Source organism: Marinigracilibium pacificum (assembly GCF_012926615.1).
Lineage (GTDB): Bacteria > Bacteroidota > Bacteroidia > Cytophagales > Cyclobacteriaceae > Mangrovivirga > Mangrovivirga pacifica.
On sequence record NZ_JABBNU010000008.1, the window covers coordinates 228,160 to 285,830 of the forward strand.

Annotated in this window: 42 protein-coding genes and 1 other RNA gene (2 of these 43 only partly in view); 24 read left to right on the forward strand and 19 right to left on the reverse strand. The window is 35.7% G+C overall.

What is annotated here, in order from left to right; translation table 11 throughout:
• Nucleotides 1-64, reverse strand: partial view of a dodecin family protein gene (locus tag HH304_RS14045; protein WP_169682716.1) — the beginning only. 137 nt of this gene lie to the left of the window's left edge; the window shows 64 of its 201 coding nt (coding positions 1-64); the start codon lies at nt 62-64; the stop codon falls past the left edge of the window.
• A gap of 269 nt (nt 65-333) precedes the next feature.
• Here HH304_RS14045 and HH304_RS14050 point away from each other — a divergent pair, with 269 nt between their 5' ends.
• Nucleotides 334-1,209: a CHAD domain-containing protein gene (locus HH304_RS14050; protein WP_169682718.1), complete on the forward strand. Its 876-nt coding sequence runs from the start codon at nt 334-336 to the stop codon at nt 1,207-1,209.
• A gap of 26 nt (nt 1,210-1,235) precedes the next feature.
• On the opposite strand, the gene HH304_RS14055 is transcribed toward HH304_RS14050, so the two are convergent.
• The 3 genes from HH304_RS14055 to HH304_RS14065 are packed head-to-tail and all read right to left on the reverse strand — an operon-like array spanning nt 1,236 to nt 5,002.
• Nucleotides 1,236-2,771 (reverse strand): glycoside hydrolase family 32 protein, encoded by a 1,536-nt coding sequence (locus HH304_RS14055; protein WP_271711624.1) that lies wholly within the window; start codon nt 2,769-2,771, stop codon nt 1,236-1,238.
• Complete coding sequence (locus HH304_RS14060) at nt 2,768-3,655, reverse strand: carbohydrate kinase family protein (protein ID WP_169682720.1); 888 nt, start codon at nt 3,653-3,655, stop codon at nt 2,768-2,770. Before HH304_RS14060 ends, HH304_RS14055 begins: the two co-directional genes overlap by 4 nt.
• A gap of 3 nt (nt 3,656-3,658) precedes the next feature.
• Entirely contained in the window at nt 3,659-5,002 is a 1,344-nt protein-coding gene (locus HH304_RS14065; protein WP_169682722.1) for a sugar porter family MFS transporter, read from the reverse strand.
• Nucleotides 5,003-5,216: 214 nt separating this feature from the next.
• Here HH304_RS14065 and HH304_RS14070 point away from each other — a divergent pair, with 214 nt between their 5' ends.
• The 8 genes from HH304_RS14070 to HH304_RS14105 all read left to right on the forward strand — a co-directional run bounded on the left by HH304_RS14070 (nt 5,217) and on the right by HH304_RS14105 (nt 20,107).
• Complete coding sequence (locus tag HH304_RS14070; RefSeq protein ID WP_169682724.1) at nt 5,217-6,824, forward strand: DUF6377 domain-containing protein; 1,608 nt, start codon at nt 5,217-5,219, stop codon at nt 6,822-6,824.
• A 283-nt stretch (nt 6,825-7,107) separates the two neighbouring features.
• Nucleotides 7,108-9,078: a glycoside hydrolase family 97 protein gene (locus HH304_RS14075; RefSeq protein ID WP_169682726.1), complete on the forward strand. Its 1,971-nt coding sequence runs from the start codon at nt 7,108-7,110 to the stop codon at nt 9,076-9,078.
• Nucleotides 9,079-9,111: 33 nt separating this feature from the next.
• Nucleotides 9,112-12,072, forward strand: coding sequence for a SusC/RagA family TonB-linked outer membrane protein (locus HH304_RS14080; RefSeq protein ID WP_169682728.1), 2,961 nt, complete (start codon nt 9,112-9,114; stop codon nt 12,070-12,072).
• Nucleotides 12,073-12,090: 18 nt separating this feature from the next.
• A complete protein-coding gene (locus HH304_RS14085) occupies nt 12,091-13,596 on the forward strand; it encodes a RagB/SusD family nutrient uptake outer membrane protein (RefSeq protein ID WP_169682730.1) in 1,506 nt (501 codons plus the stop codon).
• 11 nt (nt 13,597-13,607) lie between these two features.
• Entirely contained in the window at nt 13,608-14,684 is a 1,077-nt protein-coding gene (locus tag HH304_RS14090; protein ID WP_169682732.1) for a SusE domain-containing protein, read from the forward strand.
• Nucleotides 14,685-14,758: 74 nt separating this feature from the next.
• Nucleotides 14,759-16,168: an alpha-amylase family glycosyl hydrolase gene (locus tag HH304_RS14095; RefSeq protein ID WP_169682734.1), complete on the forward strand. Its 1,410-nt coding sequence runs from the start codon at nt 14,759-14,761 to the stop codon at nt 16,166-16,168.
• A gap of 22 nt (nt 16,169-16,190) precedes the next feature.
• Nucleotides 16,191-17,558, forward strand: coding sequence for an alpha-amylase family glycosyl hydrolase (locus tag HH304_RS14100; protein ID WP_169682735.1), 1,368 nt, complete (start codon nt 16,191-16,193; stop codon nt 17,556-17,558).
• 335 nt (nt 17,559-17,893) lie between these two features.
• Nucleotides 17,894-20,107 carry a tetratricopeptide repeat-containing sensor histidine kinase gene (locus HH304_RS14105; RefSeq protein ID WP_169682737.1) on the forward strand — a complete coding sequence of 738 codons (2,214 nt, stop codon included), beginning with the start codon at nt 17,894-17,896 and terminating at the stop codon, nt 20,105-20,107.
• A 7-nt stretch (nt 20,108-20,114) separates the two neighbouring features.
• Here HH304_RS14105 and HH304_RS14110 read toward each other — a convergent pair whose 3' ends face one another.
• Nucleotides 20,115-20,981, reverse strand: a complete 867-nt coding sequence (locus tag HH304_RS14110) for a response regulator (RefSeq protein ID WP_169682739.1) — start codon at nt 20,979-20,981, stop codon at nt 20,115-20,117.
• 471 nt (nt 20,982-21,452) lie between these two features.
• Here HH304_RS14110 and HH304_RS14115 point away from each other — a divergent pair, with 471 nt between their 5' ends.
• Nucleotides 21,453-31,439, forward strand: coding sequence for a LamG-like jellyroll fold domain-containing protein (locus tag HH304_RS14115; protein ID WP_169682742.1), 9,987 nt, complete (start codon nt 21,453-21,455; stop codon nt 31,437-31,439).
• A gap of 65 nt (nt 31,440-31,504) precedes the next feature.
• On the forward strand, nt 31,505-32,428 hold the full coding sequence (locus HH304_RS14120; RefSeq protein ID WP_169682744.1) for a T9SS type A sorting domain-containing protein: 924 nt from the start codon (nt 31,505-31,507) through the stop codon (nt 32,426-32,428).
• Nucleotides 32,429-32,523: 95 nt separating this feature from the next.
• Here HH304_RS14120 and HH304_RS14125 read toward each other — a convergent pair whose 3' ends face one another.
• The 3 genes from HH304_RS14125 to HH304_RS14135 all read right to left on the reverse strand — a co-directional run bounded on the left by HH304_RS14125 (nt 32,524) and on the right by HH304_RS14135 (nt 34,725).
• Nucleotides 32,524-33,072 (reverse strand): outer membrane beta-barrel protein, encoded by a 549-nt coding sequence (locus HH304_RS14125; RefSeq protein WP_169682746.1) that lies wholly within the window; start codon nt 33,070-33,072, stop codon nt 32,524-32,526.
• 583 nt (nt 33,073-33,655) lie between these two features.
• Nucleotides 33,656-34,067, reverse strand: a transfer-messenger RNA (tmRNA) gene (gene ssrA, locus HH304_RS14130).
• Nucleotides 34,068-34,173: 106 nt separating this feature from the next.
• Nucleotides 34,174-34,725: a porin family protein gene (locus HH304_RS14135; protein WP_169682748.1), complete on the reverse strand. Its 552-nt coding sequence runs from the start codon at nt 34,723-34,725 to the stop codon at nt 34,174-34,176.
• Between the two features lie 340 nt (nt 34,726-35,065).
• Here HH304_RS14135 and dnaX point away from each other — a divergent pair, with 340 nt between their 5' ends.
• Both dnaX and HH304_RS14145 read left to right on the forward strand, forming a co-directional pair.
• Entirely contained in the window at nt 35,066-36,160 is a 1,095-nt protein-coding gene (gene dnaX, locus HH304_RS14140; RefSeq protein WP_169682749.1) for a DNA polymerase III subunit gamma/tau, read from the forward strand.
• Nucleotides 36,161-36,255: 95 nt separating this feature from the next.
• A complete protein-coding gene (locus HH304_RS14145) occupies nt 36,256-36,834 on the forward strand; it encodes a hypothetical protein (RefSeq protein ID WP_169682752.1) in 579 nt (192 codons plus the stop codon).
• A 25-nt stretch (nt 36,835-36,859) separates the two neighbouring features.
• Here HH304_RS14145 and HH304_RS14150 read toward each other — a convergent pair whose 3' ends face one another.
• The 6 genes from HH304_RS14150 to ettA all read right to left on the reverse strand — a co-directional run bounded on the left by HH304_RS14150 (nt 36,860) and on the right by ettA (nt 44,156).
• Nucleotides 36,860-37,276: a response regulator gene (locus tag HH304_RS14150; protein ID WP_271711625.1), complete on the reverse strand. Its 417-nt coding sequence runs from the start codon at nt 37,274-37,276 to the stop codon at nt 36,860-36,862.
• Between the two features lie 167 nt (nt 37,277-37,443).
• Nucleotides 37,444-39,819 (reverse strand): LysM peptidoglycan-binding domain-containing protein, encoded by a 2,376-nt coding sequence (locus HH304_RS14155; protein ID WP_169682753.1) that lies wholly within the window; start codon nt 39,817-39,819, stop codon nt 37,444-37,446.
• 22 nt (nt 39,820-39,841) lie between these two features.
• Nucleotides 39,842-40,486: an O-methyltransferase gene (locus tag HH304_RS14160; protein ID WP_169682755.1), complete on the reverse strand. Its 645-nt coding sequence runs from the start codon at nt 40,484-40,486 to the stop codon at nt 39,842-39,844.
• A 2-nt stretch (nt 40,487-40,488) separates the two neighbouring features.
• On the reverse strand, nt 40,489-41,727 hold the full coding sequence (locus tag HH304_RS14165) for a M16 family metallopeptidase (RefSeq protein ID WP_169682757.1): 1,239 nt from the start codon (nt 41,725-41,727) through the stop codon (nt 40,489-40,491).
• 31 nt (nt 41,728-41,758) lie between these two features.
• A complete protein-coding gene (locus HH304_RS14170) occupies nt 41,759-42,466 on the reverse strand; it encodes a hypothetical protein (RefSeq protein WP_169682759.1) in 708 nt (235 codons plus the stop codon).
• 7 nt (nt 42,467-42,473) lie between these two features.
• Complete coding sequence (gene ettA, locus HH304_RS14175) at nt 42,474-44,156, reverse strand: energy-dependent translational throttle protein EttA (RefSeq protein ID WP_169682761.1); 1,683 nt, start codon at nt 44,154-44,156, stop codon at nt 42,474-42,476.
• A gap of 223 nt (nt 44,157-44,379) precedes the next feature.
• Between ettA and HH304_RS14180 the strand changes: the two genes are divergently transcribed.
• Nucleotides 44,380-44,601 (forward strand): DUF2795 domain-containing protein, encoded by a 222-nt coding sequence (locus HH304_RS14180; RefSeq protein WP_009196519.1) that lies wholly within the window; start codon nt 44,380-44,382, stop codon nt 44,599-44,601.
• A gap of 38 nt (nt 44,602-44,639) precedes the next feature.
• Here the strand turns inward: HH304_RS14180 and HH304_RS14185 are convergent, their stop codons facing one another.
• Entirely contained in the window at nt 44,640-45,317 is a 678-nt protein-coding gene (locus HH304_RS14185) for a 2-C-methyl-D-erythritol 4-phosphate cytidylyltransferase (protein ID WP_169682763.1), read from the reverse strand.
• A gap of 57 nt (nt 45,318-45,374) precedes the next feature.
• Nucleotides 45,375-46,427 carry a tRNA preQ1(34) S-adenosylmethionine ribosyltransferase-isomerase QueA gene (queA, locus tag HH304_RS14190; protein WP_169682765.1) on the reverse strand — a complete coding sequence of 351 codons (1,053 nt, stop codon included), beginning with the start codon at nt 46,425-46,427 and terminating at the stop codon, nt 45,375-45,377.
• Between the two features lie 128 nt (nt 46,428-46,555).
• Here queA and HH304_RS14195 point away from each other — a divergent pair, with 128 nt between their 5' ends.
• Complete coding sequence (locus HH304_RS14195; RefSeq protein ID WP_169682767.1) at nt 46,556-47,800, forward strand: ABC transporter permease; 1,245 nt, start codon at nt 46,556-46,558, stop codon at nt 47,798-47,800.
• Between the two features lie 74 nt (nt 47,801-47,874).
• Here the strand turns inward: HH304_RS14195 and HH304_RS14200 are convergent, their stop codons facing one another.
• Nucleotides 47,875-48,399: a YfiR family protein gene (locus HH304_RS14200; RefSeq protein WP_169682769.1), complete on the reverse strand. Its 525-nt coding sequence runs from the start codon at nt 48,397-48,399 to the stop codon at nt 47,875-47,877.
• Nucleotides 48,400-48,589: 190 nt separating this feature from the next.
• A complete protein-coding gene (gene recA, locus HH304_RS14205; protein ID WP_169682771.1) occupies nt 48,590-49,630 on the reverse strand; it encodes a recombinase RecA in 1,041 nt (346 codons plus the stop codon).
• A 130-nt stretch (nt 49,631-49,760) separates the two neighbouring features.
• Here recA and HH304_RS14210 point away from each other — a divergent pair, with 130 nt between their 5' ends.
• The 9 genes from HH304_RS14210 to tsf all read left to right on the forward strand — a co-directional run bounded on the left by HH304_RS14210 (nt 49,761) and on the right by tsf (nt 56,873).
• A complete protein-coding gene (locus HH304_RS14210) occupies nt 49,761-50,789 on the forward strand; it encodes an aminopeptidase (RefSeq protein WP_169682773.1) in 1,029 nt (342 codons plus the stop codon).
• A gap of 3 nt (nt 50,790-50,792) precedes the next feature.
• The gene (locus HH304_RS14215) at nt 50,793-51,611 is read left to right on the forward strand and encodes a DUF3108 domain-containing protein (protein ID WP_271711626.1); all 819 of its coding nucleotides are present in this window, start codon (nt 50,793-50,795) and stop codon (nt 51,609-51,611) included.
• Nucleotides 51,612-51,657: 46 nt separating this feature from the next.
• Nucleotides 51,658-52,353: a response regulator gene (locus HH304_RS14220; protein ID WP_169682775.1), complete on the forward strand. Its 696-nt coding sequence runs from the start codon at nt 51,658-51,660 to the stop codon at nt 52,351-52,353.
• Nucleotides 52,354-52,366: 13 nt separating this feature from the next.
• Nucleotides 52,367-53,449, forward strand: a complete 1,083-nt coding sequence (locus tag HH304_RS14225; RefSeq protein ID WP_333908758.1) for a sensor histidine kinase — start codon at nt 52,367-52,369, stop codon at nt 53,447-53,449.
• Nucleotides 53,436-54,149, forward strand: a complete 714-nt coding sequence (locus HH304_RS14230) for an RluA family pseudouridine synthase (protein ID WP_169682779.1) — start codon at nt 53,436-53,438, stop codon at nt 54,147-54,149. Before HH304_RS14225 ends, HH304_RS14230 begins: the two co-directional genes overlap by 14 nt.
• A 122-nt stretch (nt 54,150-54,271) precedes the next feature.
• Nucleotides 54,272-54,715, forward strand: a complete 444-nt coding sequence (gene rplM / locus HH304_RS14235; protein ID WP_169682780.1) for a 50S ribosomal protein L13 — start codon at nt 54,272-54,274, stop codon at nt 54,713-54,715.
• Nucleotides 54,716-54,721: 6 nt separating this feature from the next.
• Nucleotides 54,722-55,108 (forward strand): 30S ribosomal protein S9, encoded by a 387-nt coding sequence (gene rpsI, locus HH304_RS14240; protein ID WP_169682782.1) that lies wholly within the window; start codon nt 54,722-54,724, stop codon nt 55,106-55,108.
• A gap of 50 nt (nt 55,109-55,158) precedes the next feature.
• Nucleotides 55,159-55,941, forward strand: a complete 783-nt coding sequence (gene rpsB / locus HH304_RS14245) for a 30S ribosomal protein S2 (RefSeq protein ID WP_169682784.1) — start codon at nt 55,159-55,161, stop codon at nt 55,939-55,941.
• Nucleotides 55,942-56,042: 101 nt separating this feature from the next.
• A complete protein-coding gene (gene tsf, locus HH304_RS14250; RefSeq protein WP_169682786.1) occupies nt 56,043-56,873 on the forward strand; it encodes a translation elongation factor Ts in 831 nt (276 codons plus the stop codon).
• A gap of 54 nt (nt 56,874-56,927) precedes the next feature.
• Here the strand turns inward: tsf and HH304_RS14255 are convergent, their stop codons facing one another.
• A protein-coding gene (locus HH304_RS14255) for a hypothetical protein (RefSeq protein WP_169682788.1) crosses the window boundary here: on the reverse strand, nt 56,928-57,671 show its 3' portion. Its footprint extends 36 nt past the window's final position; 744 of the gene's 780 nt are visible here — the last part of the coding sequence; its start codon lies off the right edge, out of view — the gene reads right to left on this strand; its stop codon occupies nt 56,928-56,930.

Below are 57,671 nucleotides of genomic sequence, written 5' to 3' on the forward strand. Positions count from 1 at the left end.
CTGCCGCATCATCAAAACTTTTATCGGATGAAGCTATAACTTCAATAACTTTAACAATACCCATTGGATCTACTAATTTAAGTTAAACATGTTTTTGTTTTGGCAACACAAGTAAGATTGGTAATTAATGTGCTGTTTATAAGTTAACCCAAATATTTTTAAAACAGGAATTATAAAACATATATTCGAATCCGTTAATAAAATAATGCTATTTGATAACGATCATCACCAAAAAAATGTAATTATAACTTTAAATTTACCACCCCTATATCAAATTATAATTCGTAACTTAAGATATACAATCTCAACACCTTATAGCTAAATACATATATCATGGAAATTGATTTTGACCTGAGTGTTGCAATAAAAAAATACTTGGTATCAAATATCAGTTTGTCAATAGATTTAATTGATGATGACAAAGTTGATTTAGAAATCAAAGTCCATAAAATCAGAACTAATATCAAAAAAATCAGAGGATCGCTAAGACTCATTCGTGAATATTTACCTGAATACAAAAAGTTAAATATAGAATTTCGGGATATGGCCAGAAGACTTGCTGATTATAGAGATGCTACCTCTGCAATCGAGGCTCTGGACAGGTTAACAGAGTACCATTCAAGTCAATTATACAAAACCACTTTTAAAAAAATAAAAGCCTCCCTGATTAAACATCAGGAAACTCTTCAGTATAGAAATAACATCAATTTAATTTTAACTGAAATAAAAGACCAGCTGATTAAATCTTTGGAGAAAGCTAAGGATTTTGATTTCCAAAAGTCATTTAAATCCATTAAAAAGGGACTATCAAAGGTTTATGAAAAAGGACAAAAAATTGAAAAACAAATAAACATTGAACCTTCACCTTCTTTACTACATGAATGGAGAAAGCAAGTAAAATATCATGCTGGTCACTTACAAATTATTTTTCCTTTGTGGCCAGAATTATTCTCAGCTTTTATAAATGAATATTATAGATTATCTAATTATTTGGGGGAAGACAGGGATTTATATTTACTTAAAAAATCAATCGAAAATAATCCCGATAGCATTTCATCTGAATCAGAATCAGAATTAATAAATGCATTAATAGATTTTAATAATTCGAAACTTCAAAGCTCAGCATTAACACTTGGCCGGAAGCTATATTCTATTAGTACAAATGAATACATTAAATTTCTCGGGTCAGGATTCAAACAGACCTTATAAATCAAATTCTCAAAATCATTTACATTTTACCAGATACTCTTAAGTTCATATAGAGTTAGATTCTTAATTACATTTTCCTTTGAAATAACTCCAAATCTGTTCAATTCATTTTTAGAATAGAATAGTTCGGTAAAAGTAAACTCTCCATCATTAATAAATAATTCAATAGAGGACCTATCCTTGAATATCCTTATTGATTTGATTTTTACCGAATCAATTTCTGTATTTTGAATCCGGTTAAAATCTTTATTGAAATAATCAGCTTTTAAATTACTTCTATCAAGTCTAATAAAATTATCATCTATGGAAATTGAAAATACCTCACCATCATCATTATAAAACTTTATAGAAAATTGACTATTTAAACTATCCAGCAGCTCTATATTAATTTCACTTTCTGCAACCTTTAGTAAGTCAATTTCAGCAATGGAATCAATATTTATTTCCATTGTATTTACTCGCAGTTTTTGCAATTCCTTCACCGGAATATTTTTAACTCTTGCATTACCATTTTGATCTTCAAATAACTCTAAAGATCTTGGAATAGTCATAGCACTTCTCCATGGGTGCGTTGGCACTTCTTGTCCATATAACCAATTACTCATCCACCCTATAAATAAGGTTCGATCATCCGGATTATTAGACCAGGTTACTCCTGCATAATTATCTCTACCGTAATCGAGCCAAAGTGTATCCGTTTGATCACTTGTAAATGCTTTGCCATCAAACTCACCTACGAAATATTGTGTACCTGACCCACCCCAAGGCGCACCTGGATTAATACTTACAAAAAGTACCCATTTAGTTTCTCCATTAATCTCAAGAGGAATCAAATCAGGGCATTCCCAAACTCCTTCATGGGATCCTGATTCATTTCCAAACTCACCTTCCAAAGACCAGTCAATAAGGTTTTTGGAGGAGTAAAATCGAATATGATCTTTTACAGCAAGACTCATTACCCACTTCTTGCCAGGTTCATACCACATTACTTTTGGATCTCGAAAATCGATTATGCCAGGATTATTAAGTACTGGATTTTCATTATACTTTGTCCAACTTCTCCCTTTATTAAGACTAAATGCTATTCCCTGGGTCTGATAAGTTATACTACCGGTATCTGCTGCCTTCGCATCATGATAGGTATAAATAGCCACAAGAGGTGGATTATCCATAGTTCCTAACCCTGAAGAATTATTCTTGTCAAATACAGCGCTTCCCGAAAAAATATAACCCAAATCGTCCGGGTACAAAGCAATAGGCAAGTTTTCCCAATGTACCAGATCTCTGCTTACTGCATGCCCCCAATGCATGGGTCCCCAAACGGTACTGTCTGGATAATATTGATAAAATAAATGATACTCTCCATTGAGATAAACCATACCATTGGGATCGTTCATCCAGTTAGCAGGCGGAGAAAAATGAAACTGCGGTCTGTATTGCTCGGAATAAAGTATTATTGTGTCTTCAATTAAACCAAGAGTGTCAGCCTGTTCATCAGTTTTCTGTGGATTACAACCTACTAACACTATCAAAACTGTGGCAAAAATCAAATGTTTCATCATGGCTTTTCCGAGATTAATTGTTCTATTTCTGCCTGAGATATTTTTGGAGTGGCCCCTTCTTTCGAAGCAACAATAGCCCCGACTGCGCATGCATATTTTAGTTTTTCCATAGGTGATTTACCTTCAATTGTCTTAGCTAAATAGGTGGCTAAAAATGAATCCCCACTTCCTATGGTATCAGCAACAATGACTTTAAATCCTGAATGCTCATAAATCTGTCCCTCTTCATATAAAATAGCACCTCTTGCACCCCGGGTTACTACCATTGTTTTAAAGTTGAATTTTTTTATAAACTTTCGAATCAAATCTCTTTTAGTAGTAATATCAAAAAACCAACTTCCAATCTCTATCAATTCTTCATCATTCATCTTTACCATATCAGCCTGATTTAGTAATGTTTCAATGGTATCACAGAAAAAATAAGGACTTCGTAGGTTAACATCAAATATTTTATACGCCTGTGAATCCAGCAACCGGGTAAGAGTAACATAAGAAACAGGATTTCTCGATGCCAGACTTCCGAATACGAAATATTTTGACAAAAATACTTCTTGTGCAAACTCATCATAATATTCAATAAAATCCCAGGCTACAGGCTCATTTATTAAATATTTTACATTTTCAGGATTGGATATATCTGCTTTGACAGTTCCAGTTGGATACTTTCTATCATATTGAATAAATTCAATTAAAACACCCGTGTCTTTAATGTAGTCTACAATGTTTCTACCTAATTTGTCATCTCCTACCTTACTGATTATTGCAGAACTTACACCTTGTTGCCTTAAATGTATTGCCACATTCATCGGAGCACCACCAGGATTAGTACCTGTTGGCAACATATCCCAAAGAACTTCACCAAAACAAACCACTAATTCAGTCATGTCCTAAGTTATTTTAACAGTACTATTTTCTTCAGCAAACTCTGCAGAAATCTCTTCCAAAGACCTCCCTTTTGTTTCTGGCATCATTTTCCACACATATAATAATTGTAGAACCATCATGAAAGCAAAAAACAGAAATATAGACGATGCTTCAAATACACTAACAAAATATGGAAATGTATTTGCTATTATTGCAGCCAGGATCCAATGAATAAAACTTCCGAACGATTGCCCAACGGCACGAATATCATTAGGGAATATTTCTGAAATAAAAACCCAGATAACAGCTCCCTGAGACATTGCAAAAAACGATATATAGGCAAATAAATATACTGGTAATAAACTAAACTTTTCTATATAGAAGGAATAGGCAACCAGCGATAATGACACTATCAATCCAAACGAACCTATATACATTAATTTCTTTCTACCTACCCTGTCAATAAAATACATTCCAAGCAGAGTAAAAATGAGATTCATAAATCCAATTCCGGCAGTTGACAACAATGCGGAACTACCACTGGCACCTGTCAAATTAAATATTCGTGGTGCATAATATATAATCGCATTTATTCCTGAGAATTGATTAAAGAAGGCAAATAGAAATACCAACATGAACTGAAAATTATATTGGCCATCAAACGCCTTTCTGATGCCTGAGGCATTTTCAGATCCAGCTGATTGTCTTATCGACATTATAGCTTGATCAACACTTTCAGGAGCTATTATTTCAAGGACTTTTCGTGCCTCCTCTTCGTTGTGTTTTTTAATTATTAGCCACCTGGGACTCCTGGGAACCCGTATTACCATAGTAAGAAAAAAAAGTGCCGGAACTGCCTCCACTCCTAACATCCATCTCCATGAATTTACACTTACACCATCTAAAAAATAATTAGATACATAGGCAATTAAAATCCCCAGTACTACATTAAACTGAAATAACGCTACTAACTGGCCTCTTTTATTCGCTGGTGAGATTTCAGATATATACATTGGGGCAACTACTGAAGATGTTCCAACGCCGATTCCACCAATAAACCTGAAAAACATAAATAAATACTGATCAGTTGCCAATGCAGAACCAAGGGCTGAAATCAAATACAGGGCAGCTACCCAGATTAATGTCCTTTTTCGTCCTAGTTTATCTGAAGGAATACCTCCAAACAACGCACCTATGACAGTACCGTAAAGAGCAATTGCAATGGCTAATCCATGATTGAAATCATCCAGATTCCACACATTTTGTATGGCTTGTTCTGCACCAGATATAACTGCTGTGTCAAACCCAAAAAGGAAACCTCCAAGTGCGACGGTAATCGACCAAAGTAAAATTTTATGGCTGCTCATATATCAGAACTATCTGATTTATATACATATTAACTTATTAATTGATAAATAAAAAGGGTAATGGGTCATATATAAATTGGGCAATTCTAATCGAGCTTAATAGGCTTTTCTATTTTAAGACCAAAAGAATTTACAAATTGACTATTTGGAATGCTGGTTGAATTAAAATAGCTTTAGTTTTACAATTATTTTTTAATAGAAGTACTTGATATAAATGAAAAATATCTGTTTGATAGCAATTTTCTTTTTAATAGGCACAATACCAGCATTTGCTTACGAACAGGATAGTACCCTAATAAAGCTTGACTCTGTTCTTAAACACAAGGAGGTCTTTGAAAATGAAAGGCTTGAAACAATAAAAAGTCTTAAGCAGCGGTTAAATGCAAGCCCCGGAACAAGCAATGAAATAAAGTTTGGACTCTACAATCAACTATATAAAAACTATAGGAGTTTTATTTATGATTCAGCTTTCATTTATGCTCAAAAAATGATTGATCTGGGATATGAGATGAATGATTCATCAAAAATAGGGCATGCAAAAAATCAACTAGGCTTTATTTTGTTGTCTTCAGGAATGTTTAAAGAAACTTTTGATACCCTAAAAACTGTTAGTGTTTCTCATTTAAACGATTCAAGTAAAATAGAATATTACGCACTAATGGCCAGAGCGCTATATGATCTTTGTGACTATAACCATGATCAATTTTATTGTGACTTTTATACTGAAGATGCTAACAAATATATTGACTTCGCTGCAAACCTGGCAAAACCAGACTCATATCAATATTTGTATTTAAATGGGCTTAAATCATTAAGATCACAAGACCTTGAAACTTCCATTAATTATTTGAATAAACTTTTTGAAGGAACTGTCACACTAACTGATCATCAGTCTGCCATATCTTTTTCTACTCTCGGTTATGAATATCTTATTTTAGGCGATTCTGCAAAAGCAATCACCCTATTGGCAAAAGCCAGTATTGCCGACGTGAGTTCGGCTGTCAAGGAAACTTCTGCTTTAACAACTCTTGCAAGACTTTTATATGCCAGAGGAGATATTGAAAAAGCTTATAACTATATTAATCATTCAATGGATGATGCTACTTTTTATGGTGCCAGACAACGAATAAATGAAGTAGGAAATGTTCTTCCAATTATTGCTTCAGCCAGACTTAATACGGTTGAAGGCGAAAAGAAATCTTTACTTAATTATTCTATTGGTTTAACAATTCTATCTATCCTCACAATTGTGTTTGCAATATTAACTTTTGTTCAAGCCAAAAGAATTAAGAATAAGGATCAGGTAATTCAGGCTAACCTTAATGAATTAAAAGATAAAAATGAAGAACTCATTGAGGCAAATAAAATTAAAGATGAATATCTAGGCTACTATTTTAGTATTAATTCAGAATACATTGCCAAACTTGAAAAACTTAAAGATTCTATTGGTAGAAAGCTTAGCACAAACAAAACCGGAGACATTCAATACATTGTAAATAGAATCGATTTAAAAAAAGAACGGGAAGAACTTTATGTAAGTTTTGATAAAGTGTTCTTAAAGCTTTTTCCGGAATTCATAAACGAGTTCAATGCACTCTTTGAACCAAAAGATCAAACCAAAGTTGAAGACGATCAATTATTGAATACTGAATTAAGAATTTTTGCCTTAATAAGAATGGGGATAACAGACAGTGACAAACTTGCCAATATCCTTGGGTATTCTGTTAACACCATTTATGCTTATAAAAACAGAATCAAGAATAAATCAATAGTTCCAAATGAAGAGTTTGAGAAAAGAATCATGGCTATCAAATCTTCATAAATAATGTTACACGGTTAAATAATTCATTCCCTACCCCATCTAAAACAGGGCAAAACTCATAATAATCGTCAATATAATTTCTATATTTTCAATTCTATTAAATCCAAATAACTAGCTGTCTTACAGGTTTTTACAAAATATTACAGCCTGATATTTTCTATATTTAAGATATACTTTTTCATTTTCAATAGTTGTTAAAGCTCCTTTGTATAGTGTGATCGGATAAATGTTTACCCAATCGTTTAGCTGATCAATACCCAATAAACTTTAACGAAAAACTGTTGTGAAAATACTTTTTAAGATCTTGCTTTTAGGAGCATTATTATGGTCGTGCTCTACGCCCGAATCAGTTAATTCTCCAGACGGAAAAATTCAAGTCCTATTCAATATCAATGATGGTATACCGTATTATAGTGTTAAAAGAAATGATGAGCTCTTAATTGACAATTCAAAGCTTGGATTTAAACTTAAGAATGCAAATGACCTGTCTAATAATTTTGAAATTTCAAAAATAGAAAGGGATTGTGTTAACGAAACCTGGACTCAACCTTGGGGAGAAGTTAAAAACATCAGTAATCATTATAATTCCCTTGTAATTACTCTTCGTGAAAAATCTGATGATCAACGCATAATCAAACTAAATTTTAGAGCTTATAACGATGGAGTAGGTTTCAGATATGAAATTCCTGAACAGCCAAACCTTGATTCCATTATAATAGATGATGAGTTAACAGAGTTTAACTTTATAAAAAACTTTAAATCCTGGTGGATCCCTGCTTATGGAGATGACGTTGATTCTGAACACCTTTTCAAATCTAATTCTCTAAACGATCTAAAAGAAACTGTCCATACTCCACTAACAATGGAATATGGTGATGACCTGTTTCTAAGTATTCATGAAGCAGCTTTGGTCAACTATTCAGCAATGACCCTCACATCACAGGGTACAAAACTTAAATGCGAATTAGTACCATGGTCTACAGGCGAAAAAGTAAGAACATCTGCTCCTATGGTCACTCCATGGAGAACCATTCAAATAGCAGAAAGTGCAGGAGATTTAATTACTTCCTACCTTATTTTAAACCTCAACGAACCAAGTAAAATCGAAAACCTTTCATGGGTTAACCCAGGTAAATACAATGGAATCTGGTGGGGCATGCATTTAGGTCATCAAACATGGAACTTAGGCCCGAATCATGGAGCTACAACTGAAAATGTAAAAGAGCTAATCGATTTTGCTGCTGAAAACAACATGAAGGGAGTACTAGTTGAAGGCTGGAATCAGGGCTGGGAAGACTGGAACTTTAATTTCACTACACCATATGAGGACTTCGATATTAAATGGCTAACAGAATATGCCCGTTCAAAAGGTGTTTCAATTATCGGACACCATGAAACAGGTGGAAATATTGACAACTACGAAGCACAATTAACGGATGCTTTTGAATACTACCACAACCTGGGTATCCATGCTGTAAAAACAGGTTATGTTACAAAAAAACCTAATGGAAAGGAATGGCATCAAGGACAATACATGGTTAATCACCAAAACAAAGTATTGGAACTGGCGGCAAAATATCAAATCATGCTCGATGTTCACGAACCGGTGAAAGGAACAGGGCTAAGAAGAACCTATCCAAATATGATGACTCAGGAAGGCGCCAGAGGTACTGAGTATGATGCCTGGAGTGAAGGAAACCCTCCTGAACACACTGTAATATTACCATTTACAAGATGTCTTGCAGGACCAATGGATTATACACCTGGTATTTTTGATATCCTGATCGAGGAAAAGCCAGAAAATCGTGTGCACTCAACACTAGCAAAACAACTTTCTTTATATGTAACCATCTACAGTCCATTGCAAATGGTAACTGACCTGCCGGAAAATTATAAAAATCATCCAGCCTTCCAGTTTATCCGTGACGTTCCGACCGATTGGGAAAAATCAATTGTCTTGAATGGACAGATAGGAGACTATGTAACAATTGTAAGAAAAGATAGAAACAGCGATGACTGGTACTTAGGAAGCTCAACAGATGAAAATTCACGATCATTTGATGTTGATCTTAACTTTTTACTTCCAGACAAAAAATATCTGGCTCAGATTTATGCTGATGCAGAAGATACTAATCTGGAAACAAACCCAACATCCTACATTATAAAACAAGACACAGTTACATCTAATAATTCATTACCTATCCGATTAGCTGGTGGCGGCGGTCAGGCAATTCGTTTTCATTTGCTTGATTAAGAAATTCATGAAATACCCAAAACTTAAATAAATATGATTAAACACCTAAATCACAAACTATGGTATCTTTTGCTGGTCTGGCTTTGTACCACGCTGACTTCTGCAAATGTATACGCACAAACTGTTTCCGGAACAGTAACTGATTCTGAAACAGGAGAAACTCTTCCCGGAGCAACCATACTTGTTCAGGGAACTGACAAAGGAACTGTTACCGACGCAAACGGTAAATATTCGCTACCCTTACCTGATGGTCAGCATACATTGCATATATCATTTGTAGGATATATCTCACAGCAAATCCAGATTCAGGGAAGAAGCAAAATTGACGTTTCTCTTCAACTAGATATCTCTTCATTAAGTGAAGTGGTCGTAGTTGGTTATGGTACTCAAAAGAAAAAAGATGTTACTGGTGCTGTTTCAAGCATCGATAGTAAAGATCTTAACCAGGGAGCAATAACAAACCCTCTACAGCAAATTTCGGGTAAAGCTGCCGGTGTTAATATAAATCAGATAGGCAGCGAACCAGGATCTTCACCAAATGTCAGAATCAGGGGTATAACCTCGTTAATCGGAGGAAATGACCCACTAGTTGTTGTTGATGGTATCCAGGGAAACATGGATCTGTTAAATCAGGTTCCACCTTCAGAAATTGAATCCATTGACATCCTTAAAGATGCATCAGCCACAGCAATTTATGGTTCAAGAGGTGCTCCAGGTGTTATTATAATTACAACAAAATCATCGAAAGAAGGAAAAACAAGTGTAGAATACAGCGCAACGGCTTCTATGGACTTCCTTGCTAATAAACTTGACATATTTTCTGCTGATCAGTGGAGAGAACAAGCTGACCTTTGGGGTGTTCCCGTATCTGCTGACCATGGTTCTGATACAGACTGGTATGACCTGTTAACTCAAACCGGAAACACTCAAAATCATACTATTTCTTTTGGAGGAGGTTCTTCAAACTTTAATTATAGAGCCTCGGTATCTGCAATTTTACAGGATGGTGTAGTAATAAATAGTAGTAATGATAACTATATCGCAAGAATTCAAGCTACCCAAAGAGCATTAGACGATAAACTTACTTTGACTATCAATCTAAACAATAGTATTAGAAAAAATATTGGTAGCCCTGGTTCTGTCGGAAGAGCTTCATTCACTTCAAACCTGATCACTAATACATATGTATCAAAGCCTACTGATCCGGTTTTATTCTCTGACGGAAGCTATTATTTTGATGAAAATGTGTTCCAATACATCAATCCATATGCTGTTGCGGAAACTATCGTAAACGAAAGCGAAACACACACTCAATTTGGTAGTCTTAAGGCTGATCTTGAACTGATCGAAGGACTAACCCTTGGGTGGTTTGGTAGCTGGAGAAAGGTTGATAACAACTCAGGATATTTTGCTCCTTCAAGTTCAACAATTCCTTTTGCAGTAGACAATGATGGTGTGGCTAATGTAAACACCAATTTGACTGATGAAAAATTGATGGACATCAGTATCAATTATAAAAAGTCTATTGATGATCATTCATTCAACATTCTTGGTGTATATGAGTGGCAAGGACAAGTATATCAAGGTCACTTTGCTCAGGCTAAAGGATTTATAAACGATATTACTACATATAATGCCCTTCAATTAGGATCAATTGACAAAGTTTTACCTGGAGATATTTCTTCATATAAGAATGACAGAAAGTTGGTTTCATTCCTTGGAAGATTGAACTACACCTATGCTGATAAATACATATTCACTGCCAGTGTTCGTAGAGATGGTTCGTCTGTTTTTGGTGCAGACCACAAATGGGGAACCTTTCCATCAGCATCTTTGGCATGGATCCTTAGCAATGAAAATTTCATTGGTGACAAGGCTTTAATTTCAAACTTAAAATTGCGTGTCGGTTACGGTGTTACCGGTAACCAGCAAGGACTTTACCCTCAACAATCTCTACAGTTAGTAGGCTACGGAGGCACAACATATTTTGGTGGTGAGTTGATCAACAACTATGTAGTAACTCAAAATGCGAATAGCAACTTGAGATGGGAAACAAGATACCAAACCAACGTAGGTATTGATTTCGGGTTCTTTGACGACAAGCTGACCGGTACTATCGATGCTTATTCAGCAGTAACTAAAAACTTACTCTTTAATTATACAGTTCCACAACCACCTTATCCTTATGATCAGATTACGGCAAATGTTGGTAGTCTAAAAAATGAAGGGATTGAATTCTCTCTTTTCTACAACATGAAACCAAGCAGTGATCTGTCTATAACTCTTGGTGGAAACTTCACCTTAATGAGAAATGAAGTATTGGAGCTAGGTGGAAATATCAACGGTATAAATGTTGAAACTGACTATGTAAGCTGGGGATACAACTCATTCCTTGTGGAAGGTCAACCTATCGGCTCTTATTACATCTTACAAAATGATGGTAAGGATGCTGATACTAATGAAGAACTTGTTGCCGACTTGAATGGAGATGGAATTATTGATCAAAGCAGCCGAAGCGAAGATCGCTATTATGCAGGAAACGCACTTCCTACATACACATTCGCCTTTACTCCATCATTAAAATATAAAAACTTTGATCTTTCCATGGTTTGGAGAGGTTCGGGAGGAAATAAAATCTACAACAAAATTAATAAGGATTTCAGCTTATTTGAAAACCTTGGGAAATCAAATATGCTTTCAAGCTCAACTGATCTGGGTTTATATACCACAAAATATGAATCAGATCTGTGGTTAGAAGATGGGAGCTTTGTACGATTTGAAAACCTGACTGTCGGATACACTTTCGATACACAGAATATCAAATATGTCAATTCACTTAGACTTTCACTAACTGGAAACAACCTGTTGCTTTTCACAAAATATACTGGTCTTGATCCTGAATTGAATCTTTCAGGAGGTAACGGCTCAGGTTATGATGCCGGAATGTACCCAAGAACAAGAAGTGTAGCATTGGGATTAAATGTTTCCTTTTAATCAAAACTGAATAGACAAATGAAAAAATTATATATAACATCCATATTAGCTTCAATTCTGGTATTTAGCTGTACTGATATTGAAGAAAATGTATACGATAAATACTCTGCAAATGACTTCTATGGTTCCGAAGAAGGTTCTAATGCTGCATTAGCGAGTGTATATGCTCAATTGCCTGGAAACTGGAACGGTGTAGGATATGCCGGTGCTGACAGAGGCTGGTATGACCTAAATAGTATGTCGAGCGATGAACAGGTTATCCCCCATCGAAATACTGGTGATTGGGAACTTGATTTCGCCCGTCTGTATAAACGAGAGTGGTTACCTAGTGATGGGTTTATTTCAAATACCTGGAATTGGTTATACCGTTCGATATTCCTGGCTAACCTGGCTATCGAACAATTGGAGGGAGCTAACGCTGAAGCATCTAAAATCGCTGAAGCTCATGTATTAAGAGCATTTTACTATTATTTGTTGATTGATGATTTTGGTGATGTTCCATTTTACACTGAAAATAACCTCGCTGTAGATCAAATTCCTCAGGAAAGCAGGGAATATATATTTAATTTTCTGGTAGAAGAACTAAACAATTATGTTGAAGATCTGAGCCCTTCAAAAGGTGGTGATTACTATGGCAGGTTTAATAAATGGGCAGGATATGCATTACTTGCCAAACTTTATCTGAACGCTGAAGTATATACCGGCACACCAATGTATACCGAATGTCTTGAAGTTTGTAATAAAATTGATGAAGGTGGATTTTCATTACACTCAAGCGCAGAGGACAGTAATTTACCTTTAGGATCAAAATACTACGAACTATTTGGAGATATAGCACCTGATGATGAAACCATACTTGCAATTTATACAACTGTTGATGTCGTTGGAAGAAATATATTCTCAATCAGAAGCCTTGGAGGTACTGATGGCACCCTTTTAGTTGGATATGGAGCATGGAATGGTTCAGTTGTTCCTAAAGATTTCGTTGAAAAATTCGATGACAATGACATCAGAAAAAGGCAATTCCGATATGGTGCTGATCCTTACGGTCCAAAGCCTGCAGGATTTATTAATTACTCTTTAGATATAGACAACCTTGATAACCCGGGTGCAGATCGAAATGCAGGTGCAAGGAACCTGAAGTTCTGGCCGGTAGAACCAATGAATAGTGGTGGAGCATCAAACGATTTCCCAATTTATCGCTACGCAGATATCTTATTAATGAAAGCTGAGTGTCTGGTTAGAACAAATAATGCCAGTGCCGCTAAGCCTTTCATTGATCAGGTTAGAGAACGTGCAGGACTTAATGCTTTGGCGTCAGAACCTACACTTGAAGACATCTATAATGAAAGAGGTTTTGAATTGGCATGGGAAGGACACCGTCGTCAGGATATGATCAGGTTTGGAACATTTACAGAAACCCATGGTCTAGCTCCTGCTGTTGACGATCATTTCTTGCTTTTCCCAATTCCAACTTCGGCTTTGAATGCCAATTCCAATTTAGTTCAAAACCCAGGTTATTAAACTGACTTAACATGAAAAAACTATTAAAATATATACCCGTACTAATCATTTCCATTGTGTTCAGTGGCTGTAATGATGATCCGGAATTAACAGTACTTCAACCGGTGTCTTTTTCATCTGAAATTACGGCAACACCAAACAGTATTCTAATCTCCGAGCCTGATACTAGTAACATTTTACTTACTGTAGATTGGCCAGCTGTAGACTACCACAGAGATGTACCTGTAACTTATTCTATTCAGATAACAACTCCTGGAGATACCGCTTTATGGAATAATGCATGGGAAAAAATAGTAGGTGATGACATCCTGACGGCCGGATTGACAGGAAAAGAACTAAATACAATTGCTATAGAAAAATTTGGTATCGCTCCGGAAGAATCTGGCATTCTTGCTATTAGAGTAAAATCTTATGTTGATAGAGCTGCATTTTCTCAGCCTGTTACTTTTGAAGTAACTCCGTATGAGGTGATTACCAGCTATCCAAGCTTATACATTGCAGGTGATTTTCAAGGTTGGAATATCTCTAATGCTGCAACTATTGTATCAGTTGAAGATAACGGAATCTATGAGGGATATTTATACCTGCCTGAAGGTGGTACTAATGAATTTAAAGTCTATGCTCAACCAGACTGGGCACCTGTTTCTTATGGTGATGGCGGTAATGGAACTGTGATAGAAGCAAATTATGCCGGAGGAAACTTCATAGCTCCTTCTTCAGGTTACTATTTATTTTCTGTTGACCTCAACACAATGACCTACCTGTTAATTAAAACAGAATGGGGAATCATTGGTGCTGCAACTCCATCTGGTTGGGATGCTGATACCGATCTTACTTACGATGAAAACTCTCAGTCATGGAAGGTAACAGCTGATATGATTGCTAATGGATCATTCAAATTCAGAGCTAATGATGGGTGGCAGATAGATTTTGGTATTGACGAGGAAGGTAATTTAGCTTATGCTAATCACCCATGGTTAGATTATGTGGAACAACCTCACCTGACTGTCCCTGAAGATGGAAACTATACAATTACCCTGGACCTCCATATTCCAGGAAAATATACATACAGTATAGTAAAGAATTAAAATATAAAGCTAGCTGCAATAGGTTTTTGGTTTTTGCAGCTAGCTAAATTTTCGTGCAGATTGAACAAAATTATATGATACGAATATCTCAAAATATCAAGGCTGTTTTGGCTGGTCAGACTATCAAATTTCTCCTTATTTCAATAGTGATATTAGGTTCATGTAAAGAGGAAAGAGTAAAATTTGATACTAAACATCCTATTACTGATGATGAGCCTGAGCAGTATGGCATTCCTTTTGGCAATGTTCCCGAGACCTCAGACATATTAATGTATGAGATTAATCTTCAGGCATTTAGTGCTGAAGGAAATATTGTGGGTGCTCAAAAGAGACTTGATTCATTGAAAAACCTTGGGGTAAATGTGATCTGGCTAATGCCGATTTACCCAATCGGAGAAGAAAAAGGTGTAGGTTCTCCGTATGCTGTAAAAGATTATAAATCTGTAAATGCCAGATTTGGAGATTTGGATATCCTGAGAGAATTCGTAACTGAAGCTCATAACCGGGATATGGCTGTGATTTTAGATTGGGTAGCCAATCATACTTCCTGGGATAATGACTGGATTCAAACCAGATCATGGTATACTCAAGATGCGTCAGGAAATATTCTAACTCCAAATGAATCATGGACTGATGTTGCTGACTTGAATTTTAACAATGAAGCGATGAGAAAAGAAATGATCAAAGCCATGAAATATTGGGTGCTAGAGGCAAATATTGACGGTTATAGGTGTGATTATGCCGATGGCGTGCCACTGGATTTCTGGAAACAGGCAATTGATACACTAAGAAATATTCCTGAAAGAGACATAATCATGTTTGCTGAAGGAAGTGACAAAAACCTTTTAAATAGTGGTTTTGATATGATTTTCGGTTGGAATTTCTATTTCAACCTACTAGAATCATTTGAAGTAAGCTTAGACATAAATAGTATCATATCTACAAATTCATCAGACTACCAGGGTATTCCTCAAGGAGATCATATTGTCAGATGGATTACCAATCATGACCAAAATGCATGGGAAACTACTCCAGAAGCTGCATTTAATGGACAGGAAGGTGCGTTAGCTGCTTATGTAGTTACTTCTTATATGGGCGGAGTTCCATTAATGTATAATGGTCAGGAAGTAGGTTGCCCGATTCAACTTGGTTTTTTCAGTTCAAGTACTGAAAAAATAAACTGGAATATTAATCCGGGTATTTTATCTCAGTATAAGAAAATAAACAACTTCAGGAATAATAGTGAAGCTGTAAAAACAGGTTCACTTCAGTCATTTAACTTAAATGATAAAGCTCTCGGAATGCTGAAAACTAAAAATGGTGACGAAGTTGCAGTGTTGGTAAACCTCAGTAGTGAACAATTCACGGCTAGTCTTCCGGTTGAAATTTCAAATAAAACATGGACAAACATTATTAGCTTAGAGCAAATTGAAACTACTGAAACTATCAAACTTGCTCCATATGAATACATGATATTGGATTAATCTCACTTAATATTTTAGGAATATGAAACTTAAACTTTATACTCTGGCATTACTTCTAAGTACACTGTTAGTTCAATCTTGCAATACTACCAAAAGTGAGGTTAAAGACACCAATATTGAAAATCAGCCATTTGAAAATATTCCATCTCCTGAAGATGTTGTTCTATACCAGGTGAACATCAGAACATTCAGTGAATCGGGTGATTTTAAGGGGGTAATCGCTCGGTTAGATTCTATCAAATCGATCGGTGCAAATGTTATTTACTTAATGCCAATATACCCGATAGGTAAAGAAAAGTCTGTCAATTCTCCTTATTGCATTCAAGATTATCTGTCTGTGAATCCCGAGTTTGGATCGCTGAAAGACCTACAGAGACTAGTTCAAAAAGCACATAATCTTGATATGGCTGTAATCCTGGATTGGGTTGCCAATCATACGGCATATGATCATGTCTGGATAAAAAACAAGGACTGGTATCAGCAAGATTCTACAGGATCAATAATTAGCCCTCCCGGTACTGGATGGAATGATGTAGCTCAGCTAAATTTCGACAATGAGGATATGACCAATGAGATGGTTAAATCAATGAAATATTGGGTAAAAACTGCCAACATTGACGGTTTCAGATGTGACTATTCTGATGGACCTCCATATAAATTCTGGAGTCGAGCAATTGATTCATTGAGAAATACTACCGGACATGAGTTGATTATGCTTTCAGAAGGAAGAAGAAACAATCATTTTACCGCAGGGTTTGATTACAATTTCGGGTTTGACTTTTTCGAAAATCTAAGAAAAATATTCAATGAAGAACGGTCTGCAGTTAGCATTGATAGCTTCAATATTGCAAACTACAATGGTGCCAATGAACATCAACGAATGGTAAGATATACCAGTAATCACGATATCAACGGTTCTGAAGGAACTCCATTGGAATTATTTGGAGGCGTAGAAGGCTCGTTATCAGCATTTATCATTACTACCTATATGAAAAGTGTCCCGATGATTTATAGTGGACAGGAAGTTGGTACACCTTACCGATTGACCTTTCCTTTTACAGAGAAGGATATCGACTGGTCGATTAACAAAGATATTACAGAAAAATATAAGCAGATCATATCAGTTTATAATCAAGAAAACTCAATTAGAAGAGGGAAATTAACCCCTTTTAGTAATGATGAGGTGGTTGCTTTTTCAAAAGAATTTGAGAATGAACAAGTAATAGTATTTTGTAATGTCAGGAGCGAAAACGTCAAAATTGAAATTCCGGAAACCCTCAATAGTTCAGACTTCAAAAATGTTTTTACAAATAAACCCTTTATCCTTAATAATACATTAGAACTAGGCCCATACGAATACCTGGTGATCAAAGAAATAAAAAGTATCTGATCGTTTATTTAGGTTATCAGTCTACATATGATCAGTCAATTGGCCCTTCGGGGCTTTTTTTTAAATGAAAGTTAACAATTGATGAGATTATTTATTGTAAATCATACCTAATTGTATAAATCTTATCACTTTTTAAGTTTTGCTTCTGATTTAATTATAAAAATAATTACTTTTGATTTTGCTTGAAGTTAACTTTTTATCAAGCCTTACAATTACTCTTGTATTTTCATTTATTGCTTAAGTATTTGTAGGTTATTTTTTGTGATTCTGGTATCCCAGTCCAGTATTATCAGGTTGAAGTTGACAAACAGATGGTTTTAAGATTTTTTTATTTCATGTGTAGATTAAATACCTGTTTCAACACCATAACATTTTTACTGGTATTACTTCTATTTTTTAGTGGAAGATTGTCAGCACAGGAAAAATCTAAACTTCCAGATATTGAAGAAGTAAAATTGATTGGAGTTGATCGCCCCGATACTTCCGGACTTCATCATGTCGTAAGAAACCTGGAAGATAATTTGGATCACTTCCCGGTAAAATCAGCAGCCTTTTATTATCATCAATTAGGTAAGTATTATTCGCTGCAAAGCCCAAATTATAGAAAGGCAGCAAATTATTTTAATCGTTCACATGAATTGGTTTCAGATCTACCTGATAGCTTGAAAAACATTGAATATTCAACACTGGAAAATCTGGGTCTGGTATATACAAAGCTTTCAAAATTTGATTCATCAGTTTGGGCATATGAGCTAGCATTAAAATTTATCGAACAAATAAATAATGAGACATATAATTCCAAGCAAGCCTTACTTTATATCCATTTAACTGAGCTTGCTTTAAATGGTTTTAATAACCTTAAACTGAGTAAAGAATACCTAGATAAAGCAAAAAAATACCGGAATTTTGCATTGGACACCACTGAAATAGACTGCCAATTAGCAACAAGCTATGGACGGTATTTTTTTAACGAAGGGAACTATGACTTAGCAAAGGAATACTTCCAGAAAAGTTTAAAATTAGCAGAACTTCGGAATCCAAGGGAAAGAAGAAATTTACAAAACATATCCTACTCATATCTAGCAAATATTAATTTTGATATTGGAAATTATAAAGAAGCCCTGAAATATGACCTTTTATCTCTTGAACTTGAAAAAGGAGAAAATAACCCTGCAAATTTGATTGCCTCTTATAACAATCTGGGAGAAGACTACTTATTAGTTGGCAAACCTGATTCTGCTTTTTATTATTATTCTCAAGGCCTTCAGTTAGCTGAAAATTTGGGATCTGCGGAGCGAAAAATCGAAGTACTAGGGAATTTACATGAGTTTTATGCTGGCCAAAATGATATGTCAAGTGCCTATAATACTTTAAAAGAACGTAGTTTCTTAATTGATACTTTAACTGCCCATAAAACTAAAATCAGGTATAATGAACTCCTTAGAAAATATGAGGCCGAAAAGCAGGAAAAGGAAATAAAGGAACAGCAAGATCAAATTGATTTATTAAAAGCCCAGGAAGAATCGGCCCGGTTAAGGTTAATTCTGATTATTTCTGTAATTGTGATTGGTCTGGTAATCGCCTTTTTCATTATCAGAAACAATATAAAAACCAGGGAAATGAAGGCAAGGCAAATTCAGGAGATGAGTCAGTTTAAAGATTCAGTTACCGGGATGCTTGCCCATGACCTAAAAAACCCGTTATCGGTCATACTTAAAAAACATGATAACAATGAGACTGTTAATTATATGGCCGGGAAAATGCTGACTCTGGTTCAAAACATGCTAGATGTTAGAAAACTTGAGCAAGCTAAGTTAGTCCTGCAAAAAGAACCATATTCTCTGGAGACAATAATTGATGATGCATCAAATCAGGTCAAACCTCTATTGGATGAAAAAAACATTCATATTAATACCGATCTCGATTCTAGCTGGGTTAATGTTGATAAAGAACTAATTCAAAGAGTGTTTATAAATCTATTTACTAATGCAATAAAATATTCACCTCTCAACAGTAGTATATTGGTTAAGTCTGAATCGACAGGAAACAAAGTAGCTATTAGTATTACAGACTCTGGCAATGGTATTTCAGAGGAAGATATTAATGTAATATTCGAACCTTACAGACAGGTTTCGCCCCTTTCTTCAGGTAATGTCGCATCGACAGGGCTGGGTCTTACTTTCTGTAAGCTGGCTATGGAAGCCCACCATTCGAATATTGATGTAGACTCTAATCCGGGAAATGGCACAACCTTTACATTTGAATTGGAAAAATCCAGTGTTCAAACACAAGCGGCCACAAAAGTTGAGGTTGAAAACAACAACCAATTGACCTCTAGTGAGAGGTCATATGCTTCCGAAGTTCTTCCAAAACTTCAGACACTGAAATTCCATAACGCATTATTTCTTGATGATGTAATGGATGAAGTAGATACTAAAGACTTAAAAAACCTCAAACCAATAATAAAAGCCTTGAGCAATGCTGCTTTCTCTGACAACAGAGCTCATTATGACAAGTTAATTGAAGAAATGAAGCAAATGACGGTTTAATTTGTCACTAAATAGCTGCAATAATATCTCTCAGGTTATCCTCTTCGCTAATATTTAGTTTCTTTTTTAATCTGGAAAGAGTTACCCGGGCACTTGAAGCTGTAATATTAAGCAAGTTGGCAATTTCCTTGTTATCCATACCTAACTTCAAGTAGGCACAAAGCTTTAAATCTTTATGGGAGATATCACTACCCTGTTGTTGAATAGTATCAAAAAATTTGGGATGTACCTCTTCAAAATGAAACTTAAAAGTATCCCAGCTTTTGTCCACATCGAAATAATTCTGAATACGCCTTTTAAGATCTTTTATCTCGGGGGTAAGCTTATTACAAACAGTATAGGCCTTTCTCTCAATCGCATCCAGCTCATCAAAAAAACTACTTAGAAGATTATTTTGCTCAACAATAAGCATTGATGTGGTTGTGAGCTTTCTACTTTTAAGCTCGATTTCACTCTTTAATAATTGTTGAATGGCCAGATTTTGCTCCTTTATTCTCAAAGCTGTATTTATACGTGCAATTAACTCAATAAACTCAATTGGTTTACGAACAAAATCAACTGCTCCAGCTTCCAAAGCTATTCTCAAATCTTCAGACTGGGTCATCCGCCCTGTAGCTATTATAACAGGGATATTTTGAGTCCTTTCAGATTTCCGGATCGCTCTAGTGGCCTCAATTCCATCCATCTCAGGCATTTCCCAATCCATAATAATGATATCAGGAAGTTCCTCCTCAGCCACCCTTAGAGCCATTTTACCATTCCCGGCATTTAAAATTTGAATGTCATCATAATAATCTTTTAATTCAGCATTAATTATCCTGATTATTTCCCTTTCATCATCAGCTATTAGTATTGTTTTCTTCCTAAGGCTCATTATTATTAAAAAATTGTATGACCAATTGAAATTTGCATGATATAACACCATGAATCGTCCGAAGATAATTATTTATCGGTCTAATATCAATTACCAATTCATTAATCCATGACAATCAACTTATTGATTATTGAAACTATATCATAAATACATATTAGAGTTTCATGACAATCATAATAGTAATTTTTTATCCCGTACAATTGCCTGAAAATGCTAATGATTCATTTTTAAACACATGAATATCTGATTTTCAATCTATTTATTCCTTCTTGTAACGCTTTGTTAACGCTCCAAAATAGGACTTGAAAAAAAAGCTCCCCACATTTGCGACATACCTTTTAAGTGAAATTAAATATTAAATACTTTCAACTTAAATTTTTTAAACATTGCCATATCATTCAAGACAATTTCCAGAAAAAGGTTAAAACAGAAATAAACTTTTGGTCTAATACTCACACCATGTTAACAAAAATGAAAATTCTTTCATCAATTAATTCAAAAGCCCTTTTGCTTCTGTCAGCAGGTTTTCTTTTGAGCTTTTTGGGTGTAGCACAACCCAGTCGTTCAGGCTCTATCGATCTTACCGGCGGTGGAGAAGAAGGTAGATACATTCTAATGAACCACCAGGGCAGTGGTCAGCAAATGGGTATCGAAGGTGGTTCATTTACCATTGAAGCCTGGATCTACATGACTCAAAACTACGCTGAAGACTTTAACTTTTTTCGTCTCATTAGTGGAGATAAAGTCCTGACCGTGTCATACAAAGGTGATGGGGAAAGAAATTCAAACAGTGCATGGTCATTTGAAACCAGAGGATTACCTGAAAAAAATGGTGGTGGCTGGTACTTCACCAGAGGGTATAAAAGTGGCTACACAGCCCCAACCTTTTTAAATCAATGGCACCATGTGGCATTCTCTGTTGATGAAGGTAGCACCATTAAGTTATATATTGATGGTGAAAGGGTTATTTATAGCACCTTAACTCATAATGGAAATGCTCTTGCCGACCTGTGGCCTGCTGCTGGTGATGGAAAATGTGAAATTGGTGGAGCTTCAATTCACCATGGCATTAAGGGTACATTTTATACCGGAGAAGTCCGTGTTTGGGATGCTCAACTTTCTGATGCGACAATTTCTGAACACTATGATAAAGAGGTAAACAAAGCTCACCCAAATTGGAATAAATTAGTAAGATATTATCATGGTAATGAATCGTATGGAACAGACTTAAATAGAAAGTTTCAAGATCGTTCTCCGTCAGGAACTAGATATGATGCCGTCATCCACAAAACGGATGTTGGGGTAAACATAAACTATAGCCCAATTATCAAGCCTCCAAAATTAAGTAGTCCAGTGTTTAATTTTAATTTAACTGCACGTCAGTGTGAAACACTTGGTATACCTATTTCTTGGGACAATTTCAGATATAGTAGCTTAGGTTATATAGACTCTGATAATAGAATTTGGTATAGACTTACTCGATTATCAGATGGGAAAATAATTACTGATGGTACTTCAAGTAATGGTTATGATAACACTGTCAATAAAGGAGATAAACAACAATACAAACTACAAGCTTATTGGAAAATCGATGGAGTTGAAATTTTTTCTGATCCACTGAGTAGTAATTTCGGATCAATAAAAATGCAATACGATGCCCCTGGTAATTTCATAGTATCGACAGACAATTGTGATAAATCCATAGATCTTTCATGGTCAGCAACGGATGGAACTCCTCCCAATTGGACAATTCAACGTGCTAATGATGCTGCTTTTACACAGGGTGTAACTACAATTAAATCTGACCTGGAAGGTAACAACACCTCATATACACTAGAAAATCAGGAAATAGAAGTAACAAGATATTACCGTGTATTTGCCAGTGGAAAAGATGATAATGGCTGTACTGTTTCAGGAGTCTATTCTTCTGTAAAGGAAGGTAGAACATCTTCTATTCCAGCTGCACCGACAGAAATGTCCATAGTACAAAACCTTGCAAATAAAAGCCTTGAAATAAGCTGGACTGCTCCTGAAGGGTCAAATGCAGATAGCTGGATAATACGCAGGGCAAACTTTGATGGTTCTAATGTGGTAGAATTTACAACTGACCTCGGAACCACCTCCTATATTGATACTGACCTTAAATTATGTCAGACTTATAGCTATACAATTGGGGCTGTTAATGAATGTGCTCCTGATGGAAACTTCGCAACAACTGATCTTACAGGTAATATTAGTACCGATCTTTCTGATGCAATTGCATTTACAGAAGCTTCAAAGGGTTATTTTGGCGATGCTGTTCAAATAGAATGGGGACTAAATTCAAACCTGTCAAATATTGACCGGTTCAGAATTTACCGCTCAAGAGCTGATAAAAATAACTTCACTTTACTTAAAGTTCTGGATAATGACCTGATTTATACTGACGAAACTGCAGTAGGTGGAGTATTCTACAATTATAAAGTTGTTGGTGAAGCGGCTTGTGAAGATAAAACTATCTATACAAATGAAGGTATTAACATGGGCTTTGTTCTTCCTTATGGTGTTGCAAATGGCCATGTTGAGTATGATGGAGGGAATGCTGTTGAGAATGTAACAGTAAATTTCGAAAAACAATCAACCCAATCTACAGGACGAAGTCTGGCATTTGATGGCAATAGCTATGTTGAAACTAATTCCACAATTACAGAACTGGGCACTGCATCATTTACCATGGAAGCTTGGATTAAAACCACGTGTACCGATTGCGGTATTATCAATAAGTCAAATGGTGATTATGCCTGGGAAATGGGTGAAAAAGTAATGTACATTGATGGCAATGGGTACTTGTCTTTTGTTGGTCACTCAAGTAATTACATAATTACCAATACAATTGTAAATGACAATGAATGGCACCATGTAGCTATTGGCTGGGATAATGAAACAAAAACTGCCAAAGCCTTTGTTGATGGCGAATCTGTTCAACTGACAACCAACTCTTACAGAGGCATGTACTCTGATGCTTCATATACCTTTCAACTTGGAAGACCAAACGGACTTACCAATGAGGCCAAGAACTTCTTTACAGGTTATATCGATGAAATAAGAGTCTGGAATGCCTTGCGAAGTGATATTCAAATCGCAAATAATTACAATCGCTACATTAATAGTGGTAATGAAAACCTGACTGCCTATTGGAGATGTGACGAAGGAATTGGAAATAATATCTTTGATGCTTCAAAAACAGAAGATGAGTTTAATAAGCATGATGGTACTTTTATTGGAAATATTGCTTTTTCTACCATCAAACCTTCTTCTGATCTATTAGGTATCCGAGGTATAACAAACCAGTTTGGAGATTATACTGTTGATTACATCCCTTATTCATCAGGCGGTGAAATATTTAAAGTAACTCCTGCATTGGGACAACATGCCTTCGAACCTTCTTCTCGTACAGTTTTTATCGGTGATGGTGCAAAAACGCAAAATGGCCTTGATTTTACTGACATTTCAGCCTTCCAGGTTAGCGGAAAAGTAACTTATGAAAATAGCCAGGTTCCAGTTGAAGGTGTTGCTATTCTCATTGATGGAATACATGCTGTTGGCAGTGATAATCAGCCTGTTCGCACAGATTCCGAAGGAAACTACACCATCCAGGTTCCAATTGGTTATCATTTCCTTTCTACCGAAAAAGATGGTCATACTTTCTCTGAAGGGTACTTCCCGCAGCTAAATCAATATGGCGATGTTGAAAATTATGAATTTACAGAAGACCTAACTATTAACTTCGTTGACAATACAAAAATAAAGCTTGCCGGACGTATAGTTGGTGGTACTTATGAGGGTGATAAAAAAATCGGATTTGACCTTTCTCTAAATAATGTAGGGGTTGCTGATGTAACACTAAGGCTTCAGTCTGAAGGTTATGACCTTGATATTACAAATGATGATATTTACGATGTTATTTCGGTTACAACAGACCCTTATAGTGGCGAATATGAAATTGAGCTTATTCCGGAAAAATGGATAGTCGAAAAAGCTGGAAATGACAGGTACTTTATTAATTCAAGTGATATTCCGGTACTCGACCTTAGCAACAGCCTGGATGAGATTGTACTAGAAGACAGCACAAATTCTACTTTTGTAAATGGTACATTAATTTATGACGTAGAAACATACAGTTATCACCACAAACAAAACTTTATTATAAGACAAACACCTTCTCTACATGTATATGACAGTCAGGGTGAAGAATTTGACGGTGATAGCGAAATCATTTACACTTCCCAGCAAACCGGAGATCGTGATACTTTAAACCTTGAAAATGCTGGTTTTAATTTTCCAGTATTTACTCAGGCAAAGGATTATGAGATGAAAATCTATGTGTATGAAAAATATGAAAACCCTGACTATCCTGATGGGCCAATAGTAGACCTTGTTCCTGTCAAAGATGCTGAAATAAGTGTAACCGATAACCTGGGTATTAATCCAACAGGCACTTCAGGAAAAACAATCTATGATGGTTCATTTAGCTATATTTTCAAAGCAGGCGTTCCATCTCTTTCTGAAAATGGTGAATATTCATATACCAAAACACTTCAGGTAAACGCTAGTATAGGAAATGAAAATGTAGTCTGGCCGGAAACTGATATTTTCAGAGGTTATATTTTAGGTGGTCTTCCTCAGGAAGGTTCCGATTTTGTTACCTATGGCCCTGAAGTTGTAGAAATGGTCTTACGTGATCCTCCCGGATCTAATTCATATGCATTTATAGAGAAAGGATCTACCTTTTCCAGATCCGAATTATGGGAAATGAATGTCAATTCCAATATCGGGTTAAACAATACCTGGCATAATGGAATGTACTTTGGTGTAGGTGGTGGTTTGGCTGGCCCTATTGTTCAGGCTGACCTGGTTGTTGACTCTGAATTAGGGATGGAAATTGAAAGAAAATTCAATGATACAGGTGAATACACAGAAACATGGACATTCAACGAACGAATTGAAACAAGTTCGGATCCTGAAGATGTTGGTTCAGACGCAGATATTTACATCGGTAAGGCCCACAATGCCTATATTACTAAAACGAAAAGTCTGGCACTTATCGAGCGTACTTATTGCGAGGAGTTTGGTCTTGACTATCTAGATACTGGAAATGATATAGTTTTAGGTATCATTGATGGTTATGCAATTGATGAAGGTAACACGGCTACTTATTTCGCATACTCTCAACGCCATATCGTTGAAGAGCTAATCCCTGAACTTTTAGTATTGAGAGATGAGCTATTTAAATCAGGCAAATACGAATCTCACTTACCTTGGGGTCATCAGTTCTATGGAGTTTCTAACGATAATAATACTGAAGCTTTCCAACAATTTAAGCTTGATACACTCGCTGCAAACCCGGCTATTGATACAACCCAAATTTCTTATACATTTAATTCTACTGGTGCTAATGATGAAATCGACTCTGTAGCATTCCTTAACGAGCAGTTAAGACAATGGATAAATGCTATTGCATTAAATGAAGCAGAAAAGGTTGAAGCTGCTACTACTAAAAATATCTCTATAGACGGCTCAGGTGGAGCGATAAGCGAACAAATCACTGAAACTCATTCTTCACAATACAACTGGAAAGCAGCACGTACATTAAACTTTGCGTGGAATGCCAAGTTTGGAGCAATCACAAATGGCAAAGGCTTTACATTAAGAAATATTTTCGACCTTGGAGTAAATATAACCAACGGTGGTAGTGGAGAAAAAGAACATAACGTTACTTTTGGATATGTGATTGACGAACGTGATGAAGGTGATTATTATAGTATCGATGTCAAAAACACACAAGGTATTGAAATATTAAACAAATCCAAATTTAGTGATTTCATCCCTTCCAAGAAGGACTTCATAGAAACTCAGGCTATTAAAACCGGTATTGGCATTGGTGCGACAGCTGTAAAGTCAATTGGAACCAAATTAGCCTATAAATACACTATGCGTACGCACTCGTTTATTGCTACAGCAGCTTTTGCTGTTGATGCAGCAGTATTCATCTATGAACTCAGCGATGCCAGTTATAACTTATTCAACACCTACGATAAGCAGGATAATGTCGGTTTAAATAACAATATTTCAGGTTTCAGTATATCGAGTCCGATTTTCTCGGTAAGAGGTGGTCAGTCAAGATGCCCTTATGAAGGTGGTGAAGAAACTAGTTTCTATGTTGAAAATAATGAACCAATAAAACTTCATACGGCAACTTTACTTCGTGAAAACCCGAAGATAGATGCTGAACCTGCTGTCAGAAAAAGTGTTCCTGAAAACGAAAAAGCAGTTTTCACACTGAAACTGCAGAATGAAAGTGAGTCTAATAGTGACATATGGTATGAAATTACTGTAGACGAAGCATCAAACCCTGATGGAGCGATTATCCTGATTGACGGGTTAACAGCTGAACGCTCATACCTTGTGCCTGCATGGGAAACTGTGACTAAAACACTAACTATTCAAAGAGGCGCAAGTGGAGTATTAGATTATGATAGTATCGCTGTGATCCTTCACTCGGCTTGTCAGTTCGATCCGATGACAAGTCAGGCTGATATTGCAGATACTGTATATTTATCTGCTCACTTCCAACCCGCATGTTCAAATGTGGAGCTTGAAGGTTTAGCAGACAACTGGGTGGTGAATTATGAAGATGACAATCAGGTAGCGATAACACTAAAAGGATATGACATCAATCATCCTGCACTAGAAAAAATCGACTTCCAGTATAAATCTTTAAGTGGAAACCCGATTGCCGTTAAGAGCTATTTTATGGATTCTCTTTCATCTGATTATACCAACTATGGTGATCAGGCAGAATTAATTGATAACAGAAGTGAGGTTAGCTTTATCTGGGATATTAGCGAACTGACTGACAGAACCTATCAGATCAGAGCCAGAGCAACATGCACAGATGGTTCGGTTACCGAAACTGATTACTTGACAGGTGTCATTGATCGTGTTACGCCGGTTCCATTCGGAACGCCTCAACCTTCTGATGGAATTCTGAATCCAGCTGATGATATTTCAATTCGATTTAATGAAGAAATAGAATCAGGATTAGTTAAGGATCACAATATTAGTGTCAGAAGTATACTTAATGGATCAGATGTATCTCATGCAACTTCGGTATCATTCAATGGGGTAAATGAAAAAGCAAAAATCCCTGCGATAACACTAAATAATAAATCATTTACATTAGAATACTGGCTGAAAAGAGATGCCGGTTCTTCAGGAATAGTTTTCACAAAAGGTTCCGGGGCGGATCTTTTAGAAATTGCTTTCAGTTCAGATGAAACTATTTCTATTAAAATGGGATTACAAACATTTGATGTTAATCCAGCAGCCTATTATAGCAGTGTTACTCCTGTAAATGCATGGCATCACTGGGGTCTAGCCTACAATAAGGAAACTCATGAATTAATATTCTTCATGGATGATCAGTTACTGACTTTACAAAATAATATTTTATTCTCTGCTAATGACGTAGAAAATGCATATTTAGCTTCTGATGTTTCGGGTGTTAATCCGTTAAAGTGTCAAATTCACGAAGTCAGATTATGGAATAAAGCGCTACCGGTTAGTGAGTCTGTTGAATATATGAATCAAACTCTATCCGGAAATGAAAATCATTTGTATGGTTACTGGCCAATGGATGAAGGCGACGGAGTAATTGCTCTGGACAAAACAGCAGGCCGTAATATGACTTTCAATGCCAGCTGGAATCTGTTCCCGGGAAGTGATGCTTTTAAATTCAATGGCAGCAATCAATATCTAACTCTCGATGGAAACAATATTGTAATAACTAATGAGACAGATTATACCATAGAATTCTGGTTTATGATGAGTACTCCTAATTCAGTTCAAACTATTTTCTCATCTGGTAAGGGAGATTTGACTGACACTCTTTATAATACCGAATTTGCAATGAGCATAAATGCCTTACCTTCTGGTCAGATCAATGTGGTAAGTAATGGTAATACTTTTGTAGCTACCAAAGCGAATTATTTTGATAACCATTGGCACCATTTTGCTTTAGTTGTTGATAGAGATGCAACTACAAAATCTTATATCGATGGAAAATTACAAATTTCCAATAGCAATCCGGGGATAGCTGGCCTGGCTGGTAGTCAGTTATGGTTAGGTGCCAGAGGAGCTAAAACAAGTTCTTCCACAGTAGCTATTGACCAATACTACAAAGGTAACATCGATGAGTTCAGAATCTGGAATTCAGCAAGACCTGTCAAATACATTAATAATTATAAAAACACAAAACTAACCGGTAGCGAATCCGGACTGATAGCATACCTGCCTTTTGAAACATATGAAGAGGTAATGGGAACAATTGTACGTAGTACGACACTTAGCGATGAAGCTACTCCTCTATTCCTTACACAGGCAGGTCCTGCAATTGCAAACGGAGGTGAAACTTATACCGAAGGTGCATCTATTAAGGATAGCAGACCCGTGCAAGACATACCTTTCGACTTTGTAGTTAATGATGATGAAATCGTAATCACACCATTGGTTGATGATTACAAAATTGAAGGGCAAACATTAGAAATCAGTGTAAGTGATATTCGAGACCTGAACGGTAACAAGCAGCTTTCCACAGCAAGCTGGACTGCTTATGTTCAACAAAATGAATTGGTATGGCAGGAAAATACCATTGAAGTATCTCAAAATGAAGGGTCAAGTACTACTTTCTCAGTAACTATAGCCAACCTGGGAGGTATATCAATGGATTATGATCTTGAAAATATGCCTGCATGGTTAAGTACTAATGAATCCACGGGCACAGTTCCTGCAAATAGCACTAAAACTCTGGTTTTTGAAGTTAACGCTGGTCTTAATGTGGGTTATTATGAACGTAGCATTAACCTGAGTACTTTCCAGGATTTCAACGAACAACTTACTATTACAGTTAAGGTTGTAACTCCGGCTCCGGATTGGAATATCGACATTGAAAATCATGAGTATAGCATGAATGTATTTGGTAAACTAATAATTGACAATGTTGTTTCCATAGATGAAAATGATATCGTTGCAGCTTATGTAGGAGACGAAATCAGAGGCCTTGCTTCACCGGAGTATATTGAAACTCTTGATGAATACCTTTTATTCATGACGGTTTATAGTAACGTTTCTAGCAATGAAAAAATACAATTCAAAGTCTGGGATGCAAGTAATGCCAGAATCCATGAAGATGTCACTCCAGATATATCCTTTATTGCAAATAAAATCGTTGGTACTACTGCAAATCCACAGGAAATAATTGCCTCGGAAGCAATCTCAACTTCAGTTGACATTAAATCGGGATGGAACTGGATTTCATTTAATCTGGAATCTGATGACCTAAAATTAGTAAATAACATCTTCGGCTCAGTTGGTGACCAGGGTGATGTGATAAAAGGACAAACTGCAATTGATATTTATGACTCCAAAACTGGCTGGCTAGGTGGTATTTCCCTAAACGAAGGTGGTCTGAAAGTTGGTAAAATGTATAAAGTCTATCTGAAAAATGGTGGTACAATCAAGTATAGCGGTACTCCGGTTAATCCTGAGTCAACAGCCATACAGCTTGATGCCGGATGGAATTATACAGGGTACACTCCACAAGTTACAATGACCATACCTGAAGCACTGGCAGGTGTTAATCCAGCTACCGGAGACATGATAAAAAGCCAGAACAAGTTTGCGATGTACGATGCCTCTTTTGGATGGGTTGGTTCATTAAAAAATTTGAATGCTAATGAAGGATATATGATCTACAGCTCAAAAGTTGCATCTTTCTACTATCCTGAAACCAGTTCATTATCTTCAGGAAGAATCCTGACTCAGGAAGATGAACAAATAAAACTTCCTGATGGAATTAAACTTGCTACTGCACATCAGTTTGCTGATAACATCTCTATCATTGCTGATATATCTGAAGAAATGAATATCAATGAAAATGATGTATTACTGGCACATTCAAATGGTGAAGTTCGTGGCTATGCAAAGCGACTGGATTTAGGAAATGGAAAATATGCCTTTTTCTTAACTGTCCATGGAAATACTGGTGACCAAATTACATTCTCTTTATATAATGAAGAATCACAAACATTAACAGAAGCCACAAATCAACTTGATTATGTTGGCAATGCAATAGTAGGGGCAATTGATGAACCGTATCTGATTAATTTGGGTGAGGAAGTGATAAAAGAGACTTCAATTGCATATCCGAATCCATTCAAAAATGAATTGAATCTATCGCTTCAATGTGAAGACAGTTACCTGGAAATTTATAATTCCCTTGGAGTAATTATCAAAACTCTTGAAGTAGCCGGATCAAAAGCAATTGTTAATTTAGAGACGGAAATACCAAATGGGACTTACCTTATTAAAGTGGTTAATTCATGTGGTATAGAAACACTTAAAGTGATTAAGGCTGATTAAATTTTTTACCTGGCAGGTTTACACGATTGCTATAAATCCTGCCAGGATTTTTACTTCTATAAATTATGAAATACATTTTTGCATATTTATTAATAACCTGTTGCTTTGGAGCGTTTGCTCAAACTCCTGAATGGCAGATAAACCCAAATGACTTTGAATACTCAATGACATTTACAGGTATTGCAACTATAAACCAGGAGGAAAATACTAACACAGGTAGCAAAGTCGCAGCATGGGTAGGAAATGAATTACGTGGAACTGCCGACCCAATTTATGTTGAGGCTACAGGTAGATATTATTATCAATTGCTTGTCTATGCAAACACAATTGGAGAAACAGTTACTTTCAGTTTCTATAATGCAGATAATAACCAGATTATCGAATTAAGTAACATAGAAGCTTTTGTTCCGGATAATAACTCAGGTAGTTTTAGTAATCCATATGCCTTCAGAAACTGGGAAAACACAACATTCAATTCCTTTTCTTTTGTTGGTTTCAATTCAGAAGCAGATATAAACCCTACGACAAACACCATTACCATAACATTGCCAGACAATACTGATAAAACAAATCTGGTGGCTCAATATCAATTTGATCATGCCACATCTGTCCAGGTTGACGGACTGGAACAAGAAACAGGGGTCACAGCTAATGACTTTACAGGGCAAGTAAAATACGTGGTAAATACTGGCAGTAACATTTACACCTGGACAGTTATTGTTTATGTTGAAAACTCAACATACTTAGGTGTTGACAATGAATTTAATGAGGAATATACAGTATACCCCAATCCTGCCAAAGAAATACTTAATATCAAATCTGCTGATAAAATAAAAGAGTTTGAAATACTCAATGCATCGGGCAACGTGGTTTTGAAAGGTAATGAGTCTTCAAGCATTGAAGTAGGCAGCTTGTCTCCAGGAGCTTATTTGATCAGGATTCATTCGGACAACAATATTCCGGTTACTATGAAATGGCTTAAATATTAAAAAGCTTTAAAGTTTACAGAATTACAAAACTTATGTTGAATAGCAGAAAGGGCAGGATTAATTTCTGTCCTTTCTGCTTTTTATATTTTCATTTTCTAGTTTCTTCCGCCACCGATTACAACTCCAGCTCTAATAGCAAAGTAGTCCTGGTTTCTGCTTTCTTCTCCTAAAATAATATTATATTCGGCAGTAAATCTAAAGTGTTTCACTTGAAAACCACCTCTTGGAGCAAAGCCGAAATGTTTTCCTAAATAATAACTATCAAAACCCAGATCATTATTCTCGGTAAATTCAGTTATATTATAAACGCCAGCACCAAACCCTGCAAATGGACGAAATGTATTGGTATTGAAAAAATATTTTCCATTTAACGACCATGATCCCATACGTGCTCCTTGAGTATAAAGCTCATCGTCAAATCCAATTAAAACAATCCCATCATATTTAATAGATGCTTCAATCTGGTCTGTTATTTTATATGCTGGTTCAATTCCAAAAAGAAAACCGAACCTCGAACCAAAATCATTATCAAAGGATAGGTTAGCACCAAGATCAACCCCCACACTAAATGGTTTAAATTCTTGTGCACTTGCTGCTACGTTGATAAATACCAAAGCTACTAATGATAGTAAAAACTCTCTCATAAATAAATTAAAAATACAGGTTGAAAATTTTAAAAATTGTGTTGCAATAATAGTTGAATAAATAATTGCCAACAATAGTAATTTGACTAATAATACATCGAATTACATATAAACCATAATTACAAAAATAGTGCCGGACGGGTGGCCAAGCGTTAAAAAACACTCCTGTGAAGTGTTTTAGCGAGGAGCAGGAATGCGGGTGGAATCCCTCCGGCAAGACATAAAAAAACAGCTACCAAATTAATAGTAGCTGCTTTTGCTCTTTTGAGAGTTCATTTTGTGGAGCCGGAAGGGTGACCGAGTATTATAAAACACTCCTGTGAAGTGTTTTAGCGAGGGGCAAGGCTGCGGGAAGCATCCCTCCGGCCATACATAAAAAAAAGCAGCTACCAAATTAATGATAGCTGCCTATGCTCTTTTGAGAGTTCATTCTGTGGAGCCGGACGGGTGGCCGAGCGTTAAAATACACTCCTGTGAAGTGTTTTAGCGAGGAGCAGGAATGCGGGTGGAATCCCTCCGGCAAGACATAAAAAAACAGCTACCAAATTAATAGTAGCTGCTTCTGCTCTTTTGAGAGTTCATTCTGTGGAGCCGGAGGGATTCGAACCCTCGTCCGGATAAGCGACTCATTGCACCGTCTACATGCGTAGTTACCTGTCAGGTTTTCGACTGCATACTGGAAAGGTAACGTTCCTATCTACAGCTTATCTGCTAAAGTTTCGCAATCACTTAGCAGCATCGTGACGCTAGTCTTGCCTGATCGTCACCCCGGTTCAGCACCGACAAAACAAGGCACTGTGGGATGTGGCTCGGGAGTCGATGTTTACCGTCGACTCAACCGCAAAGTCCATTCCGCTTCAAAGAAGTCAGAAATTAGGCAGCCATGGCGTAGTTATTCTCGCCAATTATAGTTTGAGTGAATTGCTTACGGATGTACACTCTTCACCCGGCACGCAAGTACATGACCCATCATACCGTCAAAACCGGTCGGCCCCATTCGTTTATGGAGCTTCCTCGTATGAATACGAAAAATGAAATTCGAAGTTACAAAAAAAGGGCAGGAATAAAGTCCTGCCCTCTAAATATTATTTAGAATGGAAATTAGAATCTTCCACCACCGATTACTGCACCAAATTTAATTGATAAGTAGTTTTGGCTACCTAACTGCTCTTCAACACCTAAAACAGCATTATATTCAGCAGCTAATCTGATATGCTTGAACTGGAAACCAACTTTAGGAGCGAAACCAAATTTTGTTCCACCTACTTCAAAAGTTTCAAAGTTCTCATCAATAGCAGTTGTTGAAGCTATGTTGAAGATACCTAAGCCAAGACCAGCGAAAGGACGGAAATCATTAGTGTTCAAGAAATATCTACCACCAATTAACCAAGATCCAATAGCTGAAGCATCAACTTCAGTTCCATCTTCAGAAACACCTGCTAAAACAGCTCCTTCATATCTTAATGAAGCCTCAAGTTGATCGTTGAATTTCCAAGCTGGCTCAACAGCGAAAATGATACCACCATTTAACTTGTCTCCAGTTGGGATTCCATAACCTAAATCAACACCTACACTAAAAGGCTTGAATTCTTGAGCGTTTGCTGCTACGTTGATAAATACCAATGCTGCGATAGCGAATAATAACTTTTTCATAGTTCTGTAATTAAAAAATTTAGTTGAAATATTCAATTCGGGGACAATGATAGCGCAATATAATTTTATTAACAATAGCTCTTTTATTATTACAATTTTTGAAAAACACTCTGTCGAATATGCTAATCACTGACTTCCAAATACTTACAAGTGTTAGGATGAATCTAGTTATTTAAACATTCTTCAAAAATTACTATCCATCGTATAATTACTCTAAATAAATAAGTCATTAGGCTCATATCATCACACAAACACATACAAGCTTTCATTACTATTTATAATGTAAGAAGAAAATCAATTTTTACTCTTTCAATTAATCAGAACTTTTTATCTTGCAGCGATGGAAAATTTTGTAGTTTCAGCACGTAAGTATAGACCGAAAGGTTTTGACGAAGTTGTAGGTCAAAGTCATATTACCACGACCCTTCAAAATGCCATAGATAAAAACCAGCTTGCACAGGCACTACTTTTTTGTGGGCCTCGTGGTGTTGGTAAAACTACCTGTGCCAGAATTGTCGCTAGGTTAATTAATGGCTTTGAACAAGGCTCTGAAAATAGCTCAATGAATATTTATGAGCTTGACGCTGCTTCAAACAACTCTGTTGATGACATCAGAAACCTCGTAGATCAGGTAAGGTACCCGCCTCAACAAGGAAACTACAAAGTATATATCATAGATGAGGTTCACATGCTTTCGAATGCAGCATTTAATGCATTTTTAAAGACATTGGAAGAGCCACCTCCCTATGCTATTTTCATTTTAGCAACTACAGAAAAGCATAAGATCATACCAACGATTTTATCTCGTTGTCAAATTTATGATTTTAATAGAATTCAGGTTTCGGATATTGCTGATCACCTTAAGGGGATTGCTGATAGAGAAGAAATTAAAACTGAACCTGAAGCATTACATTTAATTGCTCAAAAAGCAGACGGTGCCCTAAGAGATGCACTTTCAATATTCGATCTTATTGTAACATTTTCAAAAGATCGTAATGTCGATTATAAAACGACAATTGATAACCTGCATATTTTAGATTACGACTACTACTTTAAAGTTACTGATGCATTAAAAAATCAAAATAGTGCACAGGCGCTATTGATTTATGATGAAATTCTGAAAAAGGGTTTTGATAGTCATAATTTTATTATTGGTCTGTCTAGTCACTTTAGAGATCTGATGATGTGCAAGGACAAGGAAACAATTAATCTTTTAAATGTTTCTGATAAAGTCAAAGAGAAATATAATGAACAAGCTCAAGCAGTAAGCCAATCATTTATTCTTAGTGCATTAAATCTTTGTAATCAAGCGGATATCCAATATAAAAGCAGCAAGAATCAGCGTTTGCTAATTGAATTAACGTTAATGAAGTTAGCAAATCTGCCTTCAGCACTTTCTTTGGCCGCGGAATTAAAAAAAAAAGTAGTCAGTTAAAAAGTTCACCTGCTAAAGAAGCAGAGAAACCTACGGTTACAGAACAGCCAAGCCAGGAAAAAAAGCCTCTTACTGATCCGGAAAGTATTGAGAAGATGAAGTCTAGGACTTCAGGTGATACCTTGCGTCCTGAAATTAAAGCAGGCTTAAAAGGTAACCTGAAAAAATCCGCCAAACTTCCGGACCTTAACTCTTTAAAGCAAAAGGTTTCTGACTCCACTTATACAAATCAGGAAAGTGTTCAAAATGATAGTCAAGATGAAAATCCGACTAACACATTTGCAAACGACACCAAGCCAGGCGAAAAATTAACATTTAATAAAGAGAATATAAAAACTGCCCTGACTGAGCTTCAAGAAAAAGTCAAGAATTCTAGTGCCCTTTTCCAGGTGATGCTTAAACAACCATTCAAAATAAAAGATGATGGTGAAATAATTTTAAGTATTAACAGTAGCGTCCAGGAAGAACTATTTAAAGAAAGAAAAGGTGAGATTTATGGGTACCTAAAAAGTAGAATTGACCATCCTTCTTTAACGTTGAGCCATGAAGTTGCTGCTAACGATGTTACAGGAAATAAGCTGTATACTGACAGAGATAAATTCGATTACCTCAAAAATGAAGTGCCTTTATTAAAAGACTTGATAGATAGGCTAGGATTAGATCCTGAATCTTAAAAAATGAAAAAGAAAAAAGAGTAGCTTATGCTACTCCCATTTCTTTTATTTCTTGAAGAGCGTTCTCTGTAAGTGGTTTTGTAATGAACTTAATCACATGATCATTATTCACAATCTTATCGATATCTCTTTTATTATCAGAACTCGATAGAATAATCACTTTACATTTATCTTTTACTATCCCTGCAAACTTTTCGAATTCATATAGAAAAACAAAACCATCTACAATTGGCATGTTAATATCTAAAAATATGATATTAGGAAGCTTCTCAGGGTTATCTTTATTTTGCTCTATATACTCCAAGGCACTTTTACCTGAGTTCTTAATTTCTACATTCTTAGCAAAACCGGTGATTTCAATAATCCTTTTACTGATAAAATTATCAGTATCGTTGTCATCCACCAGCATAACCAGATCAATGCTTTTTTCTTCAGCTGTCATTAACTACTTTTTGATTTATTACACTTGCTGATACTCAATTCAAATATATCAATAATTATGAAATAAAAAGTTTATATGTAATGAATTGAATAATATAACTTTCAAACAAGTTCATTTTTGATTCGACTAAAATATAAATTTCTTAGCTATTGTAAAATTTTTAAAGGTTATTTTCCCTCTTTTATTTTTAATTCTTCTCCTTCACTAAGGTCAAAATCCTTTTTATTGTTCCAATCCATAACTTGCTGAATTGTCACTCCATTTTCCCGGGCAATTTTATATAAGCTATCTCCTTTCCTCACAACATAAACCTTATATCCATTGCTTGAAGTGGATTTTTGAGACTCTTCTTTTTGAATATTATAAGCTTTTGCCTCAATAACTCCACTATCATTTTGACCACCAATTTGGGGTATCTTAAGCTCTTGATCAATACTAAGTACTGACCCGATTGTTAGCGAATTTTCCCTTAACAATTCTGAAACTGATATATCATACTTCTTAGAAATAGAATAATAGGTATCTCCTTTAACTACTTTATGTATGGTTTCTGAATCTTTTCTATTTTCAGAAACAGATGTAATACCAGAGGCCTTACTTTCATCATTCTTAGTGCTTTCGATTAATTCAAAATTATCCGGAGTAATGCTACTTCCCTCATTTTGTTCATTTGAATTGCCACTGTCTTTTGTTTTGCCTCCATAACTTATCACATCCAGCCCTGCTTCATTAACAACAACAGTTGGCTTCAAACTATCAGGAGCAATTAATTCCTGGTGATCCAATAATTCCTTTGCAACAACAACTTCTTCTTCAATCTCTGAGGATTCTTTTTTCGTGATCGGAGAAGATGCATTTTCATAAGTATCTTCCTCTACCATCACAGAGTCAACTCTTTCGTTAGTTGCTTCATTGATAGTAAATACTTCTATTTTAGAGCCATTATTATTTCCTTCGAACTCTAAAATCTGACCCCCATCAACTTTCTCACTCTTTTGATTAACCTTAGTATTTTTAATTATTGAAGTATCACCAACTATATTGCCTACACTATTTTCACCTGAAGATGAAGAGATGGAAGGGTAATTGTTTTCTTCAGCATCAAAGTCATCTTCATCAATAACTTTAGTATTAACGTTGACTGCAACAGTCTCCTGGACCTTCGTCTGATTTGCCAAAATATTTTGATCAACATTATTATTTGCTAAAATTTTCTTCGGCTGGGTATCAGGAACAATTTCTTCGGTTTGTTTGTATTTATATGGTTCATCCTTTGGACGTCTGTCTCTTAACCATAAAATCAATCCAGTCTTTACATTTATATCATCCTCACCATCAAGTCTGTTCAATCTGATTAATGATTTAAGCTTTATTCCATACTTCTGGGAAACAGACCAGAGAGTCTCTCCTCCCTTCATTGTATGATAATGTACATTGGCCTTATTCTTTTTCCTTTCTACATAAAAAACCTGGCCATTAGAAATTACTGGCTTTGATTCAAGATCATTGTACTTTAACAAATCTTCTACAGGCAGAGCAGCATGAACAGCAAGCCAATCATAAGTATCACCGCTTTCTGCAATTATAGCTTCCCTGCCATTTATTGTAATTCTTGCAGGGACAATTCCAACGACAGGATCTAACCTTCTTTTAGTCTTAGGTATATTTGAAGCTGTTATAACGGATGGTTTTGGAACACTTAGTCTTTCACCCTTGATATAATATTTTGCTTGATCGGCTGGTACTGGAACAATTAAAGCTATATTCTTATCCGTAGGAACATTCCCCTTACGTAACCATTTGTTATATTCCAGTAATTCTTCTTCGTTAATGTCAAGCTTCCTTGCTATGGTCTTAAGGTCTTTGCCTTGCCCATCATAATATTCCACAAGGACCTTATTATTAGTTTGCTGACGCTGTTGCAAACCATATTCGAAGGCTACCATATGAGCTAAAAATTTCTTAACATACCAATATAGGTTATGATCAAGATTCATTTTCTTAACTCCGTAATTACGCTTGTCAATAACTTTTTCGGCTCCCCCTCTCCCCATCTGATAAGCCTGAAGAGCATAAAGCCAATTATCAAAAAATGCATTATTGTTTTTTAGATATTTCGCAGCACCATGACTTGCAGCCACAATATGCATACGCTCATCAATTCGACGATCAATTTGTAACCCAACTTCAAGGCCTGTAAAGTCCTTAAACTGCCAATAACCCACCGCATTAGATGAACTTACTGCATCTCCAATTAAGGCACTTTCCTGTAAAACCAGATATTTAAACTCTAAAGGAATTTTCTCTTCACTAAATGCCCGCTCGATTAAAGGAAAATACATTATCGCCCTATCAACCTTTTTGTTAAAATATTTGGGATATCTGGTTAAATTATCAACATCAGCCTGTATCTCCTTTCGGAGTTTATGACTTAATTTTAATTTAAGATCTGCAAAATGAATAACCTCCGGTACTTCTGGCGATTGTGCCGAAAGTGAAAAAAATAAAATCGTAGTAAATAAAAAACTAAAAAAAATCTTCATTGCCGCCTGTATCTTATAACTTCTATTTCTTTCTTAAAACCATTAAACCATCTCTAATTGGAAACAATACATTTTCAACTCTGTCATCATTATGAACCCTGTCGTTAAAATCTATTATTGCACGGGTATCATTATCGACTTTCTTGCCTTCAGTATTTACAACTTTACCACTCCATAACACGTTGTCTACCAATATAAAACCTCCCTGGTTAACATTATCAAATACCTGATCATAATAAAGATCGTAATTTTTTTTGTCAGCATCCAGAAAAACCATATCCCATTTTTTATTGAGGGTTGGAATAATTTCCGAAGCCACTCCCTGAATACGTGTAATTCTATCCTGAAAACCGGCTCTTTCTATATAACGTTGTGCCATCTCTTCTATTTCCTCATTCTTGTCAATTGTGAAAATATGACCATTATCTTGCAACCCTTCTGCAAAACAAATAGCACTATAACCAGTATAAGTTCCTACTTCAAGAATATATTTTGGCCTGATCATTTTAGAAATCATTGCTAGCACACGTCCCATCAAATGACCTGAAATCATCCTTGGCATCAAAACATTCAAATTTGTATCTCTGTCAAGCTCTTTTAACACTTCAGACTCCTCCTCTGTATGATCGACAGTATATTTATAGATTTCCTCAGGTAAAAACTGCATGATTAGTTCCTTTCAGGTATAAATGTTAATAAACTCAGATTATCAGCTTGTAGAATTTCGTTTGAAACCTCCAATAAGTCATCCGAACTTATTTGATCAATTTTGGTAAATATTTCTTTCAATGACTCAATTCTATTTAAATCCAATAAGCTCTTAGCCATTAATAACATCAAACTGGCATTATTTTCCTCGGCCATAGCCAATTGCCCCATTATCTGTCCTTTAGCTTTGTGTAATTGAAGTGAGCCAAGCTTCTTAGACTTTAATTGTTCAATTTCTTTATATACCAGGCTTATACATTTTTTCAATTGTCTCTTTTCGGTTCCGAAGAAAACAGCAAACATACCAGTATCTGTAAAAGATTGATATGAAGCATCAATAGCATAGACATAACCATACTTCTCACGAATCCCCATGTTTAGACGTGAGCTCATCGCTGGTCCTCCAAGGATATTAGTCAAAGTGAAAAATGGAAGCCTTTTGTCATCATGTATATTATACGCCTCACAACCAATTGCACAGTGAGCCTGCATTGTATTCCTTTTAACTTCAACATGTCTGGGAATATATTTACCAAAAGGTACTCTTTCAGTAACTCTTACTTTAGGTTCTTGAATTGCCAGATATTTATCTGCTAGGCGTTGTGCTTTCTTCCAGGATATATTTCCAACGATACTAAATACCATTTTTGAGGTATCCATATTATCGGAAATGAACTTTTGAAAATCTTTCTTTTGAAATCCAAGAACACTATTTCTCGTACCTAAAATATTATTTCCCAACGGATGACCTGAGAATATTATCTCATCAAAATCATCCTGAATAGCATCTTCCGGAGAATCATAATACATAGACATTTCCTCGAGAATTACTCCCCTTTCCTTTTCTATCTGTTTTTCAGGAAATACTGAATTAAAAGTAATATCTGAAATTATGTCAACTGCCTTTTCTATATATGTATCTAGAATAGAAGCATAAAAACATATTTTTTCTTTCGTTGTATATGCATTCAGCTCCCCTCCAACACTATCAAGTCTACTGAGTATATGAAAAGCTTTTCTTTTTGAAGTCCCTTTAAAAGCCATATGCTCCCAAAAATGGGCCAAACCAAGTTGGTTTGTATCCTCATCTCGGGAGCCTACGTCTAATACTATTCCGGCATGTACTAGCCGGGTTGATGTTATTTCTTTATGTACTACCTGTATACCATTCGGTAACCTCAAATAGTTATAATCATCCATGCGACACCTTTCCTAACAAAAACAAATCCTTTTAAAATGTAAATTTCGTCGGTGAGTTTTTCTTATCCTCTTTTAAAATCTTTGTTTCGATAGTAACTTTCTTTCTATCCGGAGTCATCAATGCATCATTATTTGAAACATCTTTAACTGGCTCTTCAAAAATATATTCAGTTGTATAAGTCATATCGCCAAACATCTGCATCATTTGCTCAAACTCAGCCTCGGACATATCTTCGTCACTTTCGTCTTTCAACTCATCCTGTAGTTCGCCTTTATCCAAAAAGAAATTTAATCGCTCAAATGATTTCTTATTATACTGAAAGAACTCTCTCTCCTCAAAGTCTTCATTTTCGCTTTTATTCATCTTGTTTAAAGCAGTATTTAATGAATTCACATTATCAAAATCAAACTTTAAACCGAATATGAAAGTGTCTTCATCTGAAATTGATTCAACATTTGTTATTCCTTCTACCGATTCAAGAATCTCCTTATCTTTAACCATGTCCTTATCAAACTTCTTAGTCATGTCAGTAGGACCTCCTTCACCATCAGCTTCACTATCTGCAGAATCTGCCATATTCTGGAACGCTTCCATCATTGGCTTTAATGCTGACATATCAATTGTAAAAGTGTATGTTCCTGAACCATTCTTTTTCAAAAAAATCGTCTCTTTGAAATTGAAACAAGAAGACATCGTAACTACAATCGCTAAAAGCGAAAAAAATAATCGTTTACTCATTTTATCCTTATTTAATCAACTTTTTATATTTAATTCTTGTAGGTTGAGTATTCCCCAACCTCTTTTTGCGGTTTTCTTCGTACTCTGTGAAATTCCCTTCAAACCAATATACTTGAGAATCTCCTTCAAATGCTAAAATATGAGTACATACTCTATCTAAAAACCATCTATCGTGGGAAATTATAACTGCACTTCCAGCAAAATTCTCTATACCTTCCTCAAGAGCTCTTAACGTATTTACATCAAGGTCGTTGGTTGGTTCATCAAGAAGTATAAGGTTTGCTCCTTCTTTTAAAGTCATTGCAAGATGCACTCTGTTTCTTTCTCCTCCAGATAAATTACCTACTTTTTTCTCCTGATCAGAACCACTGAAATTGAATCTGCTTACATATGCCCTGCTATTAACCTTGTTATTGCCAAGTTCAATCCATTCGTTACCTTCTGAGATTGCTTGCCACACCGAATCTTCCGGTTTAAGGTTATCATGTTCCTGATCAACATAGGCCAATTTAACTGTAGAACCTGTTTCAAAGTCTCCCGAATCAGGAGTTTCTTTACCTGTAATCAGGTTGAATAAAGTAGTTTTTCCTGCTCCATTCGGACCAATAACTCCTACGACACCTCCCTGTGGTAATGCAAATGATAAATTTTCAAATAAAACTTTATCTCCAAATGCCTTGCTGACATTATTGGCTTCGATCACTTTCGACCCTAACCTCGGTCCTGGTGGAATATATAATTCTAGAGAAGCTTCTTTTTCCTTTGACTCCTCACCAGCCATTTTATCATAAGCATTTAATCTTGCTTTTTGCTTAGCATGACGTCCTTTAGGAGTCATTCTAATCCACTCCAGCTCTCGTTGTAACGTTTTCTGACGCTTGGATTCTGACTTTTCCTCTTCAGAAAGTCTTGTTTGTTTTTGTTCAAGCCAGGAAGAATAGTTTCCTTTCCATGGAATACCATGACCTCTGTCTAGCTCCAAAATCCAGCCTGCTACGTTATCAAGGAAATATCTATCGTGGGTTACAGCTATTACAGTTCCTTTATATTTTTGTAAATGTTGCTCTAACCAAAGTACTGACTCAGCATCTAAGTGGTTAGTTGGCTCATCCAGCAATAACACATCAGGCTCCTGAAGTAACAATCGACACAATGCAACTCTCCTTTTTTCCCCTCCTGATAAAACTGAAATCTTTTTATCAGCTGGTGGAGTACGTAAAGCATCCATTGCAATTTCAAGTTTTGTATCTAGCTCCCATGCATTCAGCTGATCAAGTTTTTCCTGAACTTCACCTTGCTTTTCGATAAGATCATTCATCAAATCTGCATTTTCCAATACTTCAGGATCAGCAAATCGATTATTAATTTCTTCGTATTCTTTTAACAATGCAACAGTCTCTCCGGCTCCTTCTTCAATTACCTCGCGAACAGTTTTGTCTTTATCAAGCTCAGGTTCCTGCTCAAGTAATCCAACAGTATATCCTTTACTAAAAGCCACTTCCCCTTGATAATCTTTATCTATTCCGGCGATAATTTTAAGCAAACTAGACTTACCGCTACCGTTAAGTCCGATTACTCCAATCTTTGCCCCATAGAAGAATGAGAGATAAATATCTTTTAAAACCTGTTTCTTTGGTGGAAATATCTTTCCAACCCCTGACATTGAAAAAATTATTTTTTCGTCACTCATATTATTACGTCAAATGCTAAGTCTCTGAAAATAAATTTGATAATTATATAATAATTTAATACAATTTTTCGATAGAATAACTAAAAGAAAAATTTGTCGTCTTAAACTTTGCAAAGTTAACAGTAAGATTTATATTCTTTGCAGAAGAAATCAATAATTGGTTTGATTATTCAGATGAATTTTTATTTTTGCGGAAAATTAGACTTTATAAACAGAGTAAGTTATGTACTGGACATTAGAACTTGCGTCGTATTTGGAGGATGCCCCATGGCCGGCAACAAAAGACGAGTTGATTGACTTTTCAATCAGATCAGGTGCTCCACTTGAAGTAGTTGAAAATCTTCAGGAACTTGAAGATGACGGACAACCTTATGAGAGTATTGAGGAGATATGGCCCGACTATCCGACGAAAGAAGACTTTTTCTTCAACGAAGACGAATATTAAAATATATTCCCCCTGTAATAAGATTTCAGGGGGACTTCTTATCCATTCAACAGAGCTTCTGCTAATAACATATCCTCAGGTGTTGTGATTTTTATATTGTCATAATCACCAATGACGATATTAATTGCTTTACCTGTATTTTCATAAACACTGGCATCGTCTGTGAATTCATAATTTGACGCAGACTTAAAAGCACTTTTTATTTGCTCAACCCTAAATACTTGTGGGGTTTGAACTATTAAATACTCCGCTCGGTTTACTGATTGAGTTAAAAGGCTTTCATGGTTTTTAATAACTCTTAATGAATCCTTTGGATACACACAAACAACACCGCTTCCGTAAACCTCAGCTGAACTAAATGCTTCCTTAATGACCTTTTCATTAATCATTGGCCTTACACCATCATGAATAGCAACAATGCCATCTTCGCCAATTGCCATCAACCCATTTTCGACTGAATTCATTCTGGTAACTCCTCCCGAAACTATTTTGTGACTTATATTAAATTCAAACTCTACACATAAACTCTTCCAGTAGTTATGCTGTGCTTGAGGTAAAACAACCACAATTTCAAGATCATTATCAAAAGCTTTATAAAATCGCTCAATAGTGTGCATCAGAACAGGCTTCCCTTTTAATTTAAGAAACTGTTTTGGAACATCTGATCTCATTCGGGAGCCCGAACCACCAGCTACGATAATTACATATTTTTTCATTGGCAAAAAAAATTCCGACCCTTTTGGAGCCGGAATTTATCAAGAATATTTCATATTTTATATGATCAACATTGCATCACCATAAGAGAAGAATCTGTAACCTTCTTTAATAGCGATATCATATGCTTCCATTATCAAATCATATCCTCCGAATGCAGCACTCATCATCAATAATGTTGACTCAGGAAGATGAAAATTAGTTAACAAAGCATCACAAATCTTAAATTCGTATGGAGGGAAAATAAATTTATCAGTCCATCCCGAATTAGCTTTAAGCTCGTTATTTGCATTCACAGACGATTCTAAAGCTCTCATTGCCGTGGTACCTACAGCGCAAATTTTCCTTTTGTTACTTCTGGCATCATTTACAATGTCAACAGTAGACTGGGGAACTGTAAAGTTCTCACTGTCCATTTTATGCTTGGTAAGGTCTTCAACATCAACAGGTCTGAATGTACCTAATCCTATATGCATAGTTATAGGAGCTATTTCAACACCCTTTAATTCCAACCTTTTAACTACGTGAGGCGTAAAATGCAAACCTGCACTAGGAACTGCTACAGCACCTACTTTTTCATCGTTTGCGAAAATTGTCTGGTAACGCTCTCTATCTTCAGCTTCGGTTTCTCTTTTAATCTCTCTTGGAAGAGGAGTTTCACCAAGTGAATCTATCGTTCCATAAAACTCTTCATCAGTTCCATCAAATAAGAACCTGATTGTCCTTCCTCTTGAAGTTGTATTGTCAACTACTTCTGCAACAAGGTCACTTTCTCCAAAATATAACTTGTTACCCACACGGATTTTACGTGCCGGGTCTACTAACACATCCCAAAGGTGAAGTTCTTTATTCAACTCTCTAAGGAGAAAAACTTCGATCTTCGCCCCGGTTTTTTCTTTATTACCATACATCCTTGCCGGAAACACTTTTGTATCGTTTGGAACGAATACATCATGCTCGTCAAAATAATCGATAATATCTTTAAATTGCTTATGCTCGATTGTTCCTTCTTTGCGGTTAACAACCATTAAGCGTGATTCATCCCTGTTTTCAGCCGGATATAACGCAATAGAACCTTCGGGCAAATCGAATTTGAACTCTGATAACTTCATAAGTATATTTACACTATATTGTTCAAAATGAACAGAATAATTCAAGGTTGCAAATCTAATGAATTGTTTTTTATTTTCTTAGCAATCATTTCTTACTTCTGACAAACACAGCTAAATAAATCAAAAAGATGCTTAGGCAGTTATACGAAAGCTTCATTTTTGCCTTTACGGCACTTAAATCAAATTTACTGAGAACCACTCTTTCTCTCCTCGGTGTTACAGTAGGAATTTTCCTAATTATTGCTGTTTATACTCTTGTAGATTCACTTGAAAGAAACATTAAGGATAGCTTCTCTTTCCTTGGAGCTGGCGTGGTTTACGTCCAAAAATGGCCATTTGTAGGAGGTCCTGATTTTCCTTGGTGGGAATATATCAAAAGACCTCAGGCAACTTATCAGGAATATGAGTTATTACGAGACAATCTTAAAAATCAAAATGGGGTTGCGATAATAACAGACATCAGAGGTAGAACATTTAAACATGGCTCAAATAGTATGGGTACTGTAATTCTTACTGGTGGTACCTTCGATTATTATAAATTACTTGATACTCCTATTGAAGATGGACGATATTTTTCTATGCAAGAAGTAGAAGGTGGTCGACCTGTAGCAATAATAGGTAAAACAGTAGCCAACTCACTTTTTCCTAATGAATCACCTATTGGAAAGGAAATTAAACATCGCGGATACAAATTTAAAGTCATCGGTTTAATGGAAAAAGCCGGAGAAAGTATCCTTGGTATAGAAAGTAATGATGACAAGGTCGTGATTCCATTTAAGGCTTTTCAAAAATTATATCTTACAGGAAGTAAATACAATGGTATAGAGGCTGCAATTGGTATTAGCGGACTTGAAGAAGATACTGATTTAAATCAACTTACAGCCGAAATCAAAGGAGTTTTAAGGCCTGCAAGAGGGCTTAGGCCTGGAGAAAAAGATGATTTTTCTATTAACAAACCTGAAGCTATCGCTGATGCAGTATCAGGAGTTTTTGTAGTTTTTAATACCGCAGGAACAATAATCGGGTTATGCGCCATTCTTATTGGAGGGTTCGGTATTGCCAATATAATGTTTGTTACTGTGAAAGAAAGAACTCCACTTATCGGGATTCAAAAATCATTAGGTGCAAAAAATTATTTTATCTTATCTCAATTTCTATTTGAATCATTACTATTGAGTCTTATCGGAGGCTTTGCAGGAATATTATTGGTATACCTCCTTACTTTTGTTCCTTTGGGTAGTCTTCAAATTATATTAACAGCAAAGAATGTAATCATAGGGGTAATCATTGCTTCTTTAACAGGAGTATTATCCGGGTTAATTCCGGCAGCTAAGGCAGCTAATCTTGATCCGGTAATTGCAATTAGATCATAACTGAAACCAAATAAAAAATATAAAAGGCCGAAATCTTGTTAGATTTCGGCCTTTCTAATTAACAAAAACAATTCTTAAATCATAACAGCAACTTGTGTAAGGCTTGAAGAAACCCTTAACTTCTGTGCGTCAATAACTGATTTATTAAGTTCAAATTTTAACTTACCATTCACAACGATAAAGTTAATTGAACTTCCTCTTTTACCTAAACCTCTTTCTTCAGTAATTAGCAAAATTGGCTTCCCTGCTGTCTGAGCTTTATAATTATCGAAATCTTTCGTGCCATCTTTGCCTAAAACAACTATTTGCAATCCATTAACCTGAGAAGCACTATTAATTTTTCTAACTACAATCTTCCCTCCAGGCCTAGGCTTTCCATTTAGTTTTGACTCAATTTCTTTGAACAAGGCATCGTTGCCAGTTACTCCGATTACAAAATCTCCATTGCTGCTCGTCGCTGGCCATTCAATGTACTTGATAAAGTGGTGAATGAACATCGACTGCACGTTTTCTAAATCTCCTTGGGCGAATGCTGCTAACCCAAAAAATAATGTAAATCCGAAGGCTAGAAATCCTTTCTTCACACCATTCATTTTCATAATTTGATTAATTAGAGTACAATTATCAGTTATTTATACTGCAAAGATTACAATAGTAACCTTAACTCTGTCATTGTAAGCTTAAAAAAGTACTATATTCTTAAAATATTTATACTCAAAGTAAAATGAGCAACAAAAAAGCAGTAATGAATCATTACTGCTTAATATACAATGAGTTACTTTAATACGATCATTTCTCTTTCACAACTTCTTTCTCTTCCTGATCTTTACCTGAGATTTTATCTTTAATCTTTTTCTCCAATTCTTCCATTAATTCAGGGTTATCAAGGATAAGTTTTTTAATTGCTTCCCGACCTTGACCCAGTCTGTTTCCATCATAACTAAACCAACTTCCGGCCTTGTCAAGAATCCCCATTTCCACTCCTATATCTATTATTTCTCCAACTTTGGAAATGCCTTCTCCATATAAAATATCAAACTCAACAACTTTAAAAGGAGGTGCTACTTTATTTTTCACAACCTTTACTCTGGTTCTGTTTCCTTGAATCGAATCAGCACTTTCCTTAATCTGTCCGATTCTTCTTATGTCAAGTCTTACTGATGCATAAAATTTCAATGCGTTACCACCAGTCGTCGTTTCAGGGTTACCAAACATAACCCCAATCTTTTCTCTCAACTGGTTAATGAAAATACATGTACACTTAGTTTTGTTAATTGCTCCGGTAAGCTTTCGTAACGCTTGAGACATCAATCTCGCCTGAAGCCCCATCTTACTGTCTCCCATTTCACCTTCTAACTCCCCTTTTGGAACAAGAGCAGCAACAGAGTCTATAACAACAATGTCTAAAGCTCCTGATCTGATTAAGTGTTCAGCAATCTCTAAAGCCTGCTCACCATTATCTGGCTGAGATATAAGTAAATTTTCAGTATCAATACCAAGTTTTTCAGCATAAGTCTTGTCAAAAGCATGCTCAGCATCAACAATTGCTGCCATACCTCCTGCTTTTTGAGCCTCAGCTATCGCATGCATTGCTAAAGTTGTCTTACCAGAAGATTCAGGACCATAAATCTCGATAATTCTTCCTCGAGGAAGACCTCCAACACCCAAGGCAATATCCAATCCAACCGAACCGGTAGAGATTGCAGGTACATCAACCACTCGCTCATCACTAAGCTTCATGATTGTGCCTTTCCCATAGGTTTTTTCAAGTTTATCTATAGTCAGCTGCAGCGCCTTCAGCTTTTCATTTTTTTCAGACTTATCTGCCATTTTTATTCTATTTTTATTATTTATTTCAACGATCGAATTTACATCATTAAGGGCAATTGCCAAACAAATAAACGTTTATATAAGATTATTCGTTCAGGGCAATTTATATTTATTAGCATTATTGATAATTATGTTTAAAACAAAAAAATCTAAAATAACACTTGTAACCTTTATAATCATTCTTGTGGCATTAACCTGGAACCACAAGTTAATTTATTATGGTTTAAAACAAGGTTATGGCCAATTATCTATTATCAATAACTCAGTCCCAATTAATGAATTACTTAATTCAAAAACTCTTCCGGACTCCACTGCTGAATTACTTTCTTCTGTAAATGAAATCAGAAATTTTGCATTTAATGACTTGGGGCTTAAAAAAAATGACAACTACACAGAGTTTTATGATCATGGGAATGATCCTCTTATGTTTGTTGTTAGTGGTTGTTCACCATTTAGTTTCTCCCCTAAAGAATGGTCTTTCCCGATAATTGGTTCCTTTTCCTACAAAGGTTTTTTTGATAAAGAAATGGCCAAAACAGAATATGAGAATATCATTGATGAAGGACTTGATGCTTACATTAGAACAGCTGGAGGTTGGTCTACCCTTGGGTATTTTAATGACCCCGTATTATCTAGTATGCTTTATGATGGGGAAGCTAGTCTGGCAGAAACTTTAATTCATGAATTATTCCATGGAACCTTGTTTTTAAAAGACAGCCTGACATTTAACGAAAATCTGGCTTCTTTTTTTGGCACGAAAGGTGCACTGATATACGTTGAAAAAAAATATGGAAACCAAAGTAACATCTATAAAAATTTCACAAATGAACTTATTGACAGAAATTCGTATATAAACTATATGGTTAGCCAAACAGCAAAACTTGATCGATTATATAACTCGATTAGCTATTTGCCTGAAAAATATAAAAGTGAAGTAAAAAACAGATATATCGAAGTAATTAAAAGTCAAATGATGTCAATTTCATTCAACAATAAAGATTACTACGATATATTTGAAAAAAGAGAATTAAACAATGCATACCTGATGTCATTTATTAGGTATACAGGACATAGAAAAATGCTTGATTCTATTTTAATCGTTAAGTACAATGGCGATATAAAAGAGATGATTAGTGATTATATAAAAAACTATAATTAAATAATGATGAAAGTTGCATTGCGATATCTGGCAATACTGACAATATTAGTCATGTCAGCTTTTACCGTTCAAGACAATTCATATCGGTCATTAAAACAGGAAAGCTTTGGACCTGGCGAGGTACTGAATTACCGTATTCATTATGGAATATTCAATGCCGCAAAAGCCACAATGACAGTCAGCGATAAAATCTACAAATTAAATGATCGACCTTGCTACAGAATTGACATTAAAGGTAGCACATCAGGTGCTGTAGAAATGTTTTATCAGGTGGATGATAGATGGGGAACTTATATGGATACAGCAGCACTTATCCCTCATAGGTTTTATCGTTTTATAAAAGAAAATAAGTATAGGAAAAATGAAATTGTTGATTTCGATCAAAAGACTGGCAAGGCTCATGTTACATACTTGAGTAAAGATTCTAAAACAGTTGAAAATAAAAATTCCTTTCAAGTTCCTCAAAATGTACTTGACCTGGTCAGTGGCTACTATTTTTTCAGAACATTAAATTTTGACTCCTATAACCCGGGAGATCAAGTGGACCTCTCTGGCTTCTTTGATGATGAAGTGTATAAGTTTCAATTGAGGTATCTTAGAAAAGAAACAATTAAAACAAAGCTGGGTAAAATGGAGGCTTACGTAATCGCCCCAGTAATGCCTGATAATGAAGTTTTTGATGGTGAAGATAGTATTGAAGCATGGATTAGCGCCGACAAAAATCGCATTCCTTTAAAAATTAGAGCAAAAATGTTCATCGGAGCAGTTGAAGTTGACATCACAAGTGTTGAAGGTTTGAAGAATGATCTCGGTGATATTTGAATAAGTAAATGAAAACAGGTATTTTCGATTCGATTCTGATATACACATGAAAGACAAGAAGATAAAAAACAAGAAAGTCCTTATTGTAGATGATGAGAGAGATATTATTGAACTTCTCTCTTACAATTTAGAAAAGGAAGGATTTCACACAAAATCTGCGAAAAGTGGTAAGGAGGCTCTTACATTAGTTGAAAATTTTATCCCAGATGTAATTCTTCTTGATATAATGATGCCCGACATTGATGGCGTTGAAACATGCAGACGACTCAGAGAAATGCCTGATCTAAAAAATACATTTATAATTTTTCTCACAGCGCGATCAGAAGAATATTCAGAAGTAGCAGCTTTTGATGTTGGTGCAGACGATTATATTACCAAGCCAATTAAACCAAGGGCATTATTAAGTCGTTTAAATGCAATATTCAGAAGAGAGGATTCTAAAGAAGACAGCTCAGACATATTAACTTTTCCCGGTTTAGTTATTGACCGAACTTCATATAAAGTAATTAGGGATGGAGAAGAAATTAGTCTACCAAAAAAAGAATTTGAATTACTTTATTTTTTAGCTAATAACCCACTTAAAGTTTACAATAGAGATGAACTATTAAAAAACATTTGGGGCTCCGATGTATTTGTACTTGCTAGAACAGTTGATGTTCATGTAAGAAAAGTAAGAGAGAAAGTTGGACAAGATTATATCAAAACAATAAAAGGGGTTGGCTACAAATTTGAACAAGAGTAAACAGTCGTTACTGGTGAATTCTAAAATTATTTCTTTACTTATTGGTATCTGTGTAGCTCTAATAAGTGTGGCTTTTATTTCTTTATGGGGTGATTTTGACACTACAACCCATGTGGTAATTGTACTCGTGACATTTGCAAGTTCCTATCTACTAAGCTATATAGTCCTAGAGTTTTTATTCATAAAAGAACTTGAAAAAGTCTATGAGATTCTAGAACATATGAAGGGGGAAGACTATAGCTTATTAAAAGAAGACCTCGGTAAGAAATCAAGCCCCTTTGGCAGACTGTATGACGAAATTTACAGCTTTGCCTCTATTAAAGAAAGAGAAATTGAAGAGCTGAAAAAGCTGGAACAGTTCCGAAGAGACTTTCTTGCTGACGTTTCCCATGAATTGAAAACTCCAATTTTTGCTGCCCAGGGTTTTGTTCATACATTACTCGATGGAGCAATAAAAGATAAAACTGTCAGAACTAAATTTCTCAAAAAAGCCGCCAAAAGCCTCGATGCTTTAGATAACCTGGTCCATGATTTACTTACCCTTTCACAAATGGAATCAGGAGAAATCAGGATGCACTTCGAAAACTTCAACATTTATCACATGTGTGAAGAAGTAATTGATGAACTTGAAGATAAAGCAGAGAAAAAAGACATTAAAATTGGCTTCTCAATAGATTCTGAACCCAACCTTATGGTTTATGGTGATCAGAGAAGGCTTTATCAGGTAATTCTTAATCTAGCTTCAAATGCGATAAAATATACAGAAGATGGTGGTAAAGCTGAGATAATTTTAAAAAGAAAAAATGGTGAAGCTTATATCGGAATAAAAGATAACGGCATAGGAATCTCAAAAGAACATACCCACAGAATATTTGAAAGATTTTACAGGGTGGAAAAAAGCCGAACTAAGAAAAAAGGTGGTACTGGCTTAGGTTTAGCAATTGTAAAACACGTTGTTGACGGCCATAATCGAAAAGTTCAACTCGAAAGTACTCCAGGAAAAGGAACTTTGTTTTTCTTTACGTTACCTTTGGCAAAAAAAGGAGATAGCAATCACCTGGTTAAAGGAAAACAAATTACAAATGAAAAAATTTGATATAAGAGATTCAATAGTTTATGAGGATGACGATTTATTTATAATTAATAAACCCCCTCATATATCAACACTTGAAGACAGAACCTCTAATGTCAATATTTTAACACTAGCAAAAGAATATTGTGAAGGTGCACAAATATGTCATCGATTAGACAAAGAGACCTCAGGGGCATTAATTATTGCAAAAAATCCCGAAACATATCGCCACGTCTCGATTGCTTTCGAAAAAAGAAAAGTTAAAAAAGTTTATCATGCCATTGTCGATGGCTTGCATGAATTTAAAGATCTAGAGGCCACAGCTCCAATTAAAATATTAAAAAAAGGAATTGTGTTTATAGATTTTAAAGAAGGAAAAGACGCTCTCACTTATTTTGATACTGTTGAAGCCTACAAAAATCATACTCTTGTTGCATGTCGTCCAATAACGGGAAGGATGCACCAGATACGGGTACATTTAAGTTTTCTTAAAGCACCGATCACAAGCGATGAAGCTTATGGTGGAAAACCGCTTTATTTAAGCAAGCTGAAAAAAAATTATAACATAGGTAAACATGAAGATGAATCACCATTGATTCAAAGGGTAGCACTTCATGCCTATAAAGTTTCATTCGCCGATCTAACAGGTAAAAACATAAAGATTTCAGCTCCATATCCAAAAGATTTTGCTGTAGCAGTCAAACAATTGAGCAAAAACAGGTGATTATCAAACTATTTCACCGATATTTGCCTCCTATTGTTGGAATTCAAAATTAATACGTCTATCTTTGTGTCCCTTTTTGGAGGGGACCATATATGTATTGGAAAATTTAAAGCTTTATAAAAGTGGATACATTGAGTTATAAAACTATTTCAGCGAATAGTGAAACAGTTAACAAAGAGTGGGTTATCATTGACGCTGAACAACAAGTATTAGGACGTTTTGCAAGTGAGGTTGCAAAAATGATCAGAGGGAAGAACAAAACGAACTTCACTCCACATGCTGATTGTGGGGACAACGTAATTGTTATTAATGCAGAAAAGATCAATCTTACAGGTAAGAAAATGACTGCTAAACAATACGTTCGTCACACTGGACACCCGGGGGGACAGCGTTTCGCTACTCCGAAGGAGTTGTTAGACAAGAAGCCGGAAAGAGTATTGGAAATGGCAGTTAAAGGCATGTTACCTAAAAACAGATTAGGCCGTAAGATTTTCAGTAATCTTTATGTTTACGCGGGAACAGAACATCCGCATGAAGCACAAAAACCGAAAGAAATTAAACTTTAATAATTAATGGAAGTAATCAATACCATAGGAAGACGTAAAACTTCTATTGCGAGAATTTACGTGACGCCCGGTAAAGGTGAAATCACCGTTAACGACAGAGCTCTTGACGAATACTTCCCATCTGGTATTCTTCAGACTATAGTTAAACAACCTCTTGTACTTGTATCAGAGGATGGAAGCTATGACGTGAAGGCTATCCTTGATGGTGGAGGAATCGCCGGACAAGCTGAGGCATTACGCCTTGCTATTTCTCGAGCATTAACCGAGATCAATCCGGAGCACAGACCTGCGTTAAAGAAGGAAGGTTTCCTTACAAGGGATCCAAGAATGGTCGAAAGAAAGAAATACGGCCGTCGCAAAGCGAGAAGAAGATTCCAGTTCTCGAAACGTTAATCCTGATAACAGGACTAAGAAAATTAAAATATTGTTAATTAAACTACTCAATGGCAAAACTAGAGTACAAAGACTTATTGGATGCTGGTGTCCATTTCGGACATTTAAAGAGTAAGTGGAATCCTAAAATGGCTCCATACATTTTCATGGAGAAAAACGGGATCCACGTTATAGACCTCAACAAGACTTTAGCAAGTCTTGACGAAGCATCCCACGCGTTGCGTAACATTGCACGCTCAGGAAGAAAAATCATGTTTGTTGCTACTAAGAAACAAGCAAAAGGTATCGTAGCTGAAAATGCTAGAAAATTAAAAATGCCTTACGTTACTGAGCGTTGGTTGGGAGGTATGCTTACAAACTTCGCAACTATCAGAAAATCACTTAAGAAAATGTCTGGTATCGATAAGATGATGAAAGAAGAAGCTTATCTGAACCTGGCTAAAAGAGAGCGTCTAATGATTACTCGTGACAGAGAAAAATTAGAGCGAGTTTTAGGTGGTATCGCAGATTTAACACGTCTGCCTGCAGCGCTATTTGTAGTAGATATAAAGCGTGAGCATATTGCTATCAAAGAAGCACAAAAGCTCAATATTCCAGTATTCGCATTGGTGGATACCAACTCTGACCCCACTCTAGTTGATTATCCAATCCCTGCTAACGATGACGCTTACAAATCTGTAGAGCTTCTAATTGGTCATATCGCAACAGTAATCGAAGAAGGATTAATGGAGCGCAAGAAAGACAAGGAAGACTCTAAAATGAAGGATGAGGAAAACAAGAAGCGCGCCGTTGACGAAGGCGAAAAAGTAAACGAAGGTGCTGATAAAGAATAATGGCACTTTAAAATAATATATTAAATTGAACATTGAAGGTCTTCTTTCGATGTTCAATTTTTTTTAATAGGATCTAGATCTCTTATATAAACAAGATAATCATGGCTGTTACTGCAAAAGAAGTTAACAAACTAAGACAAATGACCGGTGCCGGTATGATGGACTGTAAAAAGGCATTGGTTGAAGCTGACGGCGACTTCGACAAAGCTGTCGAAATCTTAAGAAAAAAAGGTCAGAAAGTTTCTGCTAAAAGAAGCGACCGCGAAACAAATGAAGGTAGCGTTTTCGTAAGAACTAATGATGATAAATCTAAAGGTATTATCATCGCTATTGGTTGCGAAACTGACTTCGTTGGAAAAAATGAAGAATTCATCAAACTTGGTGAAAGTATTACTGATGCAGCTTTCAACAATAACCCTGCTACTATTGACGAGCTTAAGCAAGTTAAAATTGGTAATGAAACTGTTGAAGATAAAATTACTGAGCTTGTAGGTAAAATTGGAGAGAAGATCGACATCCTTTCTTATGAAATAATGGAAGGTGAGCAAGTTGTTCCTTACGTTCACGCAGGTAACAAACTTGGCGTTCTTGTTTCTTTGAAAAATACAGACGGAAGTGACTTGACTGATGCTGGAAGAGACGTTGCAATGCAAATTGCTGCGATGAACCCTGTTGCTCTTGATAAAGATGGCGTTGATTCTGCAACTGTAGAAAAAGAAATCGAAATCGGTAAAGAGCAAGCTAGAGCTGAAGGTAAGCCTGAGCAAATTGTTGAAAAAATTGCTATGGGTAAACTTGCCAAGTTCTTCAAGGAAAACACTCTTCTTGAGCAAGCTTTCGTTAAAGATAATAGCCAATCAATTTCTCAATACCTAAACGGTGTTAAAAACGGATTGACTGTTTCTGAATTCAAAAGAATTTCTATCGGTTAATTTATTAGCTGGATTCAAGAAATATTAAAAAGCACTTCCTAAGAAGTGCTTTTTTTATTCATTCATATTATCTACAACAAATAACAAAGTATCAGTTACTCTTCCTGTTTCTTCCCAGACTTTAAGCTCACCACTATTATTGGTGAAGCTAAGATTACTTCCTGAAAAATACCTATCAATAATTTGACTTTCATAATTTACCGTGTTTTGATACCCTTCAACGGTAGTAGTTTGATCAAATTGAAACATTATCTGGCTTCCTGATACTGTTGCTAATCCTTTAAAAGTATTCAACCCTCCAGTGAATTCTGATGTTCCTGAATTAACAATAGTTAAATTTGCTCCTATATAATCACAAGTTGGGTAGTTAATTTCATTATCCTGATCAATCTCCCCTACTAACTTCCAGGTTGTGTTAAACAAACCAACTCCTTCCTCAATAGTTGTTCTTTGCACTGTACAAAAAGGCTCAGCTACCACACTTTCTAAATACGCAACACCTATTTCATTACCGTCTTCAGGGCATTCAACTTTAATATTTGCCGTAACCAAAAATAACTCTCCATTAAACTCTACTCCCTCTTCCAATGGATTACATATAAGCAATGTATCTACGATTTCAGTTCCCGTTGAATTATATAGATAAAAATCATACCCACTACCACTATTCTGCAATGCTCTTAGGTGCCTGCCAGATAAAGATTCTACATAAGGTCTTCTTGGGTCACAAATATCATATACACAGGGTTCATCATCAATTTTGTAACTCTCAGAACATCCAAAAACAATTACAAAAAT

Excerpts from the sequence above, each read along its gene's own strand:
- HH304_RS14195 (WP_169682767.1), top strand. The coding sequence starts at position 46,556 with ATGCTTAGGCAGTTATACGAAAGCTTCATTTTTGCCTTTACGGCACTT.
- HH304_RS14100 (WP_169682735.1), top strand. The coding sequence starts at position 16,191 with ATGAAACTTAAACTTTATACTCTGGCATTACTTCTAAGTACACTGTTA.
- HH304_RS14210 (WP_169682773.1), top strand. The coding sequence starts at position 49,761 with ATGTTTAAAACAAAAAAATCTAAAATAACACTTGTAACCTTTATAATC.
- HH304_RS14095 (WP_169682734.1), top strand. The coding sequence starts at position 14,759 with ATGATACGAATATCTCAAAATATCAAGGCTGTTTTGGCTGGTCAGACT.
- HH304_RS14145 (WP_169682752.1), top strand. The coding sequence starts at position 36,256 with ATGAAGTCTAGGACTTCAGGTGATACCTTGCGTCCTGAAATTAAAGCA.
- HH304_RS14230 (WP_169682779.1), top strand. The coding sequence starts at position 53,436 with ATGAAAAAATTTGATATAAGAGATTCAATAGTTTATGAGGATGACGAT.
- HH304_RS14185 (WP_169682763.1), bottom strand. The coding sequence starts at position 45,317 with ATGAAAAAATATGTAATTATCGTAGCTGGTGGTTCGGGCTCCCGAATG.
- HH304_RS14115 (WP_169682742.1), top strand. The coding sequence starts at position 21,453 with ATGAAAATTCTTTCATCAATTAATTCAAAAGCCCTTTTGCTTCTGTCA.
- HH304_RS14155 (WP_169682753.1), bottom strand. The coding sequence starts at position 39,819 with ATGAAGATTTTTTTTAGTTTTTTATTTACTACGATTTTATTTTTTTCA.
- HH304_RS14150 (WP_271711625.1), bottom strand. The coding sequence starts at position 37,276 with ATGACAGCTGAAGAAAAAAGCATTGATCTGGTTATGCTGGTGGATGAC.
- HH304_RS14055 (WP_271711624.1), bottom strand. The coding sequence starts at position 2,771 with ATGATGAAACATTTGATTTTTGCCACAGTTTTGATAGTGTTAGTAGGT.
- ettA (WP_169682761.1), bottom strand. The coding sequence starts at position 44,156 with ATGAGTGACGAAAAAATAATTTTTTCAATGTCAGGGGTTGGAAAGATA.
- HH304_RS14105 (WP_169682737.1), top strand. The coding sequence starts at position 17,894 with ATGTGTAGATTAAATACCTGTTTCAACACCATAACATTTTTACTGGTA.
- queA (WP_169682765.1), bottom strand. The coding sequence starts at position 46,427 with ATGAAGTTATCAGAGTTCAAATTCGATTTGCCCGAAGGTTCTATTGCG.
- dnaX (WP_169682749.1), top strand. The coding sequence starts at position 35,066 with ATGGAAAATTTTGTAGTTTCAGCACGTAAGTATAGACCGAAAGGTTTT.
- rpsB (WP_169682784.1), top strand. The coding sequence starts at position 55,159 with ATGGCAAAACTAGAGTACAAAGACTTATTGGATGCTGGTGTCCATTTC.
- HH304_RS14070 (WP_169682724.1), top strand. The coding sequence starts at position 5,217 with ATGAAAAATATCTGTTTGATAGCAATTTTCTTTTTAATAGGCACAATA.
- HH304_RS14160 (WP_169682755.1), bottom strand. The coding sequence starts at position 40,486 with ATGCAGTTTTTACCTGAGGAAATCTATAAATATACTGTCGATCATACA.
- HH304_RS14050 (WP_169682718.1), top strand. The coding sequence starts at position 334 with ATGGAAATTGATTTTGACCTGAGTGTTGCAATAAAAAAATACTTGGTA.
- HH304_RS14065 (WP_169682722.1), bottom strand. The coding sequence starts at position 5,002 with ATGAGCAGCCATAAAATTTTACTTTGGTCGATTACCGTCGCACTTGGA.
- HH304_RS14110 (WP_169682739.1), bottom strand. The coding sequence starts at position 20,981 with ATGAGCCTTAGGAAGAAAACAATACTAATAGCTGATGATGAAAGGGAA.
- rpsI (WP_169682782.1), top strand. The coding sequence starts at position 54,722 with ATGGAAGTAATCAATACCATAGGAAGACGTAAAACTTCTATTGCGAGA.
- HH304_RS14060 (WP_169682720.1), bottom strand. The coding sequence starts at position 3,655 with ATGACTGAATTAGTGGTTTGTTTTGGTGAAGTTCTTTGGGATATGTTG.
- HH304_RS14080 (WP_169682728.1), top strand. The coding sequence starts at position 9,112 with ATGATTAAACACCTAAATCACAAACTATGGTATCTTTTGCTGGTCTGG.
- recA (WP_169682771.1), bottom strand. The coding sequence starts at position 49,630 with ATGGCAGATAAGTCTGAAAAAAATGAAAAGCTGAAGGCGCTGCAGCTG.
- HH304_RS14170 (WP_169682759.1), bottom strand. The coding sequence starts at position 42,466 with ATGAGTAAACGATTATTTTTTTCGCTTTTAGCGATTGTAGTTACGATG.
- HH304_RS14200 (WP_169682769.1), bottom strand. The coding sequence starts at position 48,399 with ATGAAAATGAATGGTGTGAAGAAAGGATTTCTAGCCTTCGGATTTACA.
- HH304_RS14165 (WP_169682757.1), bottom strand. The coding sequence starts at position 41,727 with ATGGATGATTATAACTATTTGAGGTTACCGAATGGTATACAGGTAGTA.
- HH304_RS14135 (WP_169682748.1), bottom strand. The coding sequence starts at position 34,725 with ATGAAAAAGTTATTATTCGCTATCGCAGCATTGGTATTTATCAACGTA.
- HH304_RS14085 (WP_169682730.1), top strand. The coding sequence starts at position 12,091 with ATGAAAAAATTATATATAACATCCATATTAGCTTCAATTCTGGTATTT.
- HH304_RS14220 (WP_169682775.1), top strand. The coding sequence starts at position 51,658 with ATGAAAGACAAGAAGATAAAAAACAAGAAAGTCCTTATTGTAGATGAT.
- HH304_RS14090 (WP_169682732.1), top strand. The coding sequence starts at position 13,608 with ATGAAAAAACTATTAAAATATATACCCGTACTAATCATTTCCATTGTG.
- HH304_RS14120 (WP_169682744.1), top strand. The coding sequence starts at position 31,505 with ATGAAATACATTTTTGCATATTTATTAATAACCTGTTGCTTTGGAGCG.
- tsf (WP_169682786.1), top strand. The coding sequence starts at position 56,043 with ATGGCTGTTACTGCAAAAGAAGTTAACAAACTAAGACAAATGACCGGT.
- HH304_RS14125 (WP_169682746.1), bottom strand. The coding sequence starts at position 33,072 with ATGAGAGAGTTTTTACTATCATTAGTAGCTTTGGTATTTATCAACGTA.
- HH304_RS14180 (WP_009196519.1), top strand. The coding sequence starts at position 44,380 with ATGTACTGGACATTAGAACTTGCGTCGTATTTGGAGGATGCCCCATGG.
- HH304_RS14215 (WP_271711626.1), top strand. The coding sequence starts at position 50,793 with ATGATGAAAGTTGCATTGCGATATCTGGCAATACTGACAATATTAGTC.